The organism is Psychrobacillus sp. FSL K6-1267, from assembly GCF_038003265.1.
GTDB classification, from domain to species: domain Bacteria; phylum Bacillota; class Bacilli; order Bacillales_A; family Planococcaceae; genus Psychrobacillus; species Psychrobacillus faecigallinarum.
Map to the genome: position 1 here is coordinate 2,998,594 of NZ_JBBOOR010000001.1, position 57,671 is coordinate 3,056,264.

Here is a 57,671-nt window from a genome sequence, read left to right on the forward strand (position 1 = left end):
CACACTGTTATTTTTTTTGTAAAACAGTATGTTCTTTTCTTTAAGTATAGCTCACTTAGGAATCATTATTTTATATACGATTGTTCAGAAAAGGTAGGCAGCTCTTCGAAAGAGAAGATATAATAGAAAACTATGAGTATTTATTTAGAATAGTTTTTGCTAAATCAAGTGCAACAGCTAATTTTATTTGATTTTTCTTACTGAGCCCCTGTATATATTTAGTTATTGTTGTAATCTCTACAATCGGCTCAAGTTTCAAGAAACTTAGAAAACTCAAGCTGACATGTAACTTAGAAGAATAATCGGATTACCGAACGTTCTTCAATTTATTCTCTATCCTATATATTTATAGTGAGATAATTTCCTAAAGTAGTTTTTGATGCTCAAAGCAATATATATTGCCTTTAAAACGAGTTTTGTTTAATAAACAATATTTTTTAACCTTTTCGGAAACTGGATTTCCACATGTTTTACAATTCGAAAGGTGATTCTCATTCTTAATAGATTCCCTATCCTTTTCTTTCAACGTTTCAACATGCTTATCTCTTATATATAAATCAGTTATATTAGCACTCTTTATTTTATTGTATAGGTTCTGTAATTCATTCGTAGAATAAATTGGTTCAGGATTTTGAAGCTTAAGTATATTGATCTTTCTCGTAATATACTCCGATAGTTCTATGTCATAAACGATTAAATCATTCGATTGTATTTTTCTTAATTCATCACTTACTTTAAAAGTACATCTTTTAGTAAAAGAGACCATTGAGACAAATTGTGTCTCACCTTCTATCTCGAGAACTCCCTTAATCGCTTGTATATGACCATAATTCTGATTAAATGGATTCATCATCGGAAATTTCCCATTAACACTCCACTTAGTCCTGCTCCTATCTCCATAAATAGTTCCACTATAATTCTTAGTCTCTACAACAAATATTGCAAAAGGAGTAAAGATAACATGATCAATTTGTGAATATCCAGACTTAGCTTTATTGTTTTCAATTAATACATCACTTAGATATTTGCTATTCTTAGGAAGTTGGTCAAGTTGTATATTGATCTTATATTCACCAAGCTCACCAATTCTTGAAGGAGTTGGTTTAGACTGTTTCTCTATTCTTTGCTTATTGGTAACAGATACTTTCTCGGTAGACTCTCTTTTAAAAATATTATTAATTATTCTTGAAAACATGTAGACTCTCCCCTTTTCTTATATATCGTTGATTCTTTAATTAATTTAATAATTCGTTTGTAATACAATAAATTCTCCATTATATCCAAATAAGCCATGTATTAATTTAGACAGAAAAAAACCTCCTAATTCATCTTGAAAATTAGAAGGTCTTTGATTAAACTTCATTTAGCAATTGTTCCATATTTAGAATCTCTGTGTTTAGTTAGGTACATATGCTATAAATTCTAAAACTGAATCTGGTGAATCTCCATCAAATTCTAGACTATATAAACCTGAATCTGTCATGACTTCAGCTGTGTATGAATAGCCACCTTCCATCTCATTTTCCCATCCTACAACTTCTACTGTTTGATTAAAGATACTTGTTAATTCATCCACAGTTACTTTATTTTTAGGAGTAATGTAATAAGCATGCATTCCTCCACTCTCTTTATGAGATTCACAAATAAAGAATGTTTCGTAGAAGGAACACATTGCTCCCTCATAATATTCTTCTGTTATTAAATTTTCTGTAATTTTACTTTGTGCAGTATAGTAAAAATCTGTCACATTAATATAATAGTCATTAATTGTTGTCCCTACAAGTTTTGACAATTCCTCATTAATAATAATACCCAAGCGTTTTCCACTGTTGTCTACGATTTCTCCATTTTTAAATATATAATTTTGAGTAAAACCGTTTTCTGCTGTCACAATGAAACTATTTTCTTCTAAATTAGCACTATATGTCTCTGTTGATTGTAACTCAATTTCTACTAATTCTTCAATGGATTGTGTAGCTTCATTATAATTTAGAATCGATAAACTTTGGCGGATAGTACTTGCTTGAGCTTCTATTATTTCAAAAGCTAGTGCCTCTTTTTCAGTTCCATCTTCATATAGAAGTTTACCGATTGACTCTAAATATATATGTATATTTGACTCATAATTTTTTGATATATCTTCTATCCATTGATCATTTTCAAATTTATAGATTGTTACATTGCTATTTTTTATATCATCATTTATGCCAAGTACCATTTCCGGTACTTCATCTCCCTCAAAATCTACTGATTCAAGAAAACTACTATCTATACCTTGAATCCGGTCTTGATAAACAGCCGTTTTCTCAAACTCTGCTAAATACTGCTGAGTGGTTTTCTTTTCAATAACTTCTTCAATTATTTCTTTTTGCTCTTCTGTGTTAACTTTTGTATTTTCATTAGCACAACCAACTAATAGGAAGCTTAGAGCTAATACCGAAATTATTTTTTTAAGCATTACTTCTTTCCTCTCCTTAAACAACTAAATTTACATATTTATACTCCACTCATATATATCATTTCTTATATCGCCCCATTATTCCTTCTAAGTATTGCAAATCCGTCTCATATGCCCTGATAGATTTACTAAAATCTCCTCTAATACCATCTTTTTTATATGAATTTTTCAGAAGCCAACTAATATGTGAGATAATTCTTGAAGGATGAATATTCATTAAAGCATTATTTAACGCATTTCTTCTTTCTTCATCTGTTTTATTAGTTACTTCATAACCAAAGGTTCTTAAATCGCTAAAATCTTTCCAATTTTCTGCATTATGTTTATTCGAATTTGAAATTTCATCATTAGTTTTGGTTAATGGCATCATTTTCGGGACTTCAAACCTAGAATGTTTTTTAGAATGAGATTTCTTTATAGAAATCATTTTATTTCCAGACAATTCATAACCAGAATAGTTAGCCAACATTTCCCATAAAGTCATATTACTTTCTGAAATCATTCTATTTATTAATAACCTACGGGTATACAAATAGTCGAAGTACTTTTTAAGAACCGTATTATGTGCATTATTCCAAATAATAAATAGTAATTTTACAAGCCAGTAATCATTTCTAGTTATAGAACAAGCAGTTATTAATTCCTCTATATACCTATCAAACATTTTCTCAAATTCAGTTAAAAATTCATGATTATCTTTATATGATAAAATTTCAAATAAAATCATAAGATGAATTTCTTCTATATTTTTTTGTCCTACTATTTCTTTGACAAACCTATTCAGCGCCAGTTGAAAATCCTCTATTGTTTCTTCACTTAATACCGTAGACTTTATGTTATCTTTTGAGGTGTATTTTTGGCTAATATAGAATGCTAAATCACACCTATTAGTTTTTACTAATAAAGCTACAATTCTTAATAATTCTCCAAAATCTAAACACCGACCATTTATTTCAAAAAAAACATCATAAGGTAAACCTGAATCCTCATTAACATCCGGAATTAATATATTTAGTAAATATTCCATATCTTTCTTCATTACAGAGCTTTTTAGCATTCTTGTAAGTCTTTTCATCTTACTCACTAGTTCTTCATTTTTCTTTTTTAATTGTTTGTATTCTTCTAATTTAATATTCATAGTCGCAGCACCGTTCTCAGTTATTTTAGATTGAGATACAAGTCATTTACTATTTAAATTCTATTAAACAATAATATTACTATTTATATGTTTAATTACAAATAAAACCAATCCTCTATACATATCGGCATTATTAATAATATTTGAATTACCAAAATACAAGCTAATTAAAGGATACATGTTATTTTTTAGACCAAATACTAAGATTAATATTGAAATACTGGGCATGAGTTTAATTAAGATGTACTTAATATGTTTATCAACTATTTTCAATCATTACTTTTGGACTACCTAGAAAGCAAAAGAAGAGCGATTCTAAAGTTCTTAAGCTATTTGAACATGTAAAGTTTTTGGCTTGATACTAAATGATATAGACAAAAAAGAAAACCCTTGAATACCAAGGGTTTTGACATGTGACATAAACCATATAATTTCCTAAGAATAAACCATAAAGTTCCCACGCTTAGAGCCACATGACTTTAAAGAATTTTTAAGAAGAATATATTATAAAATATCTTAATTAAAAATCAAAAATAAGGAAATAACTATAAAGCTCTCTACTTTAGGAAAACTTATGCTTTATTTTTATACTTTAGGAAATTATATAATTTATTTATTTTTCTTGAAATTATGATACAAATATGAAACAGCGAAAAATCAAATCACATTTTAAATTAGACTTCCCTCTAATTCTGTAACCACATAAAAATGAGCTAGGATATTTTCTCCTGGCTCATTTTACTTTAATATTATTTTTGACTAACGCACCCGTTAATATAAGGTTAGCCAGATTTTTCTGGTTGACCTTTAGTTAAAGTGAAACATTTCACTAACTTGTTCGACTAATTAAAGTAACTTGAATTTAAAAATCCCGATAATCCTAAAAATAAGTTAATTACCAAACTGTCCTTCCCTTTCTACTTCCCCTAATTTCTTTCCAACTTTAACTTGCTTATTTAAATATAGATACCCAACCAATGATGTAATACAGATTACACTACCAATTACAAAATATAATGTCCGAATACTTAAGAACTGAACGGTTACTGTAGCAAATAATATACCTAATGGTAACATTGTTCGCATTATCAATAAGCGAACCGAAGTCACTTTTCCCATTAAATGATTTGGAATTGAACTTTGGATGAGTGTAATGTTGTAAATATTAAAAATAGCAATAGCCATACCTGCCATGCATTCTGTCAAGACAGCAATAAAATACCACGGTGTAATACCTAAAGAAATATATGTACATCCTCCAATGAATAACGCAGTAAAAAGAATGCCTATACCCTTAATCTTTAATAGCTTGGAATTAAGTAAGGCTCCTATTGTGTAACCAATTGGAAAAGCAGACATAAACAATCCATAAGCCGAATAAGGTTGGTTTAATATTGTAGTTATATAAGGTAAAGTTGTCACGATTGTTACGCCTACACCGAATTGGACAAAGCCGAAAAATATACCCAGCCATACAATTAACTTATGTTTGAAATAGGATTGAAGTCCTTCTTTAAACTCTACAATCCACGGTTTTCTAACAGCCATTTTTATATAATTTTCATTTATTTTTAACAAAGTAACAGCACTTAGTGCAAATGCGATTGATATAATAACTAGTATCCACTCTATCTCTAAGACATCTACTAGGACACCTGATAAAAGCGGTCCCATAACCGCCATGACTTGTCGAACGGACTCTAATGATGCATTTGCTTGTGATAGTTTTTCTTTTTCAATGATCGTTGGTAAAATGGCTTGATTTGCCGGTGTGAAAATCGGCATAACTATTCCAACAATAATTTGAACGATATAAATAAAAGTTATCGTAAAGTTATCTTGAAAAAGAAATAAGACCAAAACAGAAGCGAGCAACATTCGGATTAACTGACAACTAATCATTATCCATTTACGACTCCAACGATCAATATATGGTCCAATAAATAACTGCATAAAAAAAGATGGTATGTAGTAAATCAGCCATACCAACCCTAAAGCAGTGGGTGAGCCTGTTAACTCGTAAATTAAAATTGAATTACATGCAGTAAATAGAGCACCGCCTAATTCCGAAGTTGCACTACTCAGCCAAATAGAACGAAAGCTAGGATTGTTAATCAATAGTAAGTCACCTTCCTTTTTATCCTCTTTTTCAATTACTTTCTTAAATATAGGTTTAGTTCTTCATATAAAAATGCGACCGCATTCCTTTTAAGTGAATACTTAGATTCAATGATTTCCACTAATTTAGCTGATCTCAGAATTTTGAGGTGATGATGAATTGTAGATTTACCAATGTTTAATTGAGTAGTAATGTCTTGTAAAGTACGGTCGTTTTCGTACAGTAATTTAACAATCCTCATTCGTACTTCATCTCCTAATGCCTTATGTTTAAGTACTAAAAAGTCATTTGGTGTATATCGATTATTTGGTGTAATACTTTCATTCGCTACGGGATAATAAAATACTTTAGTGCCTTCAATATCTGACTCTATATTCCAAGGCCGATATATATATTGGGGTATTAAAAGAACATTGTTAACACTTGGTTCTGGCATATAAACAATTCCTCCAGTTGCCCATTCAACCAGTCTTTCAGAAGTCATTTTGTCGGACATTTGCTTTTTCATATCATAGTCAGTTTGTAGTATTGTATTAAGTCCTTCGAGATCTTTATTAATAACAGCTTCGTACCAACCTTTCATCACTACTATAAGGTGTTCTTTTAGAAAGCTGACATCTGTTGTACTAATGAATTCAATGTATCGTGGAAAAAAGGGATTGTTGCTTGTTAAGTATTTCATTTCCTCAATAGCCGCTGCCTCGCCTAATGCTGCTTTATTTCTTATGAGTTGAAATTTCATGCCAACAAAGGGTAAACAAATAAATTTAAAATCTGTATCTGAAATATCCTTTATGTAGGAAGTAAACTCCAATAAATCATTAAATCTTTTCTTATGTAACAATTGAAGTAGGGCCTTCCAAGTATTGTTGCTTTCAACAAAGTTCAAATGCTCTAATAGTTCTATTGATAAGGATTTTTTCAGGTCTTCCCAATAATCCTCTGGGTTTTCTAAAGTTTTAATAAATGGGGTATTGGTTATTGCAGCTATCCCCAAAGCACACTCCCATAAAACTGAGTATTCTAGCTGAATTTGATAGGATTCTCTTTTCTTACTTGTAAGATTTAAAACATCCACTTTAACACCTCTTTAATATAATTTATATTTTCTTAATATTCATTCTATATTAATAGAATGCAAAATTCAACATATATAGAATTAAAATTCCTATTAAATTTAAAATACCCCATTCGTATTGAATGGGGTATTTAGCGTATGTATGTAAATTTCTTATTGTTCCATCAAGTTACTGATAGGTAAACATTCAAATTATCTCAGGCTTCTCCGCTACTTCAATAGGAATCTTCTAGTTTACCAATATTCTTTTAAAAAAGCCGCTGATTAGTGGTTATTCCTATTGAATTTATTCCAGAAGAAACCTTTTAAATCTCTCATTTTCTTACTTATTTGCTTTTTTTCACTACACCTAATTCTTCCAATAGATCACTAAGTATTTCTCTATGGGAATTCTTCCAAAAAAACTTGGGTTTTTTTAACTCTTCTTCTATATTAGATGAGGAGGGAGTAATACCATCATTCATTAACTTTATAATGATACTTCTAAGGTCATCTTTCATTTTTATATTTTTTTCATTTATGTACTCTTTATATTTATTTACTATTATTTCAGTTTCATGGGGAAGTTTTTTACGTAATGTTTCAGTTTTTTTATACCCTAATATTTTTGTAATTTGAGATAAAGAAAGGGGTGGATTATTTTTATCTTCATTTTTAATAATTACTCTCCTCAGTTCTTCCTTCAGTTCATTAATTTCATATTTTTTTTGATTCTTATATAAATTATTTTGGTAAATATACTGAGGTAGTCTTCTTATTTTTTCTCCCATAATATATTCTTCGTGAGAAAAAAATTTGTTTAAAGAAATTGAAGTAACATAACCTAATTTTAATACCGAATATAATGAAGCCTTTCTTTGTCCATTTTTCCAATAACTATATAATCTTCTTGGAATATTAGAAACTTTAAAGATATCATTTTTCTTAATTCCATAGTTATTAGCTATTAAGTTGATAATATATTCGATATTCTCACCATAATTTATCCATTTCTTATTATTATATACTCTTTCTTGCTGATTAAGTATAAGTAGTTCTTTTATATTTTCAATGATCCATTTTTGCCAAACTATATAATCTTGTGGCAATTCTTCATATTTTCTACAATCTGTTAAACCTAAGTAAGTATCACATATATAACAGTGCCCTGTTCTTCCACTCCTTGTCATATGATATTGTATATTATTACAGGAAGGACAACTATTAACTAACTTACATCTATGTTCGAAACAAACTTCCACTACCTCAAAACTCCATAATAGTTTTTCATAGATTGGACTTTTGTTATTTCTACAATCTTGAAAACAAAGAGGACACCAATATTTAGTTGATCGAACTTCATAATCTGATAAAAAAGAGTTAAAGTTTATTAAAGTAAGATTTTCCAAATTCTTTATGGTAGTTAAATTTGTTAAAGCATACACGAGTTCATTTGAATTATAATGGAAATTGTTAAAAGCAGATGACTTATTTGCTTTGATTCCATCTCTAGGAAAATTTTCCTTTTCTAAAAATGGATAAATAATTTTAGTAAATAAAACCCCTAACGTTATATTATGAGCTGAACTTAACCTAGTAACATAGCTTGTAAGACTTTCTATATTAAACGTACCAACTCCAATTGGATTCATGCTATAAAGTAAACTGCTTTTAGGGAGATTGTTTAAAATATTTTCCAAATCGATACCTCCATAGTATAAATGTTAGTTTAGTAGCACATTAATAAAAATACCATTTTTTCATTTCTATTTTTTTTCAAATAATTTTAAATGAAAACTATTTTAAACCAACATCATCTCTTGTAGGGTTTCTTTTTCCCGGAGTAGAAACTTTTTTTATTATTTTTTCTTTTACATCATCTTGTTTTGTTCCAAGGAGGGCCCTAAGTTTATCTTTATCACTATCACTTTCTTTAAAGACTAATTCTCCACTTATTGCTTCGTTTGCCAAGGTTAAAAGTTTTTTCGTTTTTAACGCGTTCTTTTTTAAATTGGTATAGGTAATAGTTGGTTCATCATTTTCGATAGCCCCTGCTAGGCATCTCCTCAACCAGTCTTTTAATATTCCTGCACATCCTAGAGAATTCTCATATAAATATTCTGAGTATGCTATTAAATTAGGTTCTTCTTGGACAGGTAGTAGTCTTTGAAATGTCAACAGAATAGAATGAAAATTCTTTTTATCTACTCGTATTGTATAGTCATATCTTGGAAAGTGAATTTCTTTTACCCTTCTTGACAATTGTCCATCTAAATTAAATACTGTATTTAAATCATATGTTCCAAACAAAACAATTTTTGTATTACTCATGTTTGCTAATGATTTTATTGAATTAAATTGTCTTTGATTTTTCTCGCCATCTCCTCTTTTGTCTGAATTAATTTTAAAAAAATGTTGCGCTTCATCAATAAGAAGTGCCTTTGTTTTTCTATAATAAAAAGCATTTTCTATTGTTCTACGTAACACCGCTGCAGTCCCTGAATTATTAGACTTTAGGGTGTATTCCTTATTCTTCAAATTATTAACATCAATCTTATAATCAATTAAAGGTTCATTTAATGAAGTGAGTACACGATAATAAAAATCTTTCCAATTAAACTTCCCTAAGTCTGGATTTGGGAGTTCTATTCCGGTAATAGGTATAATACTTTTATCAACTTCAATCTCTTCAACCATATCAGTTACAATAGATTGAGCAGTTGCATAAAACAATCTTGATTTTCCTACACCAGATGGTCCAACCACCATTATAATATTATGATAACCATTATAGATTTCATTTTTTAATTCGATTAATACCTGTTTCATTTTTGGATGGCTAACAGTAAAATCATCAAAAAACTTTTCACGTTCTTCTTTAGATTTTGTTAGTAGCTCTTCACTAAATAATCTTTGTTTATTGATCACTACACCAACTCCCCAAAAATCTCAAGTTCATCGTCTTCATCTTTTGCATCTTCTTTTACAAGATCTACATTTTGTTTTGGAACCTGTATATTTTCTAAAACATTTAGATCCTTTTCTAAAGGTTTATACTTTTCTATAGCAAGTATTTCTTCTATTCCTTCTGATTCGAGAATATAACTAGCTATCATTCTTGCTGTTATCGTATTATTTCGAGAATATAATTTTCTCTTTTGCCTAACCTCTTCTGCAATCAATTTTATTTGTTTCTCTGTCTTTCCATTTAAATATTTATATTGTTCAGATAGGCATTTTACCCATTGATTATCTATAAATGCATAAGCTATCCCAATATTAAATGGATCATATTTAACTTCTAAGTTAGTAGCTTCAATTTTAGGATTCCTAAATTCTTCACACCAATAATATGAATAGCTTAGTTTAATACCTTGACCAGGATGGACCTTTCTTGTTTTCCCTTTGGGAGATGGTAAAGTCATTAATATAAAGTTTTCATCGTAAGGAATGTAAGTATTTGAGCGATTACCTGACACAGCTATAGATTCCACAAATGCTTCTTTTGGAGTTTGATTAAGAGATGGATTTTCCTTATTGTCATATATATTACTAAACCATGTATCAAGTCGTTCATTCAAAGTCTCAAGTCTCCACACTGCATGATTTTTTGGATTTCCACTTTTAGTTACTTGCCTTACATTTTTAGTGATTTGAGTATTTCCTCTTAAATTGTGAATAAATAACTCATTTGTAATTCCAAATAACCGCTCAATAACATGACCGTATCGTGCCTTTGCTGCAGGTCTTTGTTTTTTATGAACACTGTATAACGCTAGCAATGATTCAAAATATACACTACTGAATTCCTTTCCTCCATCGACCACTATATAATTTGGTAAACGATTAGTTCTTTTCACACATTCTCTAATCACCATCATACAAGACCGGTAAGACGGTTCTTCAAAGGTTAAATAATATGCAAGAATTCGTCTAGAGTAAGCATCAATCATTAGTGTAAGCCATGGTCGCTTAGAAACCTTTCCATTAATATTTAGCTCAATATCTAGCTCAGTGTGATCAATATGTGCTATCTCAAAAATTCGTTCCCCATGTCTTGGAGTAGTAAATTCAAGTTCAATATAAAACTCTTCATATTTATAAGATGCCCTACTACCTTTCCTAGCTTTTTCAATATCATATAATGCTCGATTATTTATTGTTTCACAAAAGGTGGCATATGATGGTACATACAAATTAGATTCCTCGCACTTTACAAGTAATTCGCGATAAACTTGTTTGGCAGATTTAGATTTTATTGTTTCATAACTTTCAGATATCATCTTATACATCAATTCTATAGTCTCAGCAGGTAACTTCGCATTTCTATTCCCTCTTTTTTTAGTTTGAGGTAGTAGACCTACATACCCATTGCCATAAAGTTCTTCTGCATCTTTATACTTTTTCACCCAGTTGCGGAGTGTTCTGTCTGTTACATCTATAAATTCTATTTTTTCCCCGTTTAAATACTTAACAACAATCTCATACTTTTTGTTTGCTTCTATTAAATCAGTTTCATTCGCCTGCAAAATCATCTTTTTTAGTTCGATACTTTCCTTATTTTCATCCTTATCAGCCCCAAGAATATACCCGTCTAATATATACGATTCAAATAAATTAATAGGTAACTCAATATTTTTATTTTCATCCCTTGAATATAAAAAGACTATTTTACTTTCGTGATCATAATTAAGAATTGTCCAAACTGTATTCCCCCAAACGATATGATTTCCGCTATTCAACTCTATTGTATTAGTATTTCTCTTCCTTCTAGTTGAATTCTCAACTAAAGAAAAAAGTTTATATTGTTCTATATTTAAATAAACTTTTACATTTTCTAAATCAGTTATTAATTCATTATATAAATCAATATATATAATTTCTTTAACTATTAGTGCATATATATCATCAGCATTAAACTGAGTTTCATCACTTAGTAATAATTCTTTTAAAGTTATTCCAGGAGCTTCTTGAATAGATTCCTTTATTCTTTTAATTTTTGTTTCATTTAACACATAATCTTTAACAAAATAGTCCTCTAGAAATTCAAGATTACGTTGAAGATTCCAATTTATTTCTGAAGATGAGTGAATAAGAAAGTCTAGATTATATTCAGCTGCGAAATCTTTTCCAGGAGTAAATATCCATTGCTCATTCTCCCTAAGGTATCTATCTGGATTACTCTGAGATTTTTTAATAAGCTCTTCTTCCGTTTTGCACTCAACCCAATATGCCCTTTCTTTTTCAATCACAAAAAAATCTGGTGTATTCAAATAAGCCATTTTTTTGTTGTTCTTATTACTTTGATAGTAGGTAAGTTTTATTTGTGGTGGCTGATCATAATATTCTAAAACATTATCGTTATATTCCAACATGTAAATAGTAGGTAATTCCACCTTATGACTTTCAAATTGAATAGTAACTCCCATTTTTTTACTACTATACCGACCACTCACGTTATGTTTACCTCCGCCAACTCTCCTTGCTGGCGGTGACTGTCTTACACGTTGTATTTCATTCTTAGCATCGTCTGTTAAGTTGAGTTTAATTGCCCAATCTTCAAACTCACTATTACTCATCATTACTACTCCTCCCCTTTCTCCTGTAAAAATTTTCTTGAGCCAATAGGTCTTTCCAATATTCTTGGAGGATTCTCTCCTTGAGCAGCCCCTTTTTATTAGATTTATTCTGAATTTTCTCACTACTAGGATATATACCCTCATTTACTAAGTAATAAAAGGCTTTTTCAATTTCTTTTTTTAATTCTTCTATTCTCTGTTTTGATTTTTGATTGATATACTCTTTATATCTTTTTGAAATTTGTTTACAATAATCCGGAAAATTGCTATATAAGATTCGTTTATCGTGTTCTATTATTCTAGCAGTAGAAGCCATTGAAATTGGAGGCTCATATATCAGTGCTTCCTTCAGCCTACTTTCAATAGAAGTAAGGTCCAGTTTTCTTCTAATAGCTTTGTCTTTATTAATATTCTTTTTTTCAATCTGATGGTTTAAATCTATATTTTCCCAACTTTTTGTGAGGAAATCGAAAATTGTAGTCTCTAATTTATAACAGATAATTAGTAATCCATCTAAGGTAGGGATATTTTCGGATTTAGCCCAGGCTCTTAAAGTACTTTTAGGAATACTTAAGAATTTAGCAAAACTATTTATATTGTCTGAAAAAAGATTGTTATTGATATCATTTAACTGGTTACTAATATTTTCTTGAGTGAATATCTCACTAGGTTTTAATCCTATTAAGCTTTCTATATTTCGATATACAAATGAATGCCATTGCCATTCCTGCTGGTTAATCTCTTTTCTAAGTTGATCCTGTATTAGCAAGTTAAAACAGTTGGGACAATGACCTGGGATCATTTTTCTACGCAGTATATCAATTTTCTTGGTGCATGATGTGCATTTTTCAATAAGATAACACTTATGCTCAATACAAATCTTTATAGGTTTTAAATACCAAATTAATGGATAGTAAATAATCTTGTGTTCAACGTTCCATTTCTTTATACATTCTGGACACCACGAGAAAGTTTCTTTTAGTAAATTTCTTAATGGAACTAAATCTTTTAATTTTAATAGAGTTAGGTTTAATAGATCTCTTCTGGTTGTTAACCTTTCCAAAACACAAACCAATTCAATTGAGTTATTCGTGTATCCATTTATTGTTTTAGCACCTTCATAAAAACTGTTACCACCGTATATAGAGCTTCTTGCCAAATAATCTTTATGCATTTCAGGAACCACTAACTTATTTACCAAGTGGCCTACTTGGATGTTATGTTCATATGAAATCCTGATTAAGTAACTACTCAGACTTTCTACTAAACCTGTTTCAATTCCAATAGGATCAATGTTATATAAGATACTTCTATGGATTTGGTTCAGTCGTTATCACCTCGAATAGTAGTTTCATCTCAAGAATTTTCTTGAAAGATTACTATTATTATTGGCAATTTTATTATTGATTTATTCATTTTCCCCTAAATTTTTTTACTAAAAGTACTGCCTTGTCGAGTTGACATCAACATTCCAATTTCACAAAATAAAAAGAAGTCAATTTGAATGTTCCAAAATGACTTCTTTTTTTTTATAATAAAGACTTCTATAATAAATAAGTTTATGAATTTAAGTGGTAGAATAATAGAAAACAAAAACCACGAGTAATAATATATAAAAATTTCGGTTACATACGAGTCAGCAGCAAAGAACAAAATAAGGAAGTCAATAAATTCCTTGAAAAATTAGGACTTGATGAGAGAGATATTTTTCTTGTGGTGCAATTCTTGAAACGGAAACAGCTTTTTCCTCAAAAGGATATTGCTGAGCATCAGTTATCGAAAAAACTTCAGAGACAGTACTACAAACAACTACAAACAACTGCAAACAACTGGCTTAAGATCGAAAGTAATCGAAATAAGCCAATAAAAAATACATTGACTTATATCGGCCTACGGAAGGAAGGTCTCTTAACAGAAATTTTTTCCACGTCCACTGAGGGTATAAAAGGAAATTTAAAAGTGTTTATTGCTAAAATTGGCGAGGACTATCAACGTCATCCTGTTATTTATATTGTTGGATACGCAAATACTTTCCTCTTCCAAGATAAAAATAAACTTGATACAAAGATTAAAGCACTCGAAGAAGAAACAGCAAGACTATTATATAATAGAAGAAAATTAGATAAATTTATATTTTTTCTTTCTTTCTTTCTTCTATTGAAGAATCTTTAACGATTCATTAGTTTTAAGAAATTTATGTTAATAGCGCTCGTAATCACTTTCCAACTCTCTTCGTGCTTCCAGTTCCATTTCTGCCAAAATTTCATTTTGATGAGAAAGCATACTATCTACAGCATCTAAGAATGTAAATAATTCATAAAAGCATAGCGAAACATTGGTTACATCAAATCTTACCTTTTTGTCAAAGTGGAATTTCAAAAATTTATTAATTGGATATCTAAATTTGTCGGAAGTAATATCTAAATTGTGTAGTTGTTTAATATAGAGCTCGACATCATTAATAGTTGAACTGTCATCGGGAACATCAGAACTTATAATTATATAATTTTTTATTACATTCCAAAGTCCTTCTATACTATGCTTTTTATTTTTCATTTTATTTGCTGCTGTTTGATTATCGAATTGACAGTCTTCGACTAAAATACGTTTTAAAGCCAATTCTATTCCATTTCTATACATATAACACATTGGTAAGAACAGGTAGACTTTTTGATCATCTTTAATTAATTCATATAAATATTTACCACTTTCCATATATCCCTGAATATAAGGGTAATAATTATTATTATTGAAACCTTTCCAAATCACAGCTTGCTCAAGATAGCTTCCACTAGACATTAAAAATTCGGGTTTGAACTTGATTAAGTCCTTATGATCGATTTCATCCGCCTTATTTGAAATCATAGTTAACAATTTATAAGCAGTATTCATATTAGTACCTAAAACCCTCAAGTTGATATGGGTTTGCTTTTGAAAAAATGCTTTCATTTTTATACTGAATGGGTATCTAAACATATCAGACTGCTCATCACATTCAGATATATTAGTCAAAAAAGTTTTCAACCATTCCCTTTCCCTTTCCTTCAAGCTAAGATCATCTGCTGGTACCAATAAACTTATTTCATCATATGCATATTTTAGATTGTGTCTAACCCTTCCTATAAACTCCACTCTATCATTCTTTATAGTTATATATTTAAAGGCTATAGATTTTAAGATAAGCTCCAAGCTTTGTCTGTATAAATAAGTTAGGCCGAAGAGCCAAAAATCTTTTTTAGTATTTTCATTTGTTTCTAAGACATGGTTCACTAATAAATTTGCCGCTGATATAAAATTTTCAGAGTAAACGTAAAACTCTCGTTCAATATCACCCGTATTTTTTATTTCTAATAAAGGAATGCTCTCTTTATCCACAAATTTAAAGTTCCCCTTTTTTCTTGGCCAATACATCCTACTCCTCCTCCTTTCTTAATTGTTCATTTTAATCTCACCGATTGCAATTTCATATAAAAAGTAATCGGTATATCTAAATTTAAATACGATTTAATTTCTGTATACTTTTCATTTAATTTTAAAAAAATTCGTTAAAAGTACTCTAACTAATTAATCTAGAATGTTCTTCCTATAATTCTGAATGTCATTTAATAGCTCATTTATATTCTGATATCTATCTTCTAGATCATCAAGACATTTTAATATCATATCAGAATATTCCCCCTTCAATCTTGGGATTGATAATAGCTGATCTTTAATTCTACTTCCTGCTGGCGGTCTTCCAGTTAACACAGTAAACCATACAGCTCCTAAAGAATAAATATCCGATCGTGGGTCTAAAAGACTTGGATTCTCTAATAGTTCTGGCGCTGTGTAATGCCCACCTACAATATTTTCTCCAGACCTAGTTATTCTAGAAACTAATTCTTTTTCTAAAAAAACGCCTAAACCAAAGTCAATAAGTCTAAATTGATTAGGGCGTGCGACCATAATGTTACTTGGTCTTATATCTCTGTGAACAATTCCTACTTCGTTATGTGCATAGTTTAAAGCCTCACTTACTTCTTCAATTAATACAAGAGCTTTTTCTGGGGTCAGATTACTATGGTCTTTCAACACTTTGTTCAAGTCTTTACCTTCAAAATGTTCCATTTTAATAAATGGAATTTTCCCTGTTAATCCTACATCATAAACTTTAATAATATTTGGATGATGTAATTTAAATAAGATTCGTGCCTCTCTAAAAAATCTCTCTAGATTTCCTTCACCTCCATTCGCAAACGCAGGATTTAGCACTTTTATAGCAAAACTCATTTTTATTAACTCGTTTTCTACCTTATAAACTTGTCCGAATCCACCTTCACCTATTAATTGATTACGTTCATACTGTGGAATCAAAAGAAAGTTTGACTCTTCTAATCTATCTACCATTGCATTAAATACTTTTGCTAAATACGTACGTCTTTCAGCATAAGAACTATATTCTTCTTTTATAAATCCCCAAAATTCTAATTTACTCCGATATTTCTTTACAAACTCAGGAACTAAATCGTTTATATTTGGGATACCTATTAAAATTTTTCGAATTCGTGCATACTCAGAATCTGAAATATTTGATGAACCACCAGTAGCATAAATAATTAACTCACTCTTAAAATATTCTATTAGCTCAAGCACATCATCTTCTTTTGGAATTTCTATACTCTCCATTTTTTTCCTCCTAGACAATCTGGCTCTTAGCTCTCTTCAAATTATTATCTACCTAATTTTTTTGAAATGTCACTAAAGTAAGCATCATTTCCTCCTTAAAATATTATCTCTATTATACTTGATTTTTATATTACACTTTTCGATAGTTTGACTAGAATTTCAAAATGAAATCGAAGTAAAAAAAGAGAAGCTAGGGGTGCCTTCTTCTCTTTTAATTAAAATCTCATTTCTGAGTCAAAATATTCATTCATTTATTACTGTTTACTATAGTAAACTTCCTGGGAGAGTCAATTCTTAGAAAGGGGACAACTACCATGCTTAATAAAAAGAGAGTATCAGCTCTATAAAAATGGGATTGAGAGGTGCTAGGGTCTATGCTTCCACTTTCTTTGGGAATTTCCTTAAGATATTCTCAAAGAAAAGAACCCCTGTATCCAACCATATGATAGGATGCAGGGGGTTCTTCTGGAGATTTTTGTAGACCAAATTAAACAGTCCACAAGTTTTTTATACTAGTGTAACTTTTTTTGCACAGAGACCTTTTTCAGAACTACCTATTGTAAACTGAACCTTATCCCCTATTGCAAGTTTAGAAAAGTCTCCTTCAAAATCATTCCAATAGAAAAATAAATTGTTAGGTGAAAAGTTTTTAATAAAGCCATATGTAGGCATTAAACTTATAATGAATCCTTGTTCTTTAATTGTATGGTTCACAACATTGGAAGAAAATATTTTAGTAATATCTTCTCTTTGATTTAAGTCTATTTTAGCCAAAAGTGATTCGAAAGGTCGTCTAAAGTTTTTATCTTCAATAACTCTTACTTTTGAATAATATTTTTCTAAGAGTTCAATTAAATATGAGACGTCATTTTTATTCATTTCAATATATATATATGTTAAGGTTTTAATTATCTTAGAAATTGTAATAACAATCTTGGTGTCAAAATGAGCCTCGTCTATTCTTTCAAGTATATTTATTGATTTTTTTATTAGAGATTCAGCTAACTCCCCGTTTTCGTTTCTTGTCATATCAGCCCATCTTTTTAAATTATCAGACGCTTGATCAACTAATTCCTTTTTGGTTCTAATATCTAAGTTTTCTAGATTTTCAAGTACTTCGTTAAATACTTTTTCAGCTTCTGAGTACTCACCCAACTGTTTTAATATTCTACCTTTGTGCATTTTTATTCTATTATTTTTAGGATCTAACTTTTCTGCAAAAGTGATAGCATCATAAGCCTCATCAAAATTCTCAATTGTCATTAATTTAAAACCTGCGTAAAAGAAATATATCGGTGGATAATCTGGTTTACATTCTATAGCGGTCTGATAAGCAAGTTCGGCAGCATAATAATCGTTCTGTAAAACACTGATAAATGCTGATATTTTATATACTTCAAAGAAATCAGGGGTTGCATTTCTAGCTTTCTCGATATATTCTTCAGCACTTTCAAACTCACTTTTATTAGCAAAAGTTAATGCCTTCTTTAAATAAGAAGCGGATATCTCTTCATCAGAATGATTTATAAAGATTGACTCAATTCTATAAGGGTCATTTTCTTCATTTTGCAAATTTTCAGAAAGTCCTTTTAAAGTTCTCATCTTCTTTTGAATCGAAATAAATGATTTATTACTGGGTTTGCAGTGCTTTTTTAGATATTCTCTTGCAAAATCTGTAATAAAGAATAAAGTTCGATTTTCAACTTTTTTATTATCATTTTTCATATTAACCATATTTGTGGCAAACAGATCATTCATTGCTTTACCGTAACGTAAAGAATCTATATTAAACAAATATGTCAATTCAGCATTACTACATTCTTTATTTGAGATAAGCATTATCTCTAATATCTTCTTAGCATCTTCTGAGAGCTTATTATAAACATTAGACATACAATATTCAGTTAAATCATCTTTATGTTTTAGGATAGATTCTATGGATTCCCCTTTTAGCATATTAGCTACAAACCATTTCATAGCTAATGGATTAAAGTATAAATTTGAAGCAATTTCTGAATATCTAACTGTGGTCGTTTTTTTTTCTTACCTGATTCTTTTTCTTCAAAAGTCTGGTCCACTCCGTAGTGAGCCAATGCATCAAGTTGTAACGATAATGACTGATCTTGTGTACTGACACGTGGATATCCAAATTTCAACAAGAATCCCCCCTTATTAATGCCTTAACTATACCAAAAAGGGGGTAGAGATAGATATATTGGTATTTAGATTTTGGTTATATTTTTGGTTATGTATTTAAATAGTTTTTGAGGTTTTTAGAGAAGTTCACTTACCATATCAAAAACGGTCGTTTATGGTTTTTTTTTACGTTTCAAAATTTGTATTGAAAATTGTAAGTTCTATATGTATTATATATATATTCAAAAATTTGAAGATGTATATGATACATATAGATTTCTTAAAATCAAGGATAAGTAATGGAGGCGTTAAAATGGGAGACGAAATGCAAAAATTTAAGGCTGATTTTTTTAAAGCCTTATCACATCCCTTGCGAATACATATTCTCGAATTATTGTCAGAGGGTGAAAAAAGTGTAAATGAAATCCAGAGCATTCTTAATAAGGAAGGCTCTGCTGTTTCTCAACAGTTAAGTGTACTACGTGCTAAAAATATTGTTGTCGGCACCAAAGATGGAAAACGAGTTTTATATTCTCTTCGGGATCCTATGATTATGAATTTACTGGTAATTGCACGGAAAATTTTTAACAACCATTTAATCGACACGATTTCAATGTTAGAAGAACTAAATGAAACAGAAGGTGAATCGATAGTTAAGGAGGGTTAGGTTGAAAATTGAGGTTAAGAAAGAAGATATCATCCAACATGGAATGGAAATATTTCGCTCAATAGGAGCCCATTATGTTTGTAAGGTTTGTATTAAAAGTGGAAATTCCTGTTGTTTTTCATGTCAACATTTACAAGATGGAGTTGGATGTCAAAAAAGAAATACAGCTTGTACAGCTTGGTTATGTGGGATTCAAGGTTTTTTATTTGATCAAGTAGGAGTATTAGATGAATGGAATCGTTTATGGAATGAAATCCCAGGACAAATGTTCCGCAGAGATATTACTCCAGATAAGGTATGGATTACATCGTTTATAGATACGAAGAAGTTAGATAGTCGAGCCGGAGAGCTTCTAGCGGAGGTTAACAAGAAGGTGGAGATATAGGTAAATTAGAGCGGCATTTAAGCAAAACGTATAACCAATATTAGGCTGATACTCTCTTGTAATGAGATAGAGAGCTTTTGTATAAAAGTATGAAAACTGCATTTGTAATTCAAAATTATCAAAAGAAAATATTCTTCAGAAGAAGTAAGATTCAATAAAAATAGAAAAGAAGGGTTTGGAATGAAAGAGTTATTTACGGGAAGATTTGAAGGATATTCATTTGGACATTTTCAAAAGGATCTTCTTTCTGGAATGATTGTTGGAGTTGTCGCGATTCCACTTGCTATGTCTTTTGCTATAGCCTCTGGTGTTAAACCGGAGTATGGGATTTATACAGCCTGTATTGCCGGGATACTTATTTCGCTATTTGGTGGTTCGAAGTATCAAATTGGAGGGCCTACAGGTGCTTTCGTTCCAATTCTTTTAGGAATTGTAATTACCTATGGGTATGAAAATTTACTACTTGCTGGTTTAATGGCTGGAATTATCTTATGCCTTATGGGGATTTTTAAACTAGGGTCTTTAATTAAGTTTATTCCACGTCCTGTAACAATTGGCTTTACGTCAGGTATTGCTGTCATTATCTTTACGGGACAAATTGCTAGTCTTTTAGGTCTAACAGGTATAAAAAAGCATGAGGAATTTATAGCAAACCTAAAGGAAATCTTCACTCATATCGGTACTGTCAATTTTTACAGTGTTATAACTGCTTTGATTTGCTTTTTTGTTATACTTATAACACCAAAAATTTTACCGAAAGTACCAGGTTCATTAGTAGGTGTTGTTATCTCAACTGTAATTGCAACTGTATTCTTCTCAGGGCATGTACCTACTATCGGTACAGCATATGGTACGATTCCAAATACACTTCCTCAGTTTGACATACCGGTAATCACATTAGAGCGCATAAAACAGTTAATTGGTCCTGCATTTGTTATTGCAATGTTGGGTGGTATCGAATCTCTTTTGTCCGCTGTCGTGGCAGATGGTATGACTAATAGTAAACATAACAGTAACAAAGAGCTTATTGGTCAGGGAATTGCTAATATTATTACACCGTTATTTGGAGGGATTCCTGCAACTGGAGCGATTGCTCGAACAGCAACTAATATCAAAAATGGAGCTGTATCTCCGATGTCGGGTGTTATACATGGGGGATTTGTATTATTCACGCTTCTTCTGTTAGCTCCATATGCTTCACATATTCCACTTGCTAGTATGGCTCCCATTTTAATGGTGGTAGCTTGGAATATGAGCGAACAAAAACACTTTGTTCACATACTAAAAATGAAGACAGGGGATTCTCTTGTATTACTTGTAACATTTTTACTCACTGTATTTACAAGCTTGACAACAGCTGTGGAAATCGGTCTTATTTTAGCTATTATTTTGTTTACAAAACGTATGAGTAATATGCTTGTCATATCTAAAGTGCTCCCTGATCATACAAAAAAGAATGAAAAATTGTTACCACATGTGGTAAATAAAGCTCATGATTGCCCACAAATTAGTATTTACACAATAGAAGGTCCATTATTCTTTGGGGCTGCTCAAACATTTGAACAAAATATTTTAGCGACCATTCATTATAAACCCAAAGTTTTAATTTTACGTATGGGAAAAGTTCCTTTTATTGATACGACAGGAGAGTCTTACTTTAGGAATATTGTTCAGTATTACAAAAAACAAGGTGGCATACTTCTCATTTCAGGAATTCAACCTGAGTTAAAAACAACTCTAGACAAGAATGGATTGTACGTTGAAATTGGGGAAGAAAACTTTTTTTCTCATACAGGAGATGCAATTAATTGTGCTTTAGAGCATTTGAATCCGAAAAAATGTATAGGATGTAAGCATTTCGCTTTTCATGAATGTACTCAACTTTCTCAGCAATCCCAGGAAGTAAATACAATAAAGAATAAGGCAAATGCATTAGATTTTTAAAATTTCACTTCACATACAAAGTTTTATATTAGTAGAATTTCAAGAACGGTTTAGACATCGACGTGTCTATTTCTGACTTTGACCGTGATGAATGGGCGACACCAAATATGATTATTAAGAAATTAAAAGATATGAGATAAAAATAGGTGCTTGGGAAACAGATAAGAAACGCTTCCCAAAATTAAAGTTTGTAACTACTAGTCTTATAAATTTGCAAAAAAGTAATTGAAAAATACTGCTATCTATTCAAACGAATGATAACGGGTGGAGGGAATAAAAATATGTCTAATTTACCAAATTGTCCAAAATGTAATTCAGAGTACACATACGAAGACGGAAATCTTTTTGTTTGTCCAGAATGTGCCCATGAGTGGACTTTAGACCCGGAAGCAGAAAATAGTGAAGATACTAAGGTTATCAAAGATGCAAATGGAAATGTCTTAAACGATGGTGATTCTGTAACAGTCATCAAAGATCTTAAAGTAAAAGGAACGTCATCAGTTGTAAAAATCGGTACAAAAGTGAAAGATATCCGTTTAGTTGATGGAGACCATGATATTGATTGTAAAATTGATGGTTTTGGAGCGATGAAATTAAAATCTGAATTTGTTAAAAAGGTTTAAATGTGAGTTTAATGTAACAGAACTAAGTTGATTATTGCGGATGAATAGAGCCACTTATGTGGAGTTTTGAGCCAGTAAGTGCGGATAAAAGAGCCATCAATTGCGGTGCAGGGAGCCACTATGAATAGAATAAAGAATAGCCTCTTGTATACTTAATTTGCATGCGAACTCGCATGACATTAATGTACAGGAGGTTTTTTTTATGATTAACTGTCGCAAGATTTTGGAACTTTATTTTGAAGGAGTCAGTCAAAGAACCATTAGTTCTAGTACTGGCCACTCAAGAAATACAGTTTCGGATGTCGTTCAATGCACCAAGAAGCTTGGTCTAGAGAGTTTGAACGATGAGATGACTAGTCCCTGGTTAGAATCGTTTCTCTTTCCAGAGAAGCAAGCTGTTGAGAAAGGGTACTTCCCGGTTGATTGGGAAAAAGTGCATAAGGAGTTACAAAAAAAGAACGTCACTTTGACTTTATTGCATCATGAGTATGCGACTGAAGCACGTGAAAGTGGAAAGATCCCCTATGCTTATCGGACTTTTTGTGAAAGCTATGGGAAATACGCGAAGAAGTATAAGTTAACGATGCCTATTCGAAGAAAACCAGGTCAAATCATGGAGGTGGACTGGGCTGGATCGACACTGCAGATTATAGATCGTTCAACAGGAGAATCAATTCCGGCTTATGTCTTTATCGCTACCTTGCCCTATAGTCAATACAGCTACGTTGAAGCGTTTTTAGATATGAAATCAGCTAATTGGCTTATCGCTCATATCCATGCATTTGAGTACTTTGAAGGTGTTCCAGAAACCTTGGTTCCGGACAATTTGAAAACAGGTGTTACAAAGGCGCTTCGGGGAGAACCGGTTCTGAATGAGGCTTATCGTGAACTCGCAGATTATTATCATACAGTCATTGTCCCAAGCCGTGTCCGTAAACCCAAAGACAAACCAAGTGTTGAAGGGACTGTTGGGTACATTTCCCGGCAGATTATAGCTGCACTAAGAAACTATCAATGTTTCTATATTGATGATCTGAATAAGCAAATCTTTAAAAGTCTAGAAGAAATCAATACAATCAATTTTCAAAAGCGACCGGGCTCGCGTAAAAAGGTGTATGAGGAAGAAGAGAAATCCCACTTTCAACAGCTTCCTCAAACACGTTATAAACTTGCGGAATGGAAAACAGCAAAAGTTCAACTGAACTACCACATCCAGGTTGAAAGAATGTATTATTCCGTTCCATATGATTACGTCCGGGAGAATGTCGATATAAGACAAACCACGGATTTAATTGAAGTTTACTTCAAAGAAGTCCGAATTGCATCCCACAAACGGTTATATGGTGAAATTGGACAGTTTTCTACAAACACAGACCATATGCCTGATAATCACCGATCATATTTAGAACATAATCCTGAAAACAATCGAAAGTGGGCGGAAACGATTGGACCATCTACACTCCAATTTGTCTCTTCTATCTTGGAAATGAATGTGGAGAAAAAGTCATTAAGTATCCTCAGCACGCTAAGGAATTTAGCTACAAGATATACAAACAGTGAAATGGAAAAAGCAGCAGAAACACTACTTGAAATCTCTACAAACCCAACGGTTTCTGTTTTGAAAAGCATACTAGAAAGAAATAAAAAGCGAAAACAAAATCAGAAAACCGATAGTAAAAATCACACCAACGCTGATGACTATGGATTTGTGCGCGGAGCTAGTTACTTTGGGAGGGATGATAAATGATGAACGAAGAAACTTTACGTAAATTAAATGAAATGAAAATGGGTGCAATGGCAGAATTATATCAGCAACAATGCCAGAATAAAGATTACAAAAGCATGGATTTTGATGATAGATTCAACCTTTTAGTAGACTTTGAGTATGACAGACGTAAATCAAATAGGCTTGAACGATTAATTAAACAAGCAACATTCAACGAACCAACGGCAGCCATTGAAGATATAGAATATCATCCTGATCGTAAGTTAGACAAGAACCTGATATTAGAATTAGCAACGGGAAATTACATCCAAAATCACCATAATATCATTTTAATGGGGGCGTCAGGAAACGGAAAGACGTGGATAGCAAATGCCTTTGGTGTCCATGCATGTCGTCAATCTTATAAAGTGAAATATATTAGACTACCAGAATTACTAGATGAATTAGCTGTGGCAAAGTTTGAAGCAGATGGCAGCTTCCGAAAGATAATTCAAAAATACAAAAAGATTGATTTACTAATCCTAGATGAGTGGTTATTAACCGAGCTTTCAGAGGAAAATATACTTCATGTGCTGGAAATCGTGGAGTCACGGTTAAAGAGGGCGTCGACTATCTTCTGTTCTCAATTTTCGCCAGAAGGATGGCACTCGAAACTAGGACAAGCACAAATAGCTGATGCCATTCTTGATCGAATCGTTCACGATTCATATAAGATTCTAGTTGATGGGGAAGTTTCTATGAGAGAACGTCATGGATTGGTGGGGACATCTGAATAATTCCAACAGAAGTTGAAATTCGTATAGCTAGTTACGTATTTCATAGGTATTTATCTGATGAAATGATGAAAGAGATAGAAGATAGGCTATTACCCGCCTGCATATGGAACGATGAGGAGCATTTAGATCACGATGAATGTAGATTTGTAAAAAAGATTGATTATTTATAATAAAGATCGATTATTTGAAATAAAGTTTGATTAAAATCATTTTTCCTAAATTAGATTTCTTAGAGGTTAGATGAATTTTTATCGGGCATTTCTGTTAATATCACTATAAAGATTGTGAAGAAATGCTCAAATTAACGGGAGGTTAGTTTAAAAAGGAATAATTCTAACTGAACAGGATAAACTAAACTTAAATATAATTTAGGATGATGAAATTGGATAAAAGTAAACTTCTTCTATTGGTTTTATTTAGTATACTAATTTGTGGGGTGGATTATAGAACAGTAAATGCACAACTGAACGATTCTCCTCCCTTTTTTGAGGAAAAATCTACTAAAGTAAGACAATACACCCCTTTAGAACTCCAGTTAGAGTCTTTTATAGGTGGTCTGCGCGTAGGTGAACCGAAACAAGCAGTTGAATTTTGGATATTAGGCGTGAATAATCGAAGTGGGCCATTCAATATACGATGTTGTCCCCTTCGCTTCAAGAAAAAACAAGGAGTAAATTTGAGGAAACTCGCTGGATAACAGGGCAGTCAAGCCCTTCGGTTAATAACTTTCGTTTTACCAACGAAGAAAAGCTTAGCGAATCCAAAATGCGGTATACCGTTAAATACGATGTAGAGACATCTACGCAGAATTTGGTAAGTGGGGAGAAGATTATTATTGTGGAAAAGAATCTAGAACCATTTAGAGAAAATTGGTTTATTTCATCAATAACAACGAAATATAATGAATGGGAAGCAGATTGAACTGTTAAACGAAGAGGTGGCTACTAGATTATCCCCCCACCAAGAAGATATTGAGCGATTGGATTCCATTCCCGGCATCGCCACTCGAATGGCCGAACAAATCTTAGCCGAAGTCGGTACGGATGTCGAGAAGCAATTCCCCAGTTCGGCGCACTTGTGTTCCTGGGCAGGATTAGTACCTGGACATAATGAGAGTGCGGGCAAGAGAAAATCAAGCAACATGAAAAAAGGAAACAAGTACTTGAAATCGGCATTAATTGAAGCAGCTCACTCTGTCAGAGGATCCAAAACCTATTTGGGAGCCCTGTATAGGCGTACTGCATCAAGAAAGGGTAAAAAAAGGGCAGGAATATCTGTCGCTCATGCCATTTTAAGAATCTCCTATTATCTCTTAACTCGCAAAGAGATGTACGTAGATTTAGGAGAGGATTACTTTGACAAGCAAAAAGAACAATCCATTGTACGATATTCTGTTCGAAGACTTGAGAACTTAGGATACAACGTTACAATAACTGAACCAAGTGCCTCCTAATCCAACCCATAATTTGATCCCCATTTAGGCGCTGCATTTTTTAAAAAATAAATGAGCTGCGTCTGATTTAGTATTGCCTTTTTCTCTAAATCGAAGATTTTAATTTTCATGGGAGTTGAGTATGAAGTTTTAGAAAGTATGTTAATCCTGATTCTCCCCTCCAATAAACTAAACATCGTCTGTGAATTCATTCCATTCTAATCTAATGTAATCTCATTCGCTTTAAGTTTAATACTACAAAATTGTTAGATTCACCAATCCGTACCATTCATCTCATATATAAGGTGGTTATCAAATGGCTTTCGATTTATTTTTAATAATTCCATCACAGCAAATGCACTAAATTGATCTTCTCAGCCAACTTTGCTTCAAAATAACCTCGTAGAGTTTACTTTTAGAATAAAGAAAGTTTGGCGATAGTAGTAGCATGATAATATTACCCTACTGGAGGATATCAAATGACAAAGATCACCATTTCACAGCTCTTCACTATCATCCTGTTAGGTACTGGTTTAAGCAATCATGTAATCGTTACTCCTATATTAATTAACGCTTCAGGTCGTGATGCATGGATCAGCGTTATTATTGGTTATGCATTTATCCTTGTCTTTTCACTGTTATTGCTCTACGTAACAAGGCACTTCCAATCGATATCTCTATTTGAATGGTTATCATCCAAGTATTCTCCATTGCTAAGTCGGATTATAGCTATTTTTATAGTAGTTTACCTCCTAATAACAGGTTGGATTACCTTAAAAGAAACAGTTATGTGGACTGAAGAAACATTTTTGTTCAATACACCTACTATTTTTATAGCTCTGTTTTTGTTAGCTTGCTCCCTCTACATTTCATATGAAAAACTAAATGTCATTGCCATTTGTGCAGGTGTCTTACTTCCATTTGTTTTAATATTCGGCATATTTGTAGCAATTGGCACTATTCCTGATAAAAATTACCATCTTGTTACCCCGGTACTTGTGGAGAATGGATGGCAAGAGGTATTTCATGGTGCATTCATTGTCTTTAGTTCAATAATCGAAATTTTTTTAATAATAATTCTTCAGCACCAAGTTACACAAAAATTAAAATTCAAACATTTTATTGTTCTTACTACATTTTTGGCCATATTGACGGTTGGACCACTGCTTGGCACAATTGCAATATTTGGTGTAGAAGAAGCATCAAAACTTAGATATCCCTCTTTCTTTCAATGGAGAATCTTGGGGATTGGAACATATTTTAATCATCTAGATTTTTTATCGATTTATCAATGGACATCTGGTAATTTTATTCATTTAGCAATTATTTTGTATTTAATTACAGAAGTCTTTGACATTAAAAAGAAAAAGCAGCGCGTTAATATACAAGTATTTATTTGTATCATTTACCTACTGGTCATTATAGCTCCTATATCAAATGAGGTTTTTTTAATCTTTTTAAGTCGTTATTATTATATTATCTCCAGTGTAATTGGGGTGTTTATTACTCTCTTTATTGCATTATTAATTAAATTTTCCAAGAACAGGAGGAGTACCCAGGTTGAATAATGAACAAACAAATGAAGAATATTTAACTAGTCTCTTCAATAATTCGTCGGATATAACCATCGAGAAGCAATATCTATTTAGTCCTAAAGAGAAGCAAGCTATGCTAGTTATATACTGCAATGGTTTAATTGATAATAATGTTTTACTAGATAATATCCTCCCAGATATTCAAAATAAGTACTATAACAATGGTCTTAAAGGGATTGCATACTTAAATTCTTCAAAGCAAATGCATTGGTCTAAAAAGGAAGAGAAGGTTGGTGTAACTCTGCTAGAAAAAGTATTTAATGGATTTACAGCAATTGTTATAGAGGAAACCATCTATTTCTTTAATACATCCAATCCACCAAAGCGTTCCCCAGAAGAATCCAATTCAGAAGTATCCGTACGAGGACCAAGGGATGCATTTGTCGAAGACATAGGTACAAACATTGCATTAGTTCGGAAACGAATTAAATCGAAATCCCTTGTTACCACTACCTTTGTTATAGGTGAAAGAAGTCAAACGCAAGTAAAACTAGTCTATCTAACGGATATACAAAATAAAAAAATGATTAAAGAAGTTACTGATCGATTGAATAATATTGATATCGATTTCTTAAATGGCGACAATCAATTATTAGGGATTCTTGGTGACAACAATTATTCACTTTTTCCTTTATTAAAAGCAACATCTCGTCCTGATGGTGTTGTCAGTAGTTTAGCTGTAGGCAGATTTGCTATTTTTATGGATAATTCTCCGAATGTGCTTTTAGGTCCAGCTAATCTCGGATTATTACTTAAAACTGCTGAGGATGAACATACTCCTTATTACTATGGAACCTTTGAATTGATTCTTAGATTGTTTGGACTTATAATAGCTCTTTTTCTTCCATCTTTCTGGGTGGCTTTATCATCTTTTAATGCAGATCAAATTCCATTTCCATTACTAGCTTCAGTATCTTCATCTAGACTAGGTATCCCGTTTAATGCAACCTTTGAAATGCTATTAATGCTCATATTATTTGAACTGTTTCGTGAAGCGGGTGTTCGACTGCCTAAAGCAGTTGGACAAACTGTTGCGGTTGTTGGTGGGCTGATCGTGGGTAATGCTGCAATTCAAGCTGGAATCACTTCTCCAACCATGTTGGTAATCTCTTCGCTTACGACAGTTGCAACTTTCACCCTTGGGAACCAGGCGATATATGGAACTGTTTCCATTTTGAGATTTTCTTCTATACTTCTTTCATCAGTCTTTGGAATGTTTGGGTTTTTCATAAGCCTTTATGCAGTTCTTGGTTATCTCGCTAAACTCGAATCATTTGGATTGCCTTATTTAAGTCCAGTATCTCCGTTTGTGAAAAGAGATTTCTTTAAATCAGTTCTTAAGCGACCTGTAGTTAAACAGAATGAACGTGCATCAATACTTAACCCTATTGATAAGGACAGACAGGGGGATGGAAAAAAATGAAACAATCAAAAATTTTAATAATATGCTTCATCTTATTATTCCTAACAGGATGTTGGGATGAGAAAGAAATTGGTGAAGTAGATTATATTACTACATTAGGAATTGACTATAAAGATGAAAACTATATTATTTATGTACAAATGCTTGATTTTTCTAATGTAGCTAAGCAAGAAGTCAGTAAAGTCTCACAACCCGCTACTTTGTACATCGGTAAATCATCAGGTAAAAATATAAATGATGCTGTCTATAATTTATATCGAACAACACAACAACAGGTGAACTGGTCACATGTAGGAGCAATTATCTATTCAGAGTCCGTTTTAAAAAAAGGAATAGAGAACGTGGAGCAATCCTTAATAAAACACGGTGATTTTCGTTATACTCCATGGATGTTTGGAACAACGGAATCCATCGAAGAAATACTTAGTACTACAGGTTTCTTTCAATTGCCTCCATTATATACGATTTTGTATAAACCAAACGATATGTATAAAATTTATTCATATATTGAACCGATGCGTATGCATAGGTTTATCTCTGAGTATAAAGAACCAGGGGGAACTGCCTTGCTACCTTCTCTAACTATTAATGAAACAGACTGGAAGCAATCGGTTGAAGAACCAAAATCAAAAAAAGTATTACAAATAAATGGTGCGTTTCCAGTTAGCAATGGAACATATAAGGAGTGGTTATCTTATGAGGAGATTGCTGGCCTCAGATGGACACAAACTCAAACTCAAAGCACACCAGTTGATATTGTCATAGGGGATGAAATAAAAGGTACAGTAAGAATAATGAAACCATCTGCAAAAGTTGATTTGATTAGAAAAGGAAATGATTTTCACTTTAATATAAATGTTGAAGCTGAAGGTACTTTAATAGATTTGGAAGACCAATTGTCTCTAAAAAAAATTCAAGAGTTAGTATCAAAACAGATAGAAAAAGAAATTAGAACAACCTATCTAAAAGGTATTGATAAAGATGCAGATGTCTATAATCTGAAAAATGTACTTTTTCATGATAGGATAAAACCCGAACAATTAAATGACTATCCATTAACTGCAGATTCCTTAAACAAAATTACTGTCAACTTCATTTTGAAGAGCAAGGGGGCATATGAATAAAAATGGATGCTAAGAAACACCCAATCCAATTCAAGAATTAAAATTAATTCTTATGGCACGTTGTCTCTTTTTATTTTTTTACCATAAGACTGTAAAATCTAGCAGCAGAAAAATAAGAAAGATTTAGCAAAGTTTAAAAAGTGAATGTATTTAAAATATATAAGAAAGTTAAAAAAACCACTTCTAAATACAGTCATATATTCTAAAACGTTTCATTATTAATTACAAATAACGATTTGACTCTTTACCATTATAGACAAATCATACCTACAAAAAAAGCTTCATGTTTATACATGAAGCAAATCCTTTTAAATGTTTGAATATTCTCTTTCAACTTTACAAATCCTAGTTGAGTAAGAAGAGTACCAATCTTGTTTACCTTTTTCTTTAACCTTTCTGTGAGAATCATTTTCTTTCCATTGCTTAATGGCTTCTAAAGAGACCCAGTAGGATACGGTTATTTCTAATCCCTCTAAATCGCAGGTCCTATCTACTCCTAGAAACCCCTCTTGTTTTGAGGCAAATTCAATCATCAATTCAGCTGCTTTCATATAATTTTTTTTATCCTCTTCGGTTCTTTGAGAGGTAAAAATAACTGCATAATATGGGGTAGCCGTATTTGCTATAAACATAAAGTAATTCCTCCTTACATTTAGTCTGATAATATCGCTGAGTAGGTTTTGATATTTGAACATAACTAGAGCTAAGATATTCAGATTTTCCCCAAAAAGAAATCTATTCTAGCTTATATATTATAGACATGTTAAGTGGTATTTAAACCCTACCTGAAACAACATAGAGAGGATTTAATTTTAAAAGAAAGTTAACTTTAATACTTTAGCTTTTAAAAATAATGAAGTAATAACAATAAGAGCCTTTTCAATCTGACTCAATTTAGAGGAAGGAACTGCTACAGAAATAATCCATTCAAAAACAGTACAAATGTTACATTTTTTTGTCAATCAACATTAAAACTCCCCCTTATCTTATTCAACTAACCTTCCCCGATAGTCTTTCATGAAGCTAAAAACACCTGCTCTTCCTTCTTCAACTAGTCGAGTAGAAGAGAACCTCTCTACCTTGCGGTAGATTGTGTTCTTCCCCCCTCACAGAACCGTGCTTGCGCTATTTACGCACACGGCTCCTCCAAATCATCATTCACAAGATATAGCTAATCTCTTTTCTTAATTCGTATATATTCACCTTAATTCTTGGTGACGGTAACGGATATTTATGAAGAAAGAGATTGAATTTATCCCAAGTAAAGGATTTTCTTTGACTTCTTCTGTTGAGCCATTTAAACAGTAGATATTGGATTTTGTCTTTAAATTGGTGAACACTTGGAGTGTTATCCGTGATGCAATAGTAGTTGTAATAACCTACAAGCGAGCGTTTAAATCTATCCATTATCATATGAATATCATTATTTCGGTTCTTCTTTATCCATTCCTTCGATTCCTTTAGTTTACCTTGTAGCTTTTTCCTGCTTGATTTCCGTTTCACACGAAAGTATCCAGATTTACTCTTTCCACAGTAGTGTGTAAAACCTAGGAAATCAAAAGTTTCAGGTTTTCGATTTCCCTTTAGTTTTGCGTCTTTCTCCGCAAATCTCCCGAAGGGAATAATTTTGGTTTTATCCTCCGCTATTTCTAAGTTAAACTTCTGTAATCTCAACTTTAATGATTGAAAGAATTCCTGAGCTTCGCTCTTATATTGGAAGCAACACACAAAATCATCGGCATATCTAACTATGTATGCATGTCCTTCACACTGTTTTCTGACTTCCTTCTCAAACCACAGGTCCAGGACATAATGAAGGTATAGATTGGCGAGTACCGGAGATATGACCCCACCTTGCGGTGTGCCTTTATCAGTCTTGTATTTCTTTCCTTCCTCCATGTATCCACCTTTAAGAAACCTACCAATTATTCTTAGTAAGTTAGGGTCAGTAATTCGCAGTTTTAAGAACTCCATCATCCATATGTGGTCAACGTTGTCAAAGAACCCTTTAATATCTACATCTACTATATAATTTACTGATTTCTTTTCAATATAATGATTTAATATTTTCAAAGCATCGTGGCAGTTACGATTTGGGCGGAACCCAAAAGAGCAGTCTAGAAAATCATTTTCATAGATGGCATTTAGTATTTTGGTAATGCCTTTCTGTACAATCTTATCTTCATGTTCCGGTAACCCCAATGGTCTTTTCTTGTTGGAGTTAAGCTTAGGAATATACATTCTCCTTACGGGAACAGGATGATAGCTTTTACTTTTAAGCCTACTTACTAAGTCCTCTATATTTTCCTCTAGTGTTTCACTGTATTGCTCTTTAGTTGTGCCATTAATCCCAGTTGCCTTCTTATTAGGTAATTCAAGATGACATTGAACTAGAGATTGCTTATTTAGTAAATGTACAATAGATGTAAATTTCATTTTGGGATCAGATTTTGCTAATTCAGCTATCCTTAATAGTTTTGTTTCCATTTAGTATTCCTACCTCCGAGTGTAGTAAATGTGTCCCTAGTAAGGGTGATAACTTGGTAGCAGCCTTTCCTCCATCGGCATTACCCAACTTCATTGGTACTACGCTGCTATCCGACTCCCTACAACGGCATTTGGTTTCCTTGCTTATTATCACTTGTACACCATACTCTTCTATAAGAAGAGACCGGTAGGGTCTCCCGAGTTGCCGTATCATATCAATGTGTGACGTGCCAAGGTCTCTGACCCCAGAGAGGTTTTATCCTTCTTGCCTATATCGAAGAATAAAATGTAGCTTTCTACCGCAGTTAAGGCATCAGCCCTCTCGATTTACTAACATTATGGAGCTCAATCCCTTCAACCATTTGGCTTTCGGCCCGCCACCTAACTGTCTACGCTTAAAGGCTAATGTTACCATTAGCCCTCCAAGACTCGCTACGAGTGAATGGCTAGTTCTTTCTCGACGGGAATCCCACCCGCTATATGATACGACCTAGGCTCGGCCGCACAACTGCCCCGTTAGCCACCCATGTAGCGCAAAATCAGCGCTACACCACAGAGAATGAAAATGTGAAAAACGGGTATAGGATACTACGGCTGGGAGAGGAAGGTCGATGAACTATGGTGCCATAGAGCCCATCCGTTAGTCTGACTCCAACGACCACGGTGTATCACAGACTGTCGCTCCCTTACGGGAAGCACTCATGGGAGATTAATCCTACTCTGGTTATTGCACCAGCCTCCAATACTAGTTGCCGTAGAAAGGATGATTACAATGGAAGTAATCATTGAGCGTGCATGCGGTATGGATGTTCATAAAGACTCCATTACTGCCTGTATTATTACACCAAAAGGAAAGGAGATTCAAACGTTTTCCACTAAGACTGTATTTCTATTACAGTTAATTGACTGGATTAAGGAGCATGGTTGTACCCACGTAGCAATGGAAAGTACCGGCGTATTTTGGAAGCCAATAGTTAACTTACTTGAAGCGGAGAATATTGAATTTTTAGTAGTGAATGCTCAACATATGAAAGCAGTACCAGGTCGCAAGACCGATGTGAAAGATGCAGAATGGATTGCCAAACTTCTTCGGCACGGTTTACTTAAAGCAAGTTTTATTCCGGATCGTAACCAACGAGAACTACGAGAATTAGTTCGGTATCGACGGAGTATTATTGAAGAACGTGCAAGGCAACATAATCGAATTCAAAAGGTGTTGGAAGGTGCTAATATCAAACTTGGCTCCGTTGTCTCCGACATCATGGGTGTTTCGTCTCTCGATATGCTTCGTGCTATCGCCGATGGCGAAAATGATCCTAAGAAGCTAGCTAGCTTGGCCCGTCGATCAATGAAGAAGAAAAAGAGTGAACTGGAGCTTGCTCTTCGGGGGTATATCAATCCACATCAACGTCTCATGTTGAAAACCATTCTGGTCCATATAGAATTTCTTTCTGAGCAGATTGAACTGTTAAACGAAGAGGTGGCTACTAGATTATCCCCCCACCAAGAAGATATTGAGCGATTGGATTCCATTCCCGGCATCGCCACTCGAATGGCCGAACAAATCTTAGCCGAAGTCGGTACGGATGTCGAGAAGCAATTCCCCAGTTCGGCGCACTTGTGTTCCTGGGCAGGATTAGTACCTGGACATAATGAGAGTGCGGGCAAGAGAAAATCAAGCAACATGAAAAAAGGAAACAAGTACTTGAAATCGGCATTAATTGAAGCAGCTCACTCTGTCAGAGGATCCAAAACCTATTTGGGAGCCCTGTATAGGCGTACTGCATCAAGAAAGGGTAAAAAAAGGGCAGGAATATCTGTCGCTCATGCCATTTTAAGAATCTCCTATTATCTCTTAACTCGCAAAGAGATGTACGTAGATTTAGGAGAGGATTACTTTGACAAGCAAAAAGAACAATCCATTGTACGATATTCTGTTCGAAGACTTGAGAACTTAGGATACAACGTTACAATAACTGAACCAAGTGCCTCCTAATCCAACCCATAATTTGATCCCCATTTAGGCGCTGCATTTTTTAAAAAATAAATGAGCTGCGTCTGATTTAGTATTGCCTTTTTCTCTAAATCGAAGATTTTAATTTTCATGGGAGTTTAAGTGCAACATTTCACAATGGACTTCTGAGAATTACTTGATATTTTGGACATAAAAATAGACCATCGAAAGGATGGTCTTAATTAACTAAACCAGCTAATAGGATGTCAATATTTTTCTTTAAAATTACTATTAATCTTATGATATACTATTTTGTGCATGACAAATAGACCTCCAAAAACCTTCTGGAAGGTTTTCTCTTAATTACTTGTAACCAGTAATTACGCTATATCTTGGAAAGATTCTTCTCTATTTAATAAAGCATAAACCCAATGAAGCAGTTTGTTTATGCAGGCTACTATTGCCACTTTGGAAGGCTTTCCTTCTGATTTCTTCTTGTCATAGAATTCTTTCAACTTTTTGTTTCTTGAGCTTCTGATACCGCACAATACGGCAAGATACAAAGCATGGCGTAATCTACTTGAACCTCGTTTAGTAATCCGATTGGTTGTGGCAATGAACTTTCCTGATGAGTGAACACTGGGGTCTACTCCTGCAAAGGCAACCAATTTTTTAGGATGGCTAAACCGATCGATTTCACCAATCTCAGAGATGATCGTGGCAGCGATTTTTTCCCCGATTCCTGGAATCGATTGGACAACCTTGTAATCTTCTAATTCATTTGCCATCGTCACAATACGATTTTCTAGCTCAGAAAGGTGTGACTGGTACTGAAAAAGTAACTCAATATACATTTGAAGATTGATTAAGTGACTGTCATACACCACTTTTTGAAATGGATTTCGAGATGCGGAATCCATTAATTTTTTGGCCTTATCCAATGCCCATTGACTAGATCGTCTTGGACAAAACTCCATCACACACTCCGCTAGCTTACTTTCTCCAACAGCTAGTACAGCTTCTGAAGTAGGGTATTTCTTTAGCATAAGTAAAGAAACCTTCGAATAAAGATCACCAAAAACCTTGCGGTATTCAGGAAACACTTGATCTAAAATAGTGTGAAACTGTAGCTTAGCCTCCACATACATATTCGTTACAATCTCCTGTTGTCTGGAAAGATTTCCAAGATTTAATAGTTGAATTCCTCTGTTTTTATGAGGCTCAAAATCTTCTTTGTAATAAAGCACACACAACTGGTACGCATCAATTGCGTCTGTTTTTACCTTCCTTAAACTAGATCTCTTCGCCTGATAAGAAATAATCGGATTAAGCAAAATATATAAAATTTCATGGTCCTCCAAGTATTGATTAACAGGAATAACTTTAAAGCAATTCAAATAAACAATTTATTCAAGCACAAAATTTCCTAAAATAAAATAAAGCATAAACTTTCCAAAAGGAAAATTCATGCTTTATGTCACATGACACTTTATGAAATCATATGAGGTCGTGATAAGGAGACGGCGGGAGTCGAACCTGCTACTCCTGAAAATGCTGTAACAACAGTGTTTATAACGGTTTATAGCAAAGAAAGAAAATGTTTGACCATGGTTTTGACTATGTTTTAGAAAACTTACGGAGGCAAGGTTTTTTTAACAGTTTATCTTTTAAGGTGTAAAAAAGTATAAGAATATAAAATAACACGAAATTTAGCATGGTTATTCACATATGTAATTAACCATGCTATTGTTTCCTTATTCAGCCATACCTTTGATCAACGGTAAATGCTCATGAATATCTAAAATTTCATGTTCCCCAGAGGAAAAGTTTATTTCGTTCACCTTCACAATAAGTTACTCTACAGGGTTTTATTAAATCTATTCATATGTCACTTACTCGGATAATTTGTTATGACTCTCTCTGCTACTTTTTGCACAAGAGAAATATATTTTTCCAACTCACCTTCTGTTTTTTTAAATTGAGTTCTAAACGGATATGATCTATTTGAATGTGTACATTCACATCTAAAATCATATAATATACCCGATAATTTTTGTAAATCATTCATTTCTTTTTCGGTTTTCATAGCCGATAGATCTTCAATTATTATTTTTGAAATTTCCTTATTAGCAACAAGATATGCAGGCTCATGTACCTCACCTTTGAAATATTTCTCTAAAACTAATTTCAATTTTTCTCTATCATTCTTTCCTTTATTATACCTATCAACTTCTTCTATGATTTTCATTATGTCATTATCATTATATGAAGAAAACCAACTGGAGTTCATTATCTGTTTTACATCTTGCACTGTTTCATACTGATAGACTTCATCAAAAATACATTCTAATATTTGATAGAAAGCTAAATACTTAAATTCGCTATCTGTCATATTTAATGCACGATGATAATAGTTGATTAAGTCTATATCATATTTCTTCTTTAAAAAAGGCTTTTCAATGCTGTTTAATACGTCTAAGTCCGTTTCTATGTAACCTTCATCTTCTTCCTCAGGAAGTTCAAGCAATTCTATTGCTACTCCATATTTTGAAGAGATTTCAAACAAAATACAATTAGCAATATACCAAATGGTTGATTCATATTTCTCGTCGTCTATTGAAATACTTTCTACATCATTAACATTATATATCTTCAAAGTAGTAAAATTCTCATTAACTATAATATCACTATAGCCTTGATTTTTCTGTATAGTTGTTGCAAAGTGTTCTGATACAGCACTTATTTCATAATGTATTTTATGAGAACCATCTTGATCAGAATCTAAAAGGAATGTAACATCAGATAAGCCGTCCCCCCATATAACTTCTGACAACTTTATCAATACTTCAATATAGTTATCACTATAGCATGCTTTGACAGGAACATATTTCAAGGAAAAGTATTCTTTAATTTCTTCATAAACATCTTCATAACTGTAAATTGTTTCATCCAAAGGGAATGTAATTTCATCCCAGTCAGGATGATAAATTATAACAGTATCATTATTAGTCCAACATGACATATCTTTATCCACTTTATTTATATATTCAGAAATTTTACTGTGAAGTAGATACCAGTCTTCAATTTTTTTTGTCATTTCATCAAAACTTAATCCTTCCACTTCAAATATGATTTCCACTTCTGGGGTTTTTTCAATTATTATTTGTGAATTTGTCACTTCTACATTTACCCCATCTATAAGATTAGTTATATATTCAACAATCCGTTTTTCCATAGTAACCTCCAATTTAATAATCTCAAATAATTTTCTGAATACTTCTTCATAAGCATACCAAACTTTCGGGGTGGTTAGTGCTATTGAAAAACATCTTTCTCATATATACACTGTTTCAAATCTTATAGGATTTAATCAACTATTTTTGACTTTAAACTTAGATATCAACTTTTTTATCCAATTTAGTACTATGATGATAATTGGAACTACAAAGAATAGAATAAATGCTATTTTCATGCCTAAATCAAGCCCAAATAAGGTAATAAGGACAAAAATAGTAGCCCCTAAATAAACAATTAATTGAAGATAGACTATGTATCGACACATAATATACACGTAGCGATTCGCTAATGTGTAATCTTCTGTTTTTCCTTCAAATTCACCCATGTAACCTACAACATTGTCGCCTGCTCGATACAAAATCTTTTCGCTATCTAAATCTTCAAATCTTATCCTCATAATTTTATTAGGTTGTTCTTTTAAGTTATTTCTCCCTAATTGAAACGATTTAGGTTCACCTACAAAGAACCATACCACTGGTTTACCTAAAGTCCTTAAGTTTGATCTAAGGTCAGCGGTTGGTATTAGTCTAAGACTACTATCCTCACCTTCATTATGAAGAACCCTTAAACGAGGTGTTTCCCTTTTAGACTATCAAGCTGAGCTAAAGTTGGTCTAACCGCAATTGCCCTCTTGACACGAATAATGTTCAAAATAAAAATAAAAATTAAAACATATGAAATAAATTGGGCCAAACTACTTACCTCCTAAAATTTTTTTCCTATTGATTTTACTTTACATTCTAAGTAACTTTTTATTAACTCTTCCATGTTGCTCATTCCCTGACACCCAAAGTTTCCCATAAACGTTTCTATTAATGAATTTACCATTGAGTAAACTCTACCAGGAGTTATTAATTATTTATCAATGCTAAAAGATTAAAAGCACTCTCTGTATCAAGAGTGCTTAAACTATATAAGGCATACATACTTCTATAATTATTTATGTTCCATAAAATTTGCTACTACGCTGATTTCGGTATGAGTTTAACTACATTACCAGCAACTTCTTTAGCAACTTCCCCATTCTTAGTAACTGCATACACAGCACCATACGTAGTACCTAATACAGCAATTACACCACATGCAACTGCACCACATGCTAAGATTTTTCCGTTTTCTTTTACAAAATCTCCATTCATTTCAAAACTAAATTTACCAAACCCAACTTTCACTCGGTCTTTTTCTTGATTATTTTTTTCCATAACTATTCAAATCCTTTGATAATTTTCTTCCATTAGTCATTCAATTTAGTTGAATCCAATAGTGCTTTTACTACTACACCCACAGTCGGAAAAAAAGCCAGAGAAGTAAATCTACCTAAATGGCAAGTGCTAAAGTTTTAGAGGGAATTTTTTCTCCTCTATCTATAGCTATGGTCTGCCTTGTTAACCCCCTCTTTTTACCAGGTCTTCTTGTCTCCGCTTCATTGTTTGACGAGGTAGTTTCAAATTCTTAACTACTAAATCTGCATCAATTTCTTTTAGTTGTGGAGAACCCATCATTTTCCCCTCCTTATTATTAGTCTTGATATTAAATTGAAGTATTATATTGCATTTTCTTTTAATTTTAGAACTATCTACTTTACACATAGTTATCAGTTATGAAGACAGTTTTATAACTTACCATTCGGAAGAATGCGGGTTGATATCAAGAGAATGATAAATAAGAAAAACAAAACTATATACATAACTTTTTAATCAAATTTATAAAAGATCTTAGAGTAAATAATACTGGAATTTCCTAATATCAACACAACTCAGGTGCAACATAAAACCTCTAATGTACCACTTAATTTTATTACACTTTTAATCTACTCAGCAGGATTTTGTAAAGCAAATAATTTCCCGTTTTTATATCACTTTAAATTCCTATAAAAACTGCTTTGGATTAAACGATTTTTTTTATAGATTCTTGAGCAATCATTTCTACACCCTTTTTAAATAATTCTGGATTGCGAGTAGCTAATAATATTGCCCCACCGATAACTGATGCACCGAGACCTGCCGTAACAATTAGAGTCTTTTGGAAATGAGTTCTATTCGCATCTGCTTCTTCTTTTAATCTATCCAGAATCGAACCAATTTTCTTATCAAATTTTTCTTTTAGTTCATCTGTCTCAGCATTCTCTGCTTGCTTAATTAAATCCTTTAATCTGTAATCCAAAGATTCAATATATTTGTTACTTGACTCTTTATGGATGTCTACAAAAACACCTAAGCCTTCAATAAATGTTTTATAAGTAACATTACTTTCTTTTAGAAACTCTTTTAGGTCTTCTTTATCAATCTTGTTTGATAGATGTAATTCAATCAATTTAATGATATCCTCACCTTTTAAATTATTTTGATTTATCCCAGCATTCTTGATAATATTTAATTTTTTTTTATTTTCCATTAATTTATACAGCTCCTTCTATTTTTGTATTTTGATTAGATTACCCAACACGATTAAAAATTAATATTATAAACTATTTCTGCTCAAGGTCTTTCCTTACTTTTTGATACATTTCAATATCTTCTTCTATTTGTAATACATCCATTTGATATTGCAAATCTAACTTTTGTTTTTGACGTTTTAAAGTCGCAATGTATTCATCAATTTCATCCATTGATTGACTATATGCATTTGATTTATCGGAAAGTTCCGACAATAATTCTGAGTTACTTTGATTGCCTTTAGAATTTATCATTTTAATAAATTTCGAAACTGATGATGCTCCTCCTACTACTCCTCCTACTATTGGTAATAATAATGCCATTTTTCCAATTGAAGTAGCAGTTCCCTCCTTTGCTTTTTTGTTTACGAAATGATTTAAATCATTTCTATCTACAAGGTAACTCTTGCCCTCTTGTATAGCTTTTAATTCTTTGGTGCGAATCCATCTGCGAACAGTTTCTTCAGAAACACCAAGCATTTGACTAATTTCTTTTGTAGTAAGAATTGCACTAACCTCCAATTTAATACCTATACACATATAATACACACGTGTGTATGTGTGTGTCAATGGCAAAATTAGAATTTCCAATATTAATCGAGTTATTCTTACTTTTATAAAAATGCATATTAAATTATTGGCATCTTAGTTTTAATAAGTACTATAAATTTCTGGAATGTATTTAAATTACTAAATCCACTCTTTGAAACGCCATTTTCGAACTATCACTTAACTCATACTTTTGTGCCACTTACCATAAGGTTTTTTGCTGGATTATTTAGTGTATCTAATTCATAAAAAAATTGCTTTTCGTAACTAATTTATTGTTCTCATACAAAAAGGAACATATACATATATTAATAAACTTAGGGAGCGATGATTTATGAGTGAGATCAAGTGTATAGTTTGTGGGGGTAGCCATTTTCTTAAAGGCTACTATGAAATTGATGTGGATGTGGATATTTATCCAACTGCATATAATAATGTTGAAGTTACGAGCAGGAGCAATGATGACGTACATATTTATATTGATGTTGGTGTGACCACCACTATTGAAAATGAAATAGTAGAAAAGGGGGATATCTCTTTTAACTTAATATCTGAAGAAAATAATGGTTACCGTCGTTATAATGAATCTGTTAAAACATACAAATATATTTGTGAAGATTGCGGTTTTATTATGAGCTTTATTAAAGAAAAACTTGTAGAAAGTAAAATTGAAGAAAAGAAACGTAAACAAAAGGAAAATACCTATGATTGGTCAGGCTTTGGAAAATAATAATTTTTATAGGGCAAAAAAGACCCCACTTTTGGAGTCTTTTTTGTTACCAGATATCATCAACCCTTACCTTCTTATCTTCCTCTTCCTCAGCTTCAACTTCTGTGAAACTAACTGAAATTCTCACATCAAGTTCTTCACACAACTCAAAAAATAAATCAAGTATTTCATCGCTTATTTCATCAAATTCTTCTTTCTGCTCCACTGTGAGATTTGAAATTTCCTCTATTTCAAAGTTGGAAACATAGGCTCTCTCACCACTGGTATTAGAACCGTACTCATTGCCTTCCACTTCGATTATAGGATTAATTGATATTTGGTTTTCCTTTAAATTCAATAGTGATTCAATTAATTCTCCAATTTCTATACATGGTACATGAGCAATATTATTAAATACATCAGCATTTACATAGTCCACTATTTCACTAACATAAATCACATCTCCAATATATTTTTTTGAAATTAAATCTTTTTCTATTTTAATTTCCCCTCTTAATTCTTCTAACTTTTCCTCACTAAAATAGTCTTTTAATTCCATCGTTTTATCAGCCTCTCTTTGCTATTGTTTAATTTTTATTCCATCGTTTTAAACTGCAATTAATTTCTGATTACTCTTCAAGATTTCTCTTTAACCATCCGAAATAACCGTTCAGTAATCTCATTAATTCACCAGAGTAATAGTCTACCTCAAATCCATATTCGTAGATTATTTCTACTTTTTTGTGGAGTTTATCCAGCATTTGTTCAAGCTTTTGTAACTCTATCTTTGCATCATTCAATCGCTTGAATCGAAGTTTCATATTATTTTGTCCAATAGCAGTTGCTATCTTAACTGGAATGCGAGTTACCATCCTTCTTATTTTAAAAGCATCTTCCAATGCAATTTGGTTTTGATGTTTCTCGATAAATTCATAGCTTACAAAGCAAAGATCAAGTGCTTTGTCATATATGCTCATGTTACGTAAGGTTTCTATTTGCATTTATAACCCTCCATTACCCCGTTATTCTTCTGATCCTCTGCATTTTTCCGATAAGCATTTTCAGAATTTCTTCTGCATCATTGTCGAGAAGTTTATAATCTTCTTCAGAGATATACCCCATCATCAGACATAAGTCCAGAAAGCTCCTCACCTCAGAAATACTACCTACAGAAATATTGAGGTAGCTGAATTCCTCTTTATAAGATATACGTGCATAACCTTCAGCGATGTTAGCAGTAACGCTTGATACGGCACGACGCATTTGGTCTGCAATGTTATATCTCTCGAATGCAGGAAGGTTATTAACTATTTCATATATCTTTTTGACGTAAAGTGCTGATTTTTGATAAACAATTAATGAACGAAAATCACCAATATTATCTTTTGTGTAATTCATCAATTTTGCTCCTTTTATCATTTTTCGATTATTATTAAAAAGTTCATCCTTCTTGGAAATAACCATAATCTATGCGGTGAGTAAAATAAATTTGATGATTACTTCCTGTACGGGCGTTCTTAAGTTGCAGTCTTAATAATTCATTTTGAGAAGTAGTGGATTGATTTTTGGGGGTTTGTTCATGTTGAGGAGGAATCGCTGTATGCAGAAATGAAAAGGTAGTAACATGACGCTCAATCCCTTCAGATGTTGAGTAGCCCTTTAATAGATTTTGGACATCATTGGGATTCAAATCGAAGGTCAGAAGTATCGGGATTTGAAGTTTTACGGCAATTTGTCGAATCGTGTCTATTTTTTCGTTAAGCAAGCTTTCATCTTTATTCCAAGAAGAAAATTCATGCAAATCTATTAAAATGACTGACTGACTGTAAGCTTCTTTTTGCTGTAGTATCTTATCCTCCAATGAATACATGTCGAGCATTGGTGTCTCTGTAAGACTAATAAACTTAATTGTTGGAACTACCTGATTCAATAATTGCTTATATTTGAGAGGATCGCTTGATAATTGGTTGGGTACTTGGTTAAGTCGGATTGCATTGGCGGGGTCATTTTTATAGGTGGTTCTTGCAATAAATCGTTGGACAATGGAAGTTTTGGATTCTTTCGATGAAATCATAATCACAGCGAACTTTTGTTTTGTAAACTCCTCAGTCATATGGATTAACAATGACCGTTTTCCGATGTTTGGCATTCCTGCGATTACATGTAATCCTGGTGAATATCCATTTTCTAATATTACATCCAAATTAGGTAGTCCAGTTTTTGCAGACGTTTCTTCTTTTAATTTCTTATTATATATTTCTCTTAAATAGTTGATTAACGGTGGAAATCTATATCCTTTAGTGGAACTTTGCTGAACATTTTCATTTGTCTCACTTGCTAACTTCTGCTCATTCATTACTGTATTAAGCATTAATACAATCCTCCTTGTTTTGTTGTATATTCATTAGTGTAACCCCTTATAATGCTATTGTAGATCAATTTGTAAGGTTTGTATCTACCAAACTGGTTCGACCTTGTTTGAACTTACCTCCTCAAGTCACCACTTTGTATTTGTTTTAATATATCCGACCACTTAAAAAAGAAACTGTTGATTCTATCGGATATCCAAGTAACAATCCTGTTAATACATGCTCCCATTTCCTTTTTTCACAACTCGCATAAGCAAAGTCTTTTATAAAATAATTCAATTCTAATTCAGCAGTTTTTAGTAAGATTTCTTCTTCCTCTGACGTTAGTAAGTCGTAACCTAAATGTTCACTGAATAATTGATATGAACTAATCAATTTTTTAAGATCGAAATGGTCTTTAACTTTACCTCGATTGGCGATTCCAATTTCATAGGTATCTCGCTCTTGCTTACTTACTTCAAAGTGAAGTCCGCTGAGCTTGACTCTTTCGACCATAATCTCAATATTTTTGCTATTTACGATAATAAATCCAATGGGTTTTAATCCTTTATTTACTGCTTCCAGTAGTCTCTCGTTACTCCCTGATCTCTCTCCATTTTCTAACAAAACATCATATCCTCCGCAATAGATCAAGTTCATCCACCTTACCATCGGAGATTCGAAAGGAATATTAATTCCCCTTGGATATTTGTATCTACATAACAAATTACCATTGCTCACAACTACCATTTCATGGTTCTCTTTATAGTCTCTTCTGAAGAATCCCGAAAGCCCTAAACCTTGTTCATTACGATAATTCCCTTTATAGGATTCCTTAACCGTTGCCCATCCATCTACTGATATAATCTTTCTCATAGTTTGTTCCTCCTCTAAATTTCTCGATTTTGTAGAACGAACATCGTGTGTTGTTCTATAATCATTATATATGGGCAATGTTCCTTTTTTGTTGCCTCGGAGACAACTTGTTAAGGAGAAAATAATATGATAAAAGAATCGTTAAAGTCTAAGTTAATCAAGTTCATTTCAGAAGGACAAGCCAAGGAACTTTTATTTGTTACGTTAAATCAAATTGATGCGGAAGAAGAACCAGATGACTATGGATTTTTCGGACATAGTTTAAGTAACTTTCAGTTAAATAAGCTGGATAAACATTTTGAAAAAAGTAAAAAGACTAAATCTGTTGGACAATATCTACTAACACTGACCACAGATAGAGGAATCTATTCATTTAACGACGAAACTTTTGGTGATGCCTTAATTAATAAAGCATATTGGAGCAAACTCGTTAATGATAAAGTTTCTAATCACGATAAAGACAAGCTAATTAGAATATCGATTTTCCTTAAACTAAATTTATTGGAAACTACTAAACTTTTGCAGAAGGCGGGATTTACTCTTAGTGAGGAGAACAGTAAAGATAATCTTATTATTTTTTGTTTAGAGGAAGGCATTTATGACCTAAAAGAAGTAGAAGAAATTCTTGCGGAATGGAATCAGAGAACGCTATTTTCTAACGTAAGAACTATCAATTCGATCAACTAACAATTCTTAATCAAATAACGCCCTTAGAAATATTAGAAGATTTACTCTAAGTAAATTATTGTTTTTATTTCTTTATTAGTTGCTTGTTGTTAGAGGTGACTCAGTCAATCAACTTGGTCAAAACATAAACCTATATATAGATTCAAAAACAGACTTCTGCAAATTTCACATAGAGTCCAAAGAAGCTTTTCTTACTAATAGTGCTGTTGCTTATTGTCTACTTGGGCTTCTATTGGTTGTGGATACTATAAATTAATTGTAATTTCTGCAGGGGTAACTTTCAATATCGCTAACGCTTAAAGTACTAATAAAATAGTCTATAGCCGTATTCAACTGAAAAGTTGTATTGCTCGTTCGATTGAGAAAGCAAATGAAGATAGACTGTATCTTATTAAGTTGTATGCAATTCTTCTTATATAAAGTAATAAGTTTAAATCATACAACTTTTGAAAGTGTCGGTATCGTCTAATATGAATTGCATTATTAATAGGGTTGATTTACTGGATTCCACAACCTTTTGATAATATGGTCAATCTATTATCGAAATTCAATTTAACTTCCAGCACCATTGAATGCTGTAGCATCATTTAAATTATTGTCTAAGACCCAAAAGTGATGTCAATAATATTCCAATGTAATGATACTACAGTATTTTTACGGATTCTAATTGTTGGAATACAAAAGCGTTACTTTAGTCTACTCTATTTATTATTGAATATATTTGTATCTTTAAGGCTACCCTTTCAAATAAATTAAATTTATATTATTCTACAGTGCTAAAAATCAAGTTAGATTGTAGCATCAAGCCATATATTATTTTTCATTTCAGTATTACTATAGATACTTAGTGCAAAGAAAAACAAAAGAATTTCAATAGTATTCCTTTATGTTGTTTTATAGCATGATATTTTTTCAAAAGGTTGGAATACAAAAGCGGTATACCCATCTGTGTTAAATATCTTTAGTTTTTATAGATTTGAAATTGTTACCAGTTGGTTATTACCAATTGAAAAAGAACACAATACCGAATGATTCATATTCCGAAAACCAGCTCGACAATCCTGCAATACTCTTTTTCGAACGAACAATACAACCATACATCTATAAACCATATAACTTTCGTGTCTGCTCCAACATTATTTTTGATTACATTAATAGAACAGCCAACATATTTCTGTTGGCTGTTCTATACTTCTTTTCTATCTAAGAATTATTTTTTGTCCATTCATATCAAAGCCGTTTACTTCTAAGAAGCCTTGAATAGCCTTCATAACTTTCGAAAAATTACTTTTGTCCGATATACCAATCTCCTCTCTAATAGCTTTCTTTTGTATACAGATGGCTCCAGATCTTTTGGCATCCATAATTGCCCTTATTGTTCCTTCGACTTGCTGATCGAATTTCTTTACTGTTTTGGTTCGACTCTTGGTATCACTTTTATTATTAGCTTGCATACTTGTTTTCTTGTATTGAATTCCTGGCAATTGATTTACCACAAAGTCAACTACGTCCTGGTTATCTGTGAGTACATACATGTTTGAAACTCTGCTATTATCTCGATTAACCCGTTTAATTGCTTGATAAATTTCTCCTGCAATGGCTGTTTTTCTAATTTTCTCCACCTCTTCGTGTTGAAATACAGAAACATTTCCTACACTTTGTTGATCATTCATTCGATAGTACATATACGTTAAAGCGTATGCTAAATAATCAAAGTTCGGTGTTTTCATGATAACGACATTATCAAAATCTCGATAAGAATTTACTCCAATGATATTTCCGAAATAATCGATTTTGAATTTTTCATTCATCATCGCCTGAACTTTTTCCGAATCATATCTATTTAACAAGTACTCAGTGAGCTTCTTTTCAATAATAGCCTTATTCTCTTTGTCTGATATAAATAAAGTTTTTCCCATTTCTTCTGGTAAAATCGCATGAAATGTTTTTTCGGGTAGGTTAATTTGAGAGGATAGTTCCTTTTTGCTTGTTTTTATCTCGATGTGGTTTAAGGTAGATGGGGAGTAATCATAAATTTTTGGCTGTTGTTTAACGTGATATTTTTTCGAAAGGCTATATCTATAGTCAAATCCATTTGCATCTAAAATAATATTATTATCCAACAATAACATCTGAATTTTATTATTAAAAGTATGGAAAGCCCCTTCGTAGAAGTAGCATCCATTGGTAAGGACTTGTTCAATCTTACCCAAGATTTCTTTCTCTTTTGTTCCACTAACACTATCAATAATGGATGGTATTCTATCTCTTAGTAGGCAAAACTCTCGATCATCAAATTCAACTAATATTAACTCGTTTCCCTTTTCTACCTTTCTATTAATTTCGGTTTCCATTAAGCTTTTTCTCAATTTATATACAAGGGTTTTAATGGATTGATCTTTATATAAATACTCCATCATCCACATATATCCTATTTCATCTTTACTAACCGTTACTCGCTCTAAAAAATCTGGGTATTCGTCAATTATTAGTATATTGCGATCTTTCCAGAATTCCTCATGATTTCCTTTACAAAATGAAATATACATTTTATGGGTTATGCACAGGACTTGTGCTTCTTTAGCTTTACCTCTTCGTTTTACTTTTTTTGCGTCCTCCCCAGTAAAAGTTTCTGCGACCCTTCTGCCCGCATGTACATTTATTGTAGCTACGGTTTTCGCTAATTCATCGTCTTTTAAGAACCGTTGAACATAGAGTACACGATAAGGTTGCGTTTTTGTCATGTCTCCTACGAATTGAAATGTGTTCGTACTCTTTCCGCTTCCTGCCTCATAATCATAAATATAAAATTGATTCTTATCCCACAGTTCCTTATTAGTTATCTGTTCTTTCAATTCTTTAAAGTAATCCAGCATTTTAGTCATTATAATGACCACCCTTCAATAGTTTATGAATCTATCATATAAGGTAGTCAATATCTGATATATGCCTTTATGGTTCTACCTTGTTTTAGGTGGTAGATACTCTTTACTCGTGAATTATTGAGATTTATGACATTTCATATAGTTAAGACACTATTAAACTAATATTTTTATGAAATGTCTTATAAATCAGTAGATATCAGTATAGAATACAACATACTAATAAAAGGAGTGATTTAAAGTGAAAGAAAAAGTGTTAATCGCAGTAGACTCTGGAAAGTTTATGACGAAAGCAATCTTAAAAAGTAAGGACAAACATGCTATAACCAGTTTTCGTTCAAAAATGCAGGAAGTAGGGCAAATCGGAGTTGATATCCAGAAAGGATCATATCTTGTTGATTACTATGAAAAATCCTATTTGGTGGGGAATATGGTGGGAGAAAATCATAGCAACTTTGATTTAACTAAGACGATTGCCCTTCACAAAATTTGTATTTATACGGCTATATACGACCTGTTGCACATGGCAAATCTTCAAGTTGAGAATGTGGAAATTTGTTTGGCTATCAACACACCAATTTCGACGTATAAAGACGCATCTGCAAAACAAGAATACAAAGACTTCATTGAAAATAATAGAAAACCTATTGTACTATCTGTAAATGGAAAACCAATTTTTATTCACTTAACAGATGTCATTACCGCTTTTGAAGGCATGGGAGTCGTGTATGAAGAAATGGAAAAAATGAGAGGCAAGCATATTTCCGTACTTGACGTGGGCGGGCTTAATACAACACTCGTCACCTTCGAAGGCATTAATCCTATTTTTGATTCAATGACTGTATTTAACGGTGGGATTAACATGTTGAAAGGAAAGTTAGGTAAGCTAATTAACCAGCGTTACGGGGTTGCTGTAACATCGAATGATCTCGAACGAATTCTCCAAAACGGTTACTTTTCACACGCTGGAAAAATCCACGAAGACAGCAAATTGCTAATTGAACACTTGAAGGCTCAACACTTCAAAGAGATAATCGAGTTCGCCAAGAGTCAGGATTATACGTTTAACAATGTTGAAATTCATTTCGTTGGAGGAGGATCTTATATGCTCAGCGAAGTGATTCAAAAGGAATTTCCTCAAGCACGCATCATCATAAACCCCCAATTTGCCAACGTCAAAAGCTTCCTCAAAATCTTGGAGATTAAGTATGCGGTATGAATCGAGAACGTATCACAATCAGTTTGTTAACCGATGATAATGACATCATTGGGCATCTTCACACAATCAAATCCGAACGCACAATCAGTTCTTACCTTCGCCATCTGATTCGCCAGGATATGCTCAACAATCCTCCAATAAATACCCTCGATCAATTAGCTGAAGAAATTGTCCGTAAACTTAGCAACAGTGAACTTTCATTTGCATCAACAAGCGAAAAAACAACGAAAATAGCAGAGAGCTTAGAAGACATGAGTATTATCAACACATTATTTTAATCAATATAAAAAAAGCCGAATGATCATTGATTCATGTTCGGCTTTTCTTGATGCATTTAGAATATTTTTTAAGAAAAGAGTTTTACGATTATAAGTTTCTCATTAACCAATTTGAAAATCTACCTGATTTATTATCTGCGACATACCATTTTCCCCTTGCTGTTACTACTTGACACTGATCGGTTAATAATCCAATTTCTTCTTCATCTTGATAAGCAAGACCCTTAGCTTGTAAACTTTGTATAACTTCCTCCAAAGATTTTTCATTGTACAAATCATAGTCCTCTAATGGTTCATCATTAGCTTTTAATGTACCATAATTACATAACATCATTAATAACACTGCTTCTTGATCTGTCACTTCTTCAGGCATCCATTCGTGTGTAGAAGGTCTGTTGCTTAGATCGTGCTTTTCAATCCGTTCATATCTGACTTCCCATCCCATTGCCTCACCTTTTCGAACAGCCTTACACCTTAGAAATTGATTGATAACTTCCTGTTCCAAATCTTCTCCAAATATATCCGATGAAATTTTATACTTATAACTAAGCCTTGTCCAAATCAATTCCAGTAAGATACGAATTGGATGGTTTTGAGTAGAACCATAGAAATTCCAGTATCCTTCCACATCAATTGGCCCGATATAAGGCATTGCATGAAGTTTTAGTATGGAACTATCACCACTAATTATTAAATCGGGGAAAACTACAGGACTGAAACCTTTGCTTTGAACATTATCAGTAAGATAAGAAAAAAAAGCTTCTCGTAATGCAAACTCTGACTTGTAGCCATAATATCCTAAAGCTATCCTTACTGGCATTATTTCATGAATGAGTAAAGTATGATAAATCATTTCCTCTTCAAAAGAAAGCTTTTTCAAATCGCTATAATTAGGTAGCTCCTTTTTCACTATTTGCCTAAATGCATCTCTTAAACCTTTGGAACTCTCCAAATTGTAATCACTAATTGAATAAATATTTTTCATCTTTTCATACGAGTCCTTGATTTCATTAAGGTAGAGTGTTTTTTTAATTTCGATTACGGCAATAACTTGTGAATATTCATAGATATATTTATTGGTATATGGTATCTTTTCACCCTCTCCCTCCACAATCATGCAATCAATTTCATTACTAAATTCTCCATCCACATTCTTAATTTTTCCCGCTTCAATCCTTATATCTAAGCCTTTAAACATTGCTATATCTAAAAAGTGTGCCGTTAAACCCTCATACATATCCCCTATTGTTGGACCATGTTTAATTATTTCATACTCCTTAATGATTTCTTTTTCTTTTTTTATCAAAGTTTGTAAAAAATCAGAAATTGTAACTATCATCCTAATCCCCCTCGTATATTAGTCCATATTAAAATAGGGTCGGTTTTTACCGACCCTAATTAACTTTACTTTATTTTTTCAACTTACCCCCAACGCCTTAAATACGGCATCAATCGGATCCGCATAAAACACAGGTTGTACCTTTACCAATAAATCTGGAGGAACTGTCTGTAGATCCATGACAGATGAAGCTGGAATTAATACTTTCTTAGCACCTGCATCCACGCACACTTGCAAAACGTTGGCGAATTCTTCGACCTTGCTTATAGTTCCGCCGACAGTCATATTTCCTATTACAACCATGCTTTCTTGAACTGGCTTTTCTAAAGCACCAGAGCATAATCCTATTAATTCTGCTACTGCAAGCTCACTTGTTATACCAATTCCTTGCAAGTCACTAATGTGCATTAGGTAATCTTTGGTTTTTGTACTAATCAAATTGCTGATGCTTTTGCTATTGGCTGTGAAGTATCTGAACGCTGTATCGAGGCTTTCTTTTGCATCTCGTGAAGAACCAACACCTGATTTATCAAACCTCCCAGTGCCACTAACAACCTGATTTTCAAGCTTGTACACGCCAATCATGCCCGATAGTCCATGACCTACAACGTATACATGACCTGGTTTTCCCATGCCCTCTGGAATGAGCTTTCCTCCACCTTGTTCTGGAACAGATACATACTCTTCATTCAACGACTCTTTATCGATATACGAGAACATAACATCATAAAACTCCATGCCACCGATTTTCTTAAGCTGTTCCTTCACACGACGACGACCTTCAAGAGCATATTGTAAGATTTCCTCTACATCTTCTTTCGTGAATTCACCATTCGGATAAATGAGTTTCACCATACCCGAAACTGTTTTTCGAACAGCAACTGTATCACGTTGATTCAAGTTGTTTCCAAGCTTGAAATAACGATCTATTGAATCTGCATACTGTCTTTTACGCATTTCACGGAAGAATTCAGCAAGATAATCAACAATAAATCCATACTTGTCAGTAAATAAATCAGGTCGCATTTTGGGAATCTCCCAACCAGGCATATAATAGTGCATCCTATCGAAGAATGCTGTGTCATTTGCCATTTCTGGTGGGAATGGAGCAAATAAATGTGAAGTTTTCAACAACACATCTACACTTTGATTTATGTTTCCTACAAATACCATAGAAGCAGAAGCATTTTTCTCTTCTTTCCCACGTGCGAAACTTCCCGATGCCATATAATCCTTCATAATTTGGATTCCGTCTTTATCTTTAAAGTGAATCCCTGCCACTTCATCGAAAGCCACGGTATCCCACATACCTACCAATCCAACCTTACGGGTAGTCATGTTATAAAACAGATTGGCGACGGTTGATTGTCCCCCTGAAACTAATATAGAATTGGGAGAAATTTCCTTATAAACATGACTCTTTCCCGTTCCACGAGGGCCGAGTTCACACATATTGTAGTTATTCTCCACTAATGGTACAAGTCTTAACAGCAGATGCCATTTAACTCGTTCCTCTAATTGTGTTGGTTCCATTCCAGTTGAACGAATTAAAACATCAATCCACTCTTTTTTAGTGAACTGTTTTCGCCCCTCAAACACCTCTTCCATATCCATATTCGGCATTTGAATTGGTTGCAAACTACTAACACTAAAAGGATTCATTACCCGTATTTCTTCATCATAAAAATAGTCAATCTTCACCATGCACCATATGCCACCAACCAAAAGCTTATCGAACTCTTTTACAAAGTTAGAGGAAATTGGAACACCTTTTAATCCAAGATTAGAAAACTCTGCTTCATAAGTGTCAATCTTGGGATTCAAGGCTACTGTCACCTTATCAATGATTGAATATTGACCAAGCTCACGAATACGAGATTTTATTTTCTCTGCTTCATCTGGACGAACGAAATTATCAGAGAGGATATTTTTAACACGCTTGACGCCTTGTTGAATACTTTCTTCGTCATCAGTGGCCGCATACATCCCCAGTAAGTATTCCAGTACATATATAGGCACGTTTGCCCCTTCTTTGATGAGCTTCGTCAAGTCTTTGCGGACGACACGACCTGCAAATACTTCATTCAGCTTTTTATCAAGGTCAAGCGTCAATGTTTCTTCCACTCTCTCTTCCACGGTTACACCCCCTCATTTAAAAATCAAAGTCACTCACAATTCCTAAGTTAATTGTAAACGGTACTTTTTCCGTAATAACACCTGTTTCTGTATCTTTTAATACTAAATAGTATGTCTTGTTACGATCATATGAAATGCTTTTCAGAACAAATTGTAGCTTGAACGATCGCTCGGTTGGATTATCAAATGAACGATCTCCGATGATGGTTTCTTCATTTGATAGCACATTTCCTTCCGCATCCGCCATGTACATGACGACCGTACGAGGAATCAACTTATCTTCTACTTTTTCTGTTTGGAAGAAATTTAAATTGAAAATGCTGTTTGTAATTTTGCGTATCGTACTTGTTAGCCTGATATCGACCTTTTGAATGACTTGGGAGCCTTTTTGTCCTACCCGCTTATTTTTATATGAAACTAACGGAACAACAACTTCCTGTAAACTTGCCCCCCCATGCATATAGTTCACGCCAGTGCCTTGAATACGATTACGGATGGTTCCATTCGGCACATACGCCGTCAATTGTTGATCATTTTTCACAATTGAAGTTAAATCAATTGCCAGTTGTCCTGAAACATCTCGTTTCTCTTTAGAAAGCATGTAGCGACGCTTCACTTCAATCGTCTCCATTGACTCATTTCCAATCTTGTCGCTCTCTGGTAGCGTCTCCCGTTGATATAGAAAACCATGATCAGCAGTGATGTAGACATTTGTTCCACTCAAATCATCTCGAATGATTTTCACCAAATCGTACAACTGATTCAACGCATTTTCCACCGCCTCAAATGTGTAAATTTCGGTTGAAGCTTTATCGCCCATCGCATCAATTGTGTCATGATAGATATAGATAAGCTTCTTCCCTTTGAAAGTTTCACGTCTACCTGCCTTGTTCATCGCCATTATTTCTTGGAAATGAATAGCAATACTATCTTCTACAAAGGACTCAATAATTTTTTTTCGATTTTCAAGCCCAGCCGAATCTTTCCCATCGACAAGCACTCGTCCGTTTTCATCAAAATCTAAGCCCCTATGCCTATATGGAAGCAATGATGCCATTCCAAGCTTTGTAACAGACGGTACAACTCCGAGCATCGTCTGCATGTCACAGACACCCGTCGTTTCAGAGTTCAAGCGTTCAGCAAGTTCAACACCCACCTCATACCTCATTGCATCCGAAATGATGACAAACACACGCTCACCTTTTCGCATATGTGGTGCTACGATGGATGAATAGAAACCTTGCTGATTTTGCACGCCAGGAAGTAACCATTCTTCTGTCATTTCCGACTTGACTGCTTGTGACCAATTCGAGCTTAGCTCACCCATAAACCAATTTGTGTATAGATGTTCCACAAGCTCTTTCAGCTTTTTCAATAATTCATTGTTGCTTTCTTCATCATACGCAACGTAGAACTTACGGTAGTATGTATCCATGACATGATACGATTTACGGTATGCATCATATAAATCAATCGCCCGACCTTGTGGAATGCCTTGTTGATGTTCTTTATGGAATTCATGCATTTTCACCGTGTAATAAAGTGCTTCATATACAGACGCATATTTCTCGTAGTAATGTTTAGCCCGTCTCAACTTGATAAGCTTTGTATATTCCTCATAATCTTCCAACTTCTCCATCAAGCTATTCGCAATGTGAATGATAACGGCTTTGTCGATATAGGGGAATGTATCCGCCTGCCTGAATTCCTCCACTGGTACAGATTGCATAATGCTCGAAAACTGGATTTCCTGTTCGACCATTTCAGCATATTCATCAAAAACTGTATAATCCGTTTTATGATGCATCCAATGGTCTATGAACACCAATGCATTTGTCTTGTTTCGCACAGCAATAAAATCTTGAACATCCGTTAAATATTTTTCACTAACCGAATGGTTAAAAGCTGTTACTGTCAAATGAATGAACAGTGTCTTCAACGTCTTAGTTTCACGCTCGTACCCATAATGATTCGCCACATACTTCCAGAACACGTCAATATCAAAGTATTTAACCAATTGTGACAAATATTTATTATCGCTATCATCCAGCGTATCCATCAGCACCGCTTTTAACACTGCTTCAAAACCAGGTGTCTTTACGTTGCATAGTACGCTCATAATAGCCAAATCAATTGTTTCCTCTGTAAATGATTCAATTCCGAATACTTGAAACTTGCGAAAGCGTTCCTTATTGTTGAAAAATCGCTCATACTTTTTAATAACCGCTCTAAGTGATGGATCAACCTGAAGTTCACTCAAAATAAGCGATACTCTATCCGCAAAAAACGTCTTCGAATACAGAACCGTATCTGCCAACCAGTTATCCTCTACACCTAACTCCAAATTAGTATAGATTAAATAGGAAGAAGTCGGATCTTCTTCCTCTAACAAATGCTTCATGTAAAATTGGTTGCGATTAGATAATGTTTGTACTTTAACACCATCAATCATCAATTGCACAATCTCTTCCTTAAATTCTACTTCCTTGTCCACCCAGAACACAATCTTCCTCTGTTCCCCATCTTTTAATGGTTCGTTGAAAATGTCCCTTAAGGCAGACTCGATTTGTCCAATGTTCATTATCCACATCTTCTCTCTAAATAAAATTAGAATATAAATATACCAGTGAAATTAGATATATCTTGGGACTAATTGTATTATTTCTACTACAGTTTTTTAATTTTCATAGTACCCACTTAAACTTCTTCAACTTCGTATATTCGTACTATTTTTCTAATAAGCACTTTTAAATCTTCAATTACTTCTTGTGATTTGAAAATAATTTCTTCTCTTAGCTCATACTTTCTTAACTTTTCTGTATCCACATTAAATATTTTATAAAAGTCCCAATTAAGAGCCATGTACTCTGCAGAGGACATACCCAACTCTTTTTTTAATGGAGGTAATTGATTACTCTCACCGTTGACAGTACCATGTAAAACAGAATTGTATACATCTACTAAATTTCCATAAATGGGAACGAAAATATTATTATCTTCATCCACACAAACTTCACTATCATACATTTCTTCATTACTAAGCAAATTAGTAATAGATTTATTAAAATCCTTTCTTTTAATCAATTCAATTGGTAAGGCCAAATGCTCTATCTCCCATTCATTCCCTTCCCTGTCCGTATTATAACTAATTCCATCAATAATACTTCCATATATTTCTTCATACCCATTTTTAAAAATCTCTATAATTTTATTATGTGCGACCGAAACTAAGTCGATTTTATTAAATTGTCCAATTAGCGAGCATAAAGTATTACATTTTCCTTGTAATTCTTCTGATAGTCCATATTTGTATTCTTCGGAAACAACTTTTCTCAGAATAGGAGTGTTTAAATTTACTAAGACATTTACTTCGAAGTTACTTATTGAATTCAATTCATCGAGCAATGGCTGATATATGGTTTTTTTTCTTTCAATTGCTAATGCCGATTTCTTTTTCCCTCGAAAATATCCAAAAAATCCGCCCCCTACCGCTCCAATTATAAGCACTGCACTACCAGATAAAACGTCTGTAAAAACTGTATTCCATTCAACCATGCCCATTAATTATTCATCCCATTTCCGAAACACAATCATATAAATAGACTCAATTATCACTCTTCATATGAATG

General features: G+C 33.0%; 47 protein-coding genes and 3 pseudogenes. 18 read left to right on the forward strand and 32 right to left on the reverse strand.

Annotated features, from left to right (window positions below):
* Positions 1-364: 364 nt before the first annotated feature.
* The 9 genes from MHB55_RS15450 to MHB55_RS15490 form a co-directional block, all read right to left on the reverse strand.
* Positions 365-1,195: a nuclease-related domain-containing protein gene (locus MHB55_RS15450; protein ID WP_191697717.1), complete on the reverse strand. Its 831-nt coding sequence runs from the start codon at positions 1,193-1,195 to the stop codon at positions 365-367.
* A 201-nt stretch (positions 1,196-1,396) separates the two neighbouring features.
* Positions 1,397-2,458, reverse strand: a complete 1,062-nt coding sequence (locus MHB55_RS15455; RefSeq protein WP_191697719.1) for a hypothetical protein — start codon at positions 2,456-2,458, stop codon at positions 1,397-1,399.
* A 58-nt stretch (positions 2,459-2,516) separates the two neighbouring features.
* Positions 2,517-3,596 (reverse strand): hypothetical protein, encoded by a 1,080-nt coding sequence (locus MHB55_RS15460; protein ID WP_191697720.1) that lies wholly within the window; start codon positions 3,594-3,596, stop codon positions 2,517-2,519.
* Between the two features lie 891 nt (positions 3,597-4,487).
* Positions 4,488-5,714 (reverse strand): MFS transporter, encoded by a 1,227-nt coding sequence (locus MHB55_RS15465; protein WP_191697721.1) that lies wholly within the window; start codon positions 5,712-5,714, stop codon positions 4,488-4,490.
* 35 nt (positions 5,715-5,749) lie between these two features.
* Positions 5,750-6,793: an ArsR/SmtB family transcription factor gene (locus MHB55_RS15470; protein WP_151113201.1), complete on the reverse strand. Its 1,044-nt coding sequence runs from the start codon at positions 6,791-6,793 to the stop codon at positions 5,750-5,752.
* A 326-nt stretch (positions 6,794-7,119) separates the two neighbouring features.
* A complete protein-coding gene (locus MHB55_RS15475; protein WP_151113198.1) occupies positions 7,120-8,472 on the reverse strand; it encodes a TniQ family protein in 1,353 nt (450 codons plus the stop codon).
* A 97-nt stretch (positions 8,473-8,569) separates the two neighbouring features.
* Entirely contained in the window at positions 8,570-9,700 is a 1,131-nt protein-coding gene (locus tag MHB55_RS15480) for an AAA family ATPase (protein WP_225321646.1), read from the reverse strand.
* Complete coding sequence (locus tag MHB55_RS15485) at positions 9,700-12,354, reverse strand: TnsA endonuclease N-terminal domain-containing protein (protein WP_151113196.1); 2,655 nt, start codon at positions 12,352-12,354, stop codon at positions 9,700-9,702. The genes MHB55_RS15480 and MHB55_RS15485 overlap by 1 nt, the downstream gene beginning before the upstream one ends.
* Positions 12,344-13,678, reverse strand: a complete 1,335-nt coding sequence (locus MHB55_RS15490) for a TniQ family protein (RefSeq protein ID WP_151113193.1) — start codon at positions 13,676-13,678, stop codon at positions 12,344-12,346. Before MHB55_RS15490 ends, MHB55_RS15485 begins: the two co-directional genes overlap by 11 nt.
* A 398-nt stretch (positions 13,679-14,076) precedes the next feature.
* Here MHB55_RS15490 and MHB55_RS15495 point away from each other — a divergent pair, with 398 nt between their 5' ends.
* On the forward strand, positions 14,077-14,523 hold the full coding sequence (locus tag MHB55_RS15495; protein WP_151113191.1) for a hypothetical protein: 447 nt from the start codon (positions 14,077-14,079) through the stop codon (positions 14,521-14,523).
* 27 nt (positions 14,524-14,550) lie between these two features.
* Here the strand turns inward: MHB55_RS15495 and MHB55_RS15500 are convergent, their stop codons facing one another.
* The 4 genes from MHB55_RS15500 to MHB55_RS15515 all read right to left on the reverse strand — a co-directional run bounded on the left by MHB55_RS15500 (position 14,551) and on the right by MHB55_RS15515 (position 19,172).
* Positions 14,551-15,762, reverse strand: a complete 1,212-nt coding sequence (locus tag MHB55_RS15500) for a hypothetical protein (RefSeq protein WP_151113190.1) — start codon at positions 15,760-15,762, stop codon at positions 14,551-14,553.
* Positions 15,763-15,915: 153 nt separating this feature from the next.
* The gene (locus MHB55_RS15505; protein ID WP_151113188.1) at positions 15,916-17,016 is read right to left on the reverse strand and encodes a serine/threonine-protein kinase; all 1,101 of its coding nucleotides are present in this window, start codon (positions 17,014-17,016) and stop codon (positions 15,916-15,918) included.
* 507 nt (positions 17,017-17,523) lie between these two features.
* Positions 17,524-18,972: a tetratricopeptide repeat protein gene (locus MHB55_RS15510; protein WP_191697722.1), complete on the reverse strand. Its 1,449-nt coding sequence runs from the start codon at positions 18,970-18,972 to the stop codon at positions 17,524-17,526.
* Positions 18,973-18,995: 23 nt separating this feature from the next.
* Positions 18,996-19,172, reverse strand: a complete 177-nt coding sequence (locus tag MHB55_RS15515) for a recombinase family protein (RefSeq protein ID WP_445322754.1) — start codon at positions 19,170-19,172, stop codon at positions 18,996-18,998.
* Positions 19,173-19,465: 293 nt separating this feature from the next.
* Here MHB55_RS15515 and MHB55_RS15520 point away from each other — a divergent pair, with 293 nt between their 5' ends.
* The 12 genes and pseudogenes from MHB55_RS15520 (at position 19,466) to MHB55_RS15575 (ending at position 30,847) form a co-directional block, all read left to right on the forward strand.
* A complete protein-coding gene (locus MHB55_RS15520) occupies positions 19,466-19,819 on the forward strand; it encodes an ArsR/SmtB family transcription factor (RefSeq protein ID WP_142540016.1) in 354 nt (117 codons plus the stop codon).
* Between the two features lies 1 nt (position 19,820).
* A pseudogene (locus tag MHB55_RS15525) lies at positions 19,821-20,248 on the forward strand (DNA mismatch repair protein).
* A 136-nt stretch (positions 20,249-20,384) separates the two neighbouring features.
* Positions 20,385-22,148, forward strand: a complete 1,764-nt coding sequence (locus MHB55_RS15530; protein ID WP_142540015.1) for a SulP family inorganic anion transporter — start codon at positions 20,385-20,387, stop codon at positions 22,146-22,148.
* A gap of 25 nt (positions 22,149-22,173) precedes the next feature.
* Positions 22,174-22,288: pseudogene (locus MHB55_RS15535) on the forward strand (D-alanine--poly(phosphoribitol) ligase subunit 2); the annotation flags it as partial.
* A 141-nt stretch (positions 22,289-22,429) separates the two neighbouring features.
* Positions 22,430-22,771 (forward strand): zinc ribbon domain-containing protein YjdM, encoded by a 342-nt coding sequence (locus tag MHB55_RS15540; RefSeq protein WP_142540014.1) that lies wholly within the window; start codon positions 22,430-22,432, stop codon positions 22,769-22,771.
* A gap of 202 nt (positions 22,772-22,973) precedes the next feature.
* Positions 22,974-24,518 (forward strand): IS21 family transposase, encoded by a 1,545-nt coding sequence (gene istA, locus MHB55_RS15545; protein ID WP_142540013.1) that lies wholly within the window; start codon positions 22,974-22,976, stop codon positions 24,516-24,518.
* On the forward strand, positions 24,515-25,273 hold the full coding sequence (gene istB, locus MHB55_RS15550) for an IS21-like element helper ATPase IstB (RefSeq protein ID WP_142540012.1): 759 nt from the start codon (positions 24,515-24,517) through the stop codon (positions 25,271-25,273). The genes istA and istB overlap by 4 nt, the downstream gene beginning before the upstream one ends.
* Positions 25,274-25,655: 382 nt before the next feature.
* Complete coding sequence (locus tag MHB55_RS15555; RefSeq protein WP_142540011.1) at positions 25,656-25,970, forward strand: hypothetical protein; 315 nt, start codon at positions 25,656-25,658, stop codon at positions 25,968-25,970.
* Positions 25,971-26,174: 204 nt separating this feature from the next.
* A complete protein-coding gene (locus MHB55_RS15560) occupies positions 26,175-26,726 on the forward strand; it encodes a transposase (protein ID WP_229677435.1) in 552 nt (183 codons plus the stop codon).
* 458 nt (positions 26,727-27,184) lie between these two features.
* Complete coding sequence (locus MHB55_RS15565) at positions 27,185-28,273, forward strand: endospore germination permease (RefSeq protein WP_142540010.1); 1,089 nt, start codon at positions 27,185-27,187, stop codon at positions 28,271-28,273.
* Positions 28,266-29,723 carry a spore germination protein gene (locus tag MHB55_RS15570; protein WP_340863581.1) on the forward strand — a complete coding sequence of 486 codons (1,458 nt, stop codon included), beginning with the start codon at positions 28,266-28,268 and terminating at the stop codon, positions 29,721-29,723. Before MHB55_RS15565 ends, MHB55_RS15570 begins: the two co-directional genes overlap by 8 nt.
* The gene (locus tag MHB55_RS15575) at positions 29,720-30,847 is read left to right on the forward strand and encodes a Ger(x)C family spore germination protein (RefSeq protein WP_142540008.1); all 1,128 of its coding nucleotides are present in this window, start codon (positions 29,720-29,722) and stop codon (positions 30,845-30,847) included. The genes MHB55_RS15570 and MHB55_RS15575 overlap by 4 nt, the downstream gene beginning before the upstream one ends.
* Before the next feature lie 308 nt (positions 30,848-31,155).
* On the opposite strand, the gene MHB55_RS15580 is transcribed toward MHB55_RS15575, so the two are convergent.
* From MHB55_RS15580 to ltrA, 3 genes are all read right to left on the reverse strand, one after another.
* Positions 31,156-31,479: an antibiotic biosynthesis monooxygenase family protein gene (locus tag MHB55_RS15580; protein ID WP_142540007.1), complete on the reverse strand. Its 324-nt coding sequence runs from the start codon at positions 31,477-31,479 to the stop codon at positions 31,156-31,158.
* Between the two features lie 180 nt (positions 31,480-31,659).
* Positions 31,660-31,809: a hypothetical protein gene (locus MHB55_RS15585; protein ID WP_170206557.1), complete on the reverse strand. Its 150-nt coding sequence runs from the start codon at positions 31,807-31,809 to the stop codon at positions 31,660-31,662.
* Positions 31,810-32,005: 196 nt separating this feature from the next.
* Positions 32,006-33,334 (reverse strand): group II intron reverse transcriptase/maturase, encoded by a 1,329-nt coding sequence (gene ltrA, locus MHB55_RS15590; RefSeq protein WP_142540006.1) that lies wholly within the window; start codon positions 33,332-33,334, stop codon positions 32,006-32,008.
* Between the two features lie 772 nt (positions 33,335-34,106).
* Here ltrA and MHB55_RS15595 point away from each other — a divergent pair.
* Entirely contained in the window at positions 34,107-35,330 is a 1,224-nt protein-coding gene (locus MHB55_RS15595; RefSeq protein ID WP_340844735.1) for an IS110 family transposase, read from the forward strand.
* A gap of 338 nt (positions 35,331-35,668) precedes the next feature.
* Here MHB55_RS15595 and MHB55_RS15600 read toward each other — a convergent pair.
* The 6 genes and pseudogenes from MHB55_RS15600 to MHB55_RS15625 form a co-directional block, all read right to left on the reverse strand.
* Positions 35,669-36,664, reverse strand: a pseudogene (locus MHB55_RS15600) (IS110 family transposase); the annotation flags it as partial.
* A 512-nt stretch (positions 36,665-37,176) separates the two neighbouring features.
* Positions 37,177-38,523: a methylamine utilization protein MauJ gene (mauJ, locus tag MHB55_RS15605; protein WP_340863582.1), complete on the reverse strand. Its 1,347-nt coding sequence runs from the start codon at positions 38,521-38,523 to the stop codon at positions 37,177-37,179.
* Positions 38,524-38,658: 135 nt separating this feature from the next.
* A complete protein-coding gene (locus MHB55_RS15610) occupies positions 38,659-39,060 on the reverse strand; it encodes a hypothetical protein (RefSeq protein WP_340863583.1) in 402 nt (133 codons plus the stop codon).
* 487 nt (positions 39,061-39,547) lie between these two features.
* Positions 39,548-39,787 (reverse strand): hypothetical protein, encoded by a 240-nt coding sequence (locus MHB55_RS15615; RefSeq protein WP_340863584.1) that lies wholly within the window; start codon positions 39,785-39,787, stop codon positions 39,548-39,550.
* Between the two features lie 685 nt (positions 39,788-40,472).
* Positions 40,473-40,979: a hypothetical protein gene (locus MHB55_RS15620; protein WP_340863585.1), complete on the reverse strand. Its 507-nt coding sequence runs from the start codon at positions 40,977-40,979 to the stop codon at positions 40,473-40,475.
* 73 nt (positions 40,980-41,052) lie between these two features.
* The gene (locus MHB55_RS15625) at positions 41,053-41,595 is read right to left on the reverse strand and encodes a helix-turn-helix domain-containing protein (RefSeq protein ID WP_340863586.1); all 543 of its coding nucleotides are present in this window, start codon (positions 41,593-41,595) and stop codon (positions 41,053-41,055) included.
* A 307-nt stretch (positions 41,596-41,902) separates the two neighbouring features.
* On the opposite strand from MHB55_RS15625, the gene MHB55_RS15630 reads away from it, so the two are divergent.
* Positions 41,903-42,298: a hypothetical protein gene (locus MHB55_RS15630; protein WP_340863587.1), complete on the forward strand. Its 396-nt coding sequence runs from the start codon at positions 41,903-41,905 to the stop codon at positions 42,296-42,298.
* Positions 42,299-42,344: 46 nt separating this feature from the next.
* Here the strand turns inward: MHB55_RS15630 and MHB55_RS15635 are convergent, their stop codons facing one another.
* The 5 genes from MHB55_RS15635 to MHB55_RS15655 all read right to left on the reverse strand — a co-directional run bounded on the left by MHB55_RS15635 (position 42,345) and on the right by MHB55_RS15655 (position 45,501).
* Complete coding sequence (locus tag MHB55_RS15635; RefSeq protein WP_340863588.1) at positions 42,345-42,836, reverse strand: hypothetical protein; 492 nt, start codon at positions 42,834-42,836, stop codon at positions 42,345-42,347.
* Positions 42,837-42,906: 70 nt separating this feature from the next.
* Entirely contained in the window at positions 42,907-43,278 is a 372-nt protein-coding gene (locus tag MHB55_RS15640; RefSeq protein ID WP_340863589.1) for a four helix bundle protein, read from the reverse strand.
* Between the two features lie 13 nt (positions 43,279-43,291).
* Positions 43,292-43,675, reverse strand: coding sequence for a four helix bundle protein (locus MHB55_RS15645; RefSeq protein ID WP_340863590.1), 384 nt, complete (start codon positions 43,673-43,675; stop codon positions 43,292-43,294).
* Between the two features lie 43 nt (positions 43,676-43,718).
* Complete coding sequence (locus MHB55_RS15650; RefSeq protein WP_340863591.1) at positions 43,719-44,648, reverse strand: DnaB-like helicase C-terminal domain-containing protein; 930 nt, start codon at positions 44,646-44,648, stop codon at positions 43,719-43,721.
* A gap of 145 nt (positions 44,649-44,793) precedes the next feature.
* Complete coding sequence (locus tag MHB55_RS15655; RefSeq protein WP_340863592.1) at positions 44,794-45,501, reverse strand: hypothetical protein; 708 nt, start codon at positions 45,499-45,501, stop codon at positions 44,794-44,796.
* Positions 45,502-45,627: 126 nt separating this feature from the next.
* Between MHB55_RS15655 and MHB55_RS15660 the strand changes: the two genes are divergently transcribed.
* A complete protein-coding gene (locus MHB55_RS15660; RefSeq protein WP_340863593.1) occupies positions 45,628-46,188 on the forward strand; it encodes a hypothetical protein in 561 nt (186 codons plus the stop codon).
* Positions 46,189-47,387: 1,199 nt separating this feature from the next.
* Here the strand turns inward: MHB55_RS15660 and MHB55_RS15665 are convergent.
* The gene (locus MHB55_RS15665) at positions 47,388-49,073 is read right to left on the reverse strand and encodes a hypothetical protein (RefSeq protein WP_340863594.1); all 1,686 of its coding nucleotides are present in this window, start codon (positions 49,071-49,073) and stop codon (positions 47,388-47,390) included.
* Between the two features lie 238 nt (positions 49,074-49,311).
* On the opposite strand from MHB55_RS15665, the gene MHB55_RS15670 reads away from it, so the two are divergent.
* Together MHB55_RS15670 and MHB55_RS15675 are read left to right on the forward strand one after the other, a co-directional pair.
* Entirely contained in the window at positions 49,312-50,289 is a 978-nt protein-coding gene (locus MHB55_RS15670; RefSeq protein WP_340863595.1) for a ParM/StbA family protein, read from the forward strand.
* Positions 50,286-50,567 (forward strand): hypothetical protein, encoded by a 282-nt coding sequence (locus tag MHB55_RS15675; RefSeq protein ID WP_340863596.1) that lies wholly within the window; start codon positions 50,286-50,288, stop codon positions 50,565-50,567. The genes MHB55_RS15670 and MHB55_RS15675 overlap by 4 nt, the downstream gene beginning before the upstream one ends.
* An 88-nt stretch (positions 50,568-50,655) precedes the next feature.
* Here MHB55_RS15675 and MHB55_RS15680 read toward each other — a convergent pair whose 3' ends face one another.
* The 4 genes from MHB55_RS15680 to MHB55_RS15695 form a co-directional block, all read right to left on the reverse strand.
* Positions 50,656-51,906, reverse strand: a complete 1,251-nt coding sequence (locus MHB55_RS15680; RefSeq protein WP_340863597.1) for a DUF6602 domain-containing protein — start codon at positions 51,904-51,906, stop codon at positions 50,656-50,658.
* Positions 51,907-51,984: 78 nt separating this feature from the next.
* Positions 51,985-54,042, reverse strand: a complete 2,058-nt coding sequence (gene brxL, locus MHB55_RS15685) for a protease Lon-related BREX system protein BrxL (RefSeq protein WP_340863598.1) — start codon at positions 54,040-54,042, stop codon at positions 51,985-51,987.
* 16 nt (positions 54,043-54,058) lie between these two features.
* Positions 54,059-56,623: a BREX-1 system phosphatase PglZ type A gene (pglZ, locus tag MHB55_RS15690; RefSeq protein ID WP_340863599.1), complete on the reverse strand. Its 2,565-nt coding sequence runs from the start codon at positions 56,621-56,623 to the stop codon at positions 54,059-54,061.
* 116 nt (positions 56,624-56,739) lie between these two features.
* Positions 56,740-57,603, reverse strand: coding sequence for a hypothetical protein (locus MHB55_RS15695; protein ID WP_340863600.1), 864 nt, complete (start codon positions 57,601-57,603; stop codon positions 56,740-56,742).
* Positions 57,604-57,671 lie beyond the last annotated feature (68 nt).

Coding starts and splice junctions, on each gene's coding strand:
- MHB55_RS15450 (WP_191697717.1), bottom strand. CDS start 1,195: ATGTTTTCAAGAATAATTAATAATATTTTTAAAAGAGAGTCTACCGAG.
- MHB55_RS15455 (WP_191697719.1), bottom strand. CDS start 2,458: ATGCTTAAAAAAATAATTTCGGTATTAGCTCTAAGCTTCCTATTAGTT.
- MHB55_RS15460 (WP_191697720.1), bottom strand. CDS start 3,596: ATGAATATTAAATTAGAAGAATACAAACAATTAAAAAAGAAAAATGAA.
- MHB55_RS15485 (WP_151113196.1), bottom strand. CDS start 12,354: ATGATGAGTAATAGTGAGTTTGAAGATTGGGCAATTAAACTCAACTTA.
- MHB55_RS15500 (WP_151113190.1), bottom strand. CDS start 15,762: ATGTATTGGCCAAGAAAAAAGGGGAACTTTAAATTTGTGGATAAAGAG.
- MHB55_RS15505 (WP_151113188.1), bottom strand. CDS start 17,016: ATGGAGAGTATAGAAATTCCAAAAGAAGATGATGTGCTTGAGCTAATA.
- MHB55_RS15510 (WP_191697722.1), bottom strand. CDS start 18,972: ATGCTAAAAGGGGAATCCATAGAATCTATCCTAAAACATAAAGATGAT.
- MHB55_RS15520 (WP_142540016.1), top strand. CDS start 19,466: ATGGGAGACGAAATGCAAAAATTTAAGGCTGATTTTTTTAAAGCCTTA.
- MHB55_RS15530 (WP_142540015.1), top strand. CDS start 20,385: ATGAAAGAGTTATTTACGGGAAGATTTGAAGGATATTCATTTGGACAT.
- MHB55_RS15540 (WP_142540014.1), top strand. CDS start 22,430: ATGTCTAATTTACCAAATTGTCCAAAATGTAATTCAGAGTACACATAC.
- istA (WP_142540013.1), top strand. CDS start 22,974: ATGATTAACTGTCGCAAGATTTTGGAACTTTATTTTGAAGGAGTCAGT.
- istB (WP_142540012.1), top strand. CDS start 24,515: ATGATGAACGAAGAAACTTTACGTAAATTAAATGAAATGAAAATGGGT.
- MHB55_RS15560 (WP_229677435.1), top strand. CDS start 26,175: ATGAATGGGAAGCAGATTGAACTGTTAAACGAAGAGGTGGCTACTAGA.
- MHB55_RS15565 (WP_142540010.1), top strand. CDS start 27,185: ATGACAAAGATCACCATTTCACAGCTCTTCACTATCATCCTGTTAGGT.
- MHB55_RS15575 (WP_142540008.1), top strand. CDS start 29,720: ATGAAACAATCAAAAATTTTAATAATATGCTTCATCTTATTATTCCTA.
- MHB55_RS15580 (WP_142540007.1), bottom strand. CDS start 31,479: ATGTTTATAGCAAATACGGCTACCCCATATTATGCAGTTATTTTTACC.
- ltrA (WP_142540006.1), bottom strand. CDS start 33,334: ATGGAAACAAAACTATTAAGGATAGCTGAATTAGCAAAATCTGATCCC.
- MHB55_RS15595 (WP_340844735.1), top strand. CDS start 34,107: ATGGAAGTAATCATTGAGCGTGCATGCGGTATGGATGTTCATAAAGAC.
- mauJ (WP_340863582.1), bottom strand. CDS start 38,523: ATGGAAAAACGGATTGTTGAATATATAACTAATCTTATAGATGGGGTA.
- MHB55_RS15615 (WP_340863584.1), bottom strand. CDS start 39,787: ATGGAAAAAAATAATCAAGAAAAAGACCGAGTGAAAGTTGGGTTTGGT.
- MHB55_RS15620 (WP_340863585.1), bottom strand. CDS start 40,979: ATGGAAAATAAAAAAAAATTAAATATTATCAAGAATGCTGGGATAAAT.
- MHB55_RS15630 (WP_340863587.1), top strand. CDS start 41,903: ATGAGTGAGATCAAGTGTATAGTTTGTGGGGGTAGCCATTTTCTTAAA.
- MHB55_RS15635 (WP_340863588.1), bottom strand. CDS start 42,836: ATGGAATTAAAAGACTATTTTAGTGAGGAAAAGTTAGAAGAATTAAGA.
- MHB55_RS15640 (WP_340863589.1), bottom strand. CDS start 43,278: ATGCAAATAGAAACCTTACGTAACATGAGCATATATGACAAAGCACTT.
- MHB55_RS15645 (WP_340863590.1), bottom strand. CDS start 43,675: ATGAATTACACAAAAGATAATATTGGTGATTTTCGTTCATTAATTGTT.
- MHB55_RS15650 (WP_340863591.1), bottom strand. CDS start 44,648: ATGCTTAATACAGTAATGAATGAGCAGAAGTTAGCAAGTGAGACAAAT.
- MHB55_RS15655 (WP_340863592.1), bottom strand. CDS start 45,501: ATGAGAAAGATTATATCAGTAGATGGATGGGCAACGGTTAAGGAATCC.
- MHB55_RS15660 (WP_340863593.1), top strand. CDS start 45,628: ATGATAAAAGAATCGTTAAAGTCTAAGTTAATCAAGTTCATTTCAGAA.
- MHB55_RS15665 (WP_340863594.1), bottom strand. CDS start 49,073: ATGACTAAAATGCTGGATTACTTTAAAGAATTGAAAGAACAGATAACT.
- MHB55_RS15675 (WP_340863596.1), top strand. CDS start 50,286: ATGAATCGAGAACGTATCACAATCAGTTTGTTAACCGATGATAATGAC.
- MHB55_RS15680 (WP_340863597.1), bottom strand. CDS start 51,906: ATGATAGTTACAATTTCTGATTTTTTACAAACTTTGATAAAAAAAGAA.
- pglZ (WP_340863599.1), bottom strand. CDS start 56,623: ATGAACATTGGACAAATCGAGTCTGCCTTAAGGGACATTTTCAACGAA.
- MHB55_RS15695 (WP_340863600.1), bottom strand. CDS start 57,603: ATGGGCATGGTTGAATGGAATACAGTTTTTACAGACGTTTTATCTGGT.